Raw genomic sequence first — 57,295 nt, forward strand, 5'->3', positions numbered from 1 at the left:
CGCTTGTTTGTTTAGTTTTCAAAGAGCAATTCATTTTGCGTCGCTCCGTCAGAAGCAACTCTTATATATTATCAGGTTCAAAACCCGATGTCAATAAGTTTTTTCTTTTTCCTTGCCGCTAACTAAGTAGCTCGTAGCAACAGATATAAATATAGCATCTTTAATATCCAATAGCAACATGTTTTTTTACTTTTTATTCACGAAAACAAAAGAAAGATAATTCATATTTCTGTGGCCAAATCCCGCCCCTTTAAAAGTCGCCAAACAGCTGCTTCGGCACTGAATGCCTTTTTCCTTCTATTATAGAAAAAAGGCAAAACGGATCACAGCCGTTTTGCCTTTCGCCCTATCTATTAACGGTGGCGCATCAGCGGGAATAATAGTACGTCCCTAATGGATGGTGAATTTGTCAGCAGCATAACCAAACGGTCGATGCCGATTCCAAGTCCGCCTGTTGGAGGCATACCATATTCCAGTGCTTCGATGAAATCATCGTCCATTTCATGCGCTTCATCGTTTCCTTGTTCTTTTTCCTTTAACTGCGCTTCAAAACGTTCTCTCTGGTCGATTGGATCGTTCAGCTCGGTAAATGCATTTGCATGCTCCCTTGCTACGATGAACAATTCGAAACGGTCTGTGAAGCGTGGATCCTCATCATTCTTTTTCGCCAAAGGAGAAATATCAACCGGATGGCCATAGATGAATGTTGGCTGGATCAGGTGTTCTTCTACTTTCTGCTCGAAGAATTCGTTAACGATGTGGCCGTATTGCATGTGCTCAGTGATTTCCACTCCGTGCTCTTTTGCAAGTACGCGGGCTTCTTCTGTGCTCATTAGCGGCCAGAAGTCGACTCCAGTGTATTCTTTGATTGCATCGACCATATGGACTCTCTTCCATTCCGGCTTCAAGTCAATTTCATATTCCCCGTATTGTACAGTTGTTGTGCCGAGGACATCCTGTGCAATGTAAGCAACCATGTTCTCAGTGAGGGACATGATGTCACGCCAGTCTGCGTATGCTTCATACAGCTCAAGCATCGTGAATTCAGGATTGTGTCTTGTGGACACACCCTCGTTACGGAACACGCGGCCGATCTCATATACTTTTTCCAAACCGCCGACAATCAGGCGCTTCAGGTGGAGCTCAATTGCAATACGCATGTATAGCTGCATATCAAGCGCGTTGTGATGTGTAATGAAAGGACGTGCAGACGCTCCGCCGGCAATGGAATGCATTAATGGCGTTTCGACTTCCAAATATCCTTGTCCATCTAAATAACGGCGCATTGACTGGATGATGCGGCTGCGGTTAATAAACGTTGTCTTGCTGTCATTGCTTGTAATCAGGTCGAGGTAACGCTGACGGTAACGCTGCTCAACATCCTTCAGTCCATGGAACTTTTCCGGAAGCGGACGCAGTGCCTTCGTCAGGAATACGAAGTTTTGAGCCTTAATGGAAAGCTCGCCTACTTTCGTTTTGAAGAGCGTACCTTCTACACCGACAATGTCACCCAGGTCAGCAGTATCGAAAACCTCATATTGTTCTTCACCGACTGCATCCTGGCGCACATAAATCTGGATTTGGCCAGCAAGGTCCTGGATATGTGCGAAGCCCGCTTTCCCTTTTCCGCGTTTTGTCATGATCCGTCCAGCTATTTTTACCGAAACACTCTTCGCTTCGATCTCTTCCTTTTCCAGTTCACCATATTCACTGATTAGCTCTTCTGTCAGATGAGTACGCTCGAAACGTTTTCCGAATGGATCCATGCCCTTTTCGCGCAATGCATTCATTTTGTCCCTTCTGACTCTGAGCTGGTCATTCAATTCTTCATGACTCATGTCGCTTTCACTCCAATATATAAAATAAATTTCTTATGTAATCCTGAGTTTGTTTAATGGATACTTTTATTATTTTACACAAACTATCGTATTCAGACATTAAAAATCTCTTTTAAATCGCCAAATAGATAAAAAACTGCCAGTTTGACCACTGGCAGTTACATGTAAAGATAAAGGTATTATAGGAAAAGTGCCGGGTAATGTCAATTTTTATCCAGCCTGGTGAGTTTTTTCCTCGTTCATTTCTGCTTCGTCAGCGAAGTTGGTCAATACGCCGACCAGCTGGTCTCTGGTTGAACTTTCATTGATGGCATTACGCACTGTAGCATTGCCGCGGATTCCTTTCAGGTACCATGCAGCATGCTTGCGCATTTCGCGGACCGCTATGTGTTCATTTTTCAAAGCGATCAGGCGGTCAAGATGGAGGATGCTCACGTCGATTTTCTCACGAGCTGTTGGCTCACCCATTAATTCGCCTGTTTGAAGGTATTTTACCGTCCGGTAGATCATCCATGGATTGCCCAGCGCAGCACGGCCAATCATGACTCCGTCTGCACCTGTTTCTTCAAGCATTCTTTTAGCGTCTTGAGGAGTCTGGACGTCTCCGTTGCCGATGACAGGGATGTTCACAGCCTGCTTCACATCTCTGATGATGTCCCAGTTCGCTTCCCCTTCATACATCTGTACGCGTGTACGGCCGTGAAGGGCAATCGCCTTGCCGCCGGCGCGTTCAACCGCTTGTGCATTTTCAATCGTAAAAATATGTTCTTCATCCCAGCCCATACGCATTTTTACGGTCACTGGCTTTTCCACCGCATCCACTACAGCAGAAACCATTTCGTAGATTTTGTTCGGGTCAAGCAGCCATTTCGCCCCTGCATCACATTTCGTGATCTTCGGTACAGGGCAGCCCATGTTAATATCAATGATATCCGCATTGGTGTTCTGATCCACGTACTGCGCTGCCTTGACAAGCGTTTCCTTTTCGCCGCCAAAAATCTGCAGGCTCAGTGGCTTCTCTCGTTCATCTATATATAACATATCGAGTGTTCTATCGTTTTGTAAAACAATACCCTTGTCACTGACCATTTCTGCACAAACAAGTCCAGCGCCGAATTCTTTGACCGTCAGGCGGAAGGCTGAGTTACAAATGCCGGCCATCGGTGCAAGGACAACCTGGTTCTTCATTTCGATATCGCCGATCTTAAGCATTTTATCCCCTCCTTCTGAATTATTATCATATATTAACCCTTACTGCGGTGTTAATTCTTCTAAATCGACACCCAGGAATTCAGCGATTTTGATAATCAAGCGTTCATCTGGCATCCTGTTGCCTCGTTCAATTTCCCCAAGGATGGAAACCGATACGCCCAGTTCTTTCGCAAAGCTTTCCTGTGTAAAACCCTTCAGCTTTCGATAAGCGCGAATACGTCTTCCCCATTTTTCTGCTTCCATATTCGTACTCCTTCTCTATCCGGTATACTTAGTAAACATTTTTTCAGCGGCTCCGCCATGTTCGGAAGCTTGAGATTCGGGTCCATTTCTAGCAATGGAAGGATGACAAACGCGCGTTCGCTCATCCGAGGATGCGGAACTGTAAGCTTCTCTGTTTCAATATTTTCGTGATTATACAGCAATATGTCAAGGTCCAAAGTTCTGGGACCCCATTTCATTTCCCTTTTCCTGCCAAGTTTCAATTCGATTTCAAGGCATGTATCCAAAAGTTCCACCGGTCCCAGGCTTGTCTCGACCTGGATTGCCATATTCAAAAATTGATTCTGATCTGTATAGCCGACCGGATCTGTTTCATAGACTGAAGAAGTATTTACCACCGAGATTTCCTCATTGCTCCCGAGGAGGAGGATCGCCTGCACCAGGTAGCCAAACCGGTCCCCCAGATTGGAACCGAGTGCAATATATGCTTTGTTTTCCACTATTATCGGCTCCTTGTAATTTCAACTGCGACTGATTTGTAATGTCCCGGAATTGGCGGATCTGGCTTGATTACTTTTACATGGCAGGCTTCCACAAAGTGAAAGCGGCTTAGGATGGTGGCAGCAATTTTCTCAGCTATGGTCTCGACAAGCTTAAAAGGCTGGCCTTCTACAATCTCCTTGCATGCCTCGTATAGCTCAGCATAGTTGATCGAATCCTCCAGATTATCGCTTTTGCCGGCTTTTGAGAGGTCCAGTTCAACAGACAGATCAACCCCAAAGCGCTGCCCAAGCTTTGTTTCTTCAGGAAAAACACCATGGTAGCCGTAAAATTCCATCTGATTCACATGTATTTTATCCATGATACTCACCCTTTCCCATCATCGCATCCATCATTTTTGCCATCCGCGACATCTCTTTTACATCATGGATCCTGACGATCTGACAGCCCTTTTGGATTCCGTAGCAAACGGTCGCTCCCGTCCCTTCTGTCCGTTCGGTCACCGAAAGGTCGAGAGCTTTGCCGATCATCGACTTCTTCGACGTTCCAAGAAGCACGGGATATCCTAAAGCGACAAGCGTATCAAGATGGCGCATCATCTCGAGGTTCTCCCGAAGGTCTTTCGCAAACCCGATGCCCGGGTCAAGGATGATTTGATCATCGCTGACGCCTGCCTTTTTCGCAATGGTGATGCTTTCATACAAGTCATTGAGCACATCTCTGATGAAGTTCGAATAATTCCGGTCATTCCGGTTGTGCATCAGAATGATCGGCACCCCGGTTTCAGCCGCAACGTCGGCGATTTCCGGATCTTCCTTCGCTCCCCAGATATCGTTGATGATTGTTGCACCAGCATCAACAGCACTTTTAGCTACCTTCGATTTATACGTATCGATGGAAATCGGCACCTGAACTTCTCTCGAAATGGCTTCAATTGCTGGGACAACCCTGCTGATCTCGTCTTCGTCGGAAATCCGTTCATGCCCAGGCCTTGTGGATTCGCCGCCGATGTCCAGGATATCCGCTCCGTCAGCAATCATTTCTTGGGCATGCCCGACAGCATGTCCAAGTTGATTGTATTTTCCGCCGTCCGAAAAAGAATCGGGAGTGACGTTCAAAATTCCCATGATCAGTGTTTTATCAGTGAAGTCCAATGTATATGGACCGGCTTTTATCACGTTCTTCATGTATGAGCTCCTCCATCCAATTGTGTTCTGCTCCATAATGTCTCACGGTAAGCTGCATATTGGCCAAAAAGAAGATTCACCAGTTCTCCTGATTTCCCGGGAAAGCTTTTACCCTCGAACTCAGTAACGGGGACGATTTCCTGAATTGAGTTTGTCAGGAATAATTCATCAGCACTTTCTGCTTCTTCCTTTTTGTAAAAACCTTCACGAACCTCGATGCCTGCGTTGCGGGCAAGCGCAATGACGAACCTGCGGGTAATTCCATTCAAAATCCCCGTTTCGACCGAAGGCGTGAACAGGGTTCCATCCTTGTACCAGAATACATTTGAGACGATACCTTCTGATAAAACTCCATCCCTGGTGAGGAAAATTCCCTCCCGGTTCATCGCAGGGCCAACTTCACGTTTGGCCAGGACATTGTTGAGATAATGGTGAGACTTCAACCGCTCCGATCCCTCTGGCGTATTCCGCGGCAAATCCATCAGCACGGCCTTCTTCTCACTCATTCCCCCAGCCGGAGGAAGAGATTTTGCAAAAACGATGATATTCGGATTGTTATAACGCTCGGTCTGCAAGCCGATTTCGCCATTGCCTGCCGACACGTTGAAACGGATATAAGCGTCACGAAGATCATTTTTCGCTAAAAGCAAGTTCAAATTCTCTGTTGTTTGCTCCCTTGTAAATGCGGCCTCAATATTAAGGATATCCAGACTGGAATTAAGCCGCTCCAGATGATCCTCCAGCAGGAAAGGATGTCCGTTGTAGATTCGGAAGGTTTCGAACACACCCAACCCATATAAAAAACCGTGGTCGAAAGGAGAAATCGCCACTTTGTCCTTTTCGATGAATTGTCCGTTCATGTATACATACATTATCTGCTGACTTCCTTTTGACGTGCTGATTTATATTCAGAGATGAAGTTTCTGAGCAGCTGTTTGCCTGGCGTCGTTAAGATCGATTCCGGATGGAACTGGACTCCTTCGACAGGCAGTGTTTTGTGGCGGATCGCCATGATTTCGCCTTCTTCTGTCCATGCCGACACCTCGAGGCAGTCAGGAAGGTTTTCTTTTTTCACGATGAGTGAATGATAGCGCGCTGCAGGAAATGGATTTTCCAGCCCTTTGAAAATGGTCTTCCCGTCATGGTAAACCATTGATGTTTTTCCGTGCATCAGACGCTCCGCGCGGACGACCTCACCGCCGAATACCTGTGCGATTGACTGGTGGCCAAGGCATACACCGAAGATCGGGGTCTTGCCGGAGAAATTCTTGATGGCCTCCAGACTGATGCCCGCTTCATTCGGGCTGCACGGTCCAGGTGATATCATCAGAAACTGCGGGTCCAGCTGTGCGATTCCCGGGATGGATGTCTGATCATTGCGGATGACCTTGAGCTCCTCGCCCATTTCACCCAAATACTGAACCAGGTTATATGTGAAAGAATCATAATTATCGATCATTAGTATCATGCTTTACCCTCCGCAAGCTCCTTTGCTTTCCATAGAGCAATTGCTTTCTTTAAGGATTCTTTGTATTCGTTTGCCGGTATGGAATCTATGACGACACCGGCTCCCGCCTGGACATGGGCCATCCCATCCTTGACGAGCATTGTCCTGATGATGATGTTCAATTCCATGTTCCCGTTAAAACCGAACCAGCCGAGTGATCCTGTATAGGGACCCCTCCTCACCGGTTCAAGCTCCTCGATGATTTCCATCGTCCGTACCTTCGGGGCACCTGTGATCGTGCCGCCAGGGAATACCGCATTGACGACATCGAACCAGGTCTCGCCTTCTGCCAGCTCGCCCCTCACATTTGAGACGATATGCATGACATGCGAGTACTTTTCGATCACCATGAACTCATTGACCTCCACGGTGCCGTACTTGCATACCCTGCCAAGGTCATTCCGTTCAAGGTCGACAAGCATGACGTGCTCGGCACGCTCTTTTTCATTGTTGATCAGTTCATTGGCCAGTTTCAAATCCTCTTCGTCTGTCGCTCCCCTGGATCTTGTCCCGGCAATCGGCCTTGTGCTGACCTCAGAACCTTTTACTTTTGCTAAAAGTTCAGGCGAACCGCTGACAAGCTGGAAATCCGGTGTATGCAGATAGCCCATGTATGGGGAAGGATTCAGCTTTCTCAGCTGCCGGTACACTTCAAGGGCTTCCGTTTCAATCGGCTTTGACTGTCTCACAGACAAGTTCACCTGAAAAACGTCACCCTGGGAGATGTATTGCTGGACTCTCTCAACTGCCTCCATAAACTCGGCTTCATTCATGGAGACGTCCAAATGGTCTGCTGCCGGCTTGTCCAAATTTGAAGCTTGAGCCGGAACATCTTTCTCCCAGCGTTCCTTCCAATCTGCCAGCTTCTCTTCTGCCTGCTTCTCCTCGCCAGGTTCCGTCAAAGCCATGATCCAGAGAGTTTCAGTGTGATGGTCGAATACAAACCATTCAAGGAACAGCTGAAAATAAACTTCAGGAATTCCCGAATCATCCTTCGCAATAGACGGCAGCTTCTCGATATAGCGGGCATAATCATAGCTAAGGTAGCCAATCGCCCCGCCCTGGAAATCAGGAAGGCCTTCCACCTCAGGTACATAATAAGGTTCCATTTGAATTTTCATTAACTCAAGTGGATTCCCTTCAAGCGTCGTCGATTCCCCATTTTGGGTGATGGTCAATTTATTGTCTTTACCTGAGAAAACCATTTCCGGCTTGAAGGCAGCCATGCTGTAACGTCCACCCCGTCCGCTTTCCAGGATGACATGTTCTTTATATTCTTTTGCAATATGGTCATATTGATGAAAAAAACGTGAAGCAGTATATGGAATCGTCAATGATTGAATGCTGTAATGCGACAAGCTCTTCACTCCTACTTTTTTCTCTTTTACCATCATACATTAAGCCGGGCACGCTTTCATTTTTAAAATGATGAAATTTTGCATGTTTTCTATAAAAACAGTGCTGATTTATATATTCATGGAGCAGTATTTGAATTTATTTAACCAAAAACTCATTTTATTTTACTATAATGGCGATTTAATTAACCAAATCACGATTTTATTTAACCTAAACCCAAGTTTAATCAACCTTTATCCAGGTTTATTTTACTTTTTTCCTTTAAATGTAAAAAGAGACATGCCCGAAGGCCTGCCTCTCTTACAGTTTTATTCTTCAAATTGATAAAGTGGTGTGCTCAGGTAACGTTCGCCGTTACTTGGGATGATAGCCAGGACTTTTTTGCCTTTGCCCAGTTTTTTCGCTGTTTCGAGTGCTGCATAAATGGCAGCTCCTGAGGAAATTCCTCCAAGCACGCCTTCTTCTTTCGCGGCGCGACGGGCATAGTCGAATGCCTGCTCGTTTTCCACCTTGATGATTTCATCATATACTTGTGTATCAAGGACGCCAGGAACGAATCCTGCGCCGATTCCCTGAATTTTGTGCGGCCCTGGTTTCCCGCCTGACAATACCGGTGAGTCAGCAGGCTCTACAGCAATGATCTTGATGTCTTTATACTTTTCACGAAGAACTTTTCCTGCACCACTGATGGTTCCGCCCGTACCGATTCCGGATATGAATGCGTCCAGCTGGTCTCCCATCTGTTCCACGATTTCCGGTCCAGTCGTCTTTTCATGGATTGCAGGGTTGGCTTCATTCTCAAATTGCTGAGGCATGAAGTAGCCATGTTCCTTTGCAAGCTCATCTGCTTTCCGGATGGCACCGCCCATTCCTTCAGGCCCAGGAGTCAACACGAGGTCTGCTCCATAAGCACGCAGCAAATTCCTGCGCTCCATGCTCATCGTTTCCGGCATGACAAGGATGGCTTTATAGCCCTTTGCTGCCGCTACCATGGCAAGACCGATTCCCGTATTGCCGCTCGTCGGTTCAATGATCGTGTCGCCTTGCTTCAAAACCCCTTTGGCTTCCGCTGCCTCGATCATCGCAAGTGCAATCCGGTCTTTAACGCTGCTGCCCGGGTTCATATATTCAAGCTTCAAGTAAACGTCTGCACTTTGGTCATCAACAAGTCTGTTCAATTTCACGATTGGTGTCTGGCCAACAAGCTCAGTAATGGAATTTGCAATGCGTACCATTTTACCCACCTCTTATTCCGAGTATTTTAATTGGTTTTATTAAAATTTACCAGTACTTTATGTCTATGTCAATTAGTATGCTTCGACAAAAGAAAAAATCAGTCTTCTGCCCACCCTTTTTAAACTATCCCAATTTCTCATAGGTTAAACAAGCGAAAAAGCACTGGTGCCTCGACCAGTGCTTTCCCGTCTATTTATGATCCGTATCTCCATAGAACCAGGTTACGCCTGCCTCATTCCAGAATGCTCGTGCAGATACCGGGATGTCCATTTGCTCAAGGGCAATCTGCCTGCGAATCTGGTTTTTCACGTCTGCGAAGGCGTATTTCTTGCCTTCGAGTTTTTCATGAAGATAGACAATCGCATAGCCATTCTCCACTTTTACAGGTCCTGTCCATTCCTCTGGCTTTAGCGACTTTGCCGCGGCGAGGATCTGGGGATCAACCAGTTCATCCTCTTCATTGATGAATCCGATGTTCCCTCCCTCATTAGCGGAAAATTCATCGATTGACCGTTCCATTGCCAGGGCGGCAAAGCTTGAACCACCCTTCAGTTCTTTCACGGCTGAATCGGCCTCTTTTTCCGTAGGGACAATGATTTGGGAGAGGTGATAGGATGCAGGGATTTCAAACAGGCTTTTATTCTGTTCATAAAAGGCCTTCATATCTTCTTCAGAAACTTTAACATCCTTCGTTAAAAGTTCTTCGAGCAATAGACTGTATTTGATTTGCTGCTTCCACTTTTCCTCGGTCTTAGGCTCACTGCCAGCAGACGAATACAAAGCTTTATAGATTGTCAGCTCACGTTCGACGGCCTGGTCAGACACTTCGATGCCATACTCTTCAGCCATCTGCAGGACCACTTCCTGATCAATCAAATCCCTGAGCGTTTCTTCCCCGTATCTTTCTTCCAGTTCAGTCAGCCACGCCTGCCGGGTGATTGATTCCTTGCCAACCTCAGCAACTGCTTCTTGTTTCCCCTGAAGGAAGGCAGGCTGTGTCAACAAGATAATCAGAGTAACAGCGTTCAACATGGCTAACCCGGCAATGATGTACCAAAGCTGCTTTTTATCCACTTCTCTTCCCCCAGAAAATTGCTTATTTTGCTTCTTTCTCTATCTCTTCAAGTTCCTCTTTAGAGAACATATATTTTTCATTGCAGAAATGGCAATGCGCTTCTGCCTGACCTTCTGTTTCAATCATATCCCTGATTTCCTCAGCGCCAAGGCTGATCAAGGCATTGCTGAAACGATCTTTGGAGCAGTTGCACTCGAATGATACCGGCATTGTTTCCAGCACTTTTACATTTTCTTTTCCGAGTAACTCTTCCAGCAGTTCTTCTGGAGATAAGCCTTTTTCAATCAGTTTGGATACCGGAGGAATGGTTTGCAGCCTTTGTTCAATGGCAGAAATCGTTTCCTCTGTCGTCCCCGGCATGAGCTGGATGATGAATCCTCCGGCCGCCTTGATTGAATTGTCAGGATTAACAAGAACTCCGACGCCTACGGAAGAGTTCACCTGTTCAGAAGTCGCAAAGTAATAAGTGAAATCTTCTCCAAGCTCACCTGAAACAATCGGAACCTGTCCTGTAAAATAGTCACGAAGCCCAAGGTCCTTTACGACAGTAAGGGTTCCGTCTGTGCCGACACCCCGCCTGACATCCAGCTTGCCATGTTCATTCAAGTCGAAATGGACATGCGGATTGGATACATAACCCCTGACCTGCCCTTTCGCGTTGCTGTCAACCAGGATCAATCCAAGCGGGCCGCCGCCTTCAATCTTGATCGTCAATTTGTCCTCGCCCTTGAGCATCGCACCCATCATGACACCTGCTGTCATCGTGCGGCCAAGAGCAGCCGATGCTACCGGCCATGTATAATGGCGGCGCTGCGCTTCTCCTACTGTTTCGGTTGTTTTCGTTGCATAAGCCCTGATCTGGCCATCATATGCAAGAGCCTTCACTAAATAATCGCTCATTTGTTTACTCCTTTCGTGCTGTAAAAACTTTTTTGATTACCGAAAAATCGATTATATATTTTTATCCATATTACGCTTATAGATAAGCTGCAGTCCCTTTAATGTCAGGAATGGATCGACAACATCGATAACATTGGATTCCTGGGCGATCAAACTTGCCAGGCCGCCGGTTGCGATGACTTTAGGCGTGACTGTACTCTTATCCTTCATCCGTTTAACTATTCCCTCTACTTGTCCAACATATCCATAAAGGATGCCTGCCTGCATTGCCGACACCGTGTTTTTGCCGATTACATCATCAGGTCTGCTGATTTCAATCCGCGGCAGTTTGGCAGCTCGTGAATACAGAGCTTCCGTTGAAATCCCGATTCCCGGTGCGATCGCTCCGCCCATATATTGATTCTGGTCATTGATATAGCAGTAAGTAGTGGCCGTTCCAAAATCGACGATGATCAGCGGGCTTCCATACTCATGGATCGCTGCTACCGCATTGACAATTCGGTCTGCGCCGACTTCTCTTGGGTTTTCATATTTGATATTGAGTCCTGTCTTAATGCCAGGCCCAACAACTAAAGGCTTCAGATGGAAATATTTCTGGCACATTCTCTCAAGGGAGAACATGATTGGCGGAACAACAGATGAAATAATGATTCCATCTATATCTGAGAAAGAAAGCTGGACATGGTCAAACAAATTTTTAACGATCATGCCAAATTCATCTTCAGTTCGATGGCGGTTTGTCTCTATTCTCCAATGGTGTTTAAGCTCTTCCTGATCATAAACACCCAACACGATATTTGTATTCCCGACGTCAAAAACAAAAATCAAGCTACTCACCAACTTATTCATGATTTTCTCTATCAAACACTGCAAATATCATACCATAACCACTGGGAATTCACTAAATAAACTAAATCGTTTCACTTGAAGCTAAGTAAAGGCTAATTTTCCTGTCAGGCCCGACCAGTATATTGGCTGAAAAAAAAGGTGTAAGTTCCCTTTTTTATGAAAATTCCTGTTTTACCACGCCTGTTGATTTTCGCTCCAGGCGCTTCGCTTTCCGCGGGCTGTCTGGGAGCCTCCTCGGCGCTTTATGCGCCTGTGGGGTCTCCCATGACTCGCTCATCCCGCAGGAGTCTTCGCGCCTTCCACTACAATCAACATAGTTCATAAATAAAGGATGCGCATGTCTGTTTATCAAGTTAATTTATGCAAGTGAATCTGGCAAATCTTTGTCCAATAATAGTTACTTAAAGGTTGGGTTTTCACCCATAAAAACAAAGTCACTCAAACTTCCTTTTGTCAATCATTATCTTAGTAAGAGCCTGTCTTAAAAAGTTATACGGCAGCCCTTTTAACATACAACTTCCTCCCCACCCAAACTATAAAATCTTATAAAAAAAACAGGCGCTCCAAAATGGAGCACCTGTTTTGATGTCTATTCTTTTCGTTCTTCGTCGATTGCCTTTGGTTCTTCGATGACTGAGTCTACTTTCTTGTCAGTCTCTTCGATTGCCGGCATTTCGTCGTCTTTTTTTGTATTGATGGTGACTTTCATGTCGTCCTTCGACAGGCTGACACTGCGGTCAGGAAGGCGTCCATGGTCAACCAAGTGCTTGATTTGCTCTGCATCGAGAGTTTCTACCTCTAACAAGGTATTAGCGATAATATCCAGCTTATCGCGGTGTTCTGTCAGCAGGCTTTTCGCTCTTGCATAGCAATCCTTGATGATTGTCTGGATTTCAACATCGATTTCATATGCGATCTTGTCAGAGTAGTTTTGTTCATTGTTCAGGTCACGGCCCAAGAATACCTGGCCCTGTGCCTGACCAAACTGCAATGGTCCGAGCTTATCACTCATACCGAATTCAGTAACCATCCTTCTCGCAATTCCTGTTGCACGCTGGAAGTCGTTATGGGCACCTGTGCTCACTTCGCCAAAGACAATTTCTTCGGCAACGCGGCCGCCAAGGAGGCCAGTGATTTTATCAAGAAGCTCTGGTTTTGTCATGAAGTAACGATCTTCTTTTGGAAGCATGACGGCATATCCGCCTGCCTGTCCGCGAGGGACAATCGTTACTTTATGCACCATTTCAGCTTCATCAAGGACCACGCCGATGACGGTATGGCCGGCTTCGTGGAATGCAACAATATTTCGTTCCTTCTTGGAGATGACACGAGTCTTCTTAGCCGGACCTGCGATGACGCGGTCTGTTGCTTCATCAAGATCCTCCATGTCAATCTTCTTCTTGTTGCGGCGGGCAGCAACAAGAGCCGCTTCGTTCAACAAGTTTTCAAGATCCGCACCAGAAAAACCTGGTGTACGGGCAGCGATATTTTTCAGGTTCACTGACTCGTCAAGCGGCTTGTTTCGAGCATGTACCTTCAGGACAGCTTCACGGCCGGTTACATCCGGACGGTCAACTGTGATCTGGCGGTCGAAACGTCCTGGACGCAGCAATGCCGGGTCAAGGATATCAGGTCGGTTTGTAGCGGCAACGATGATGATTCCTTCATTCGCACCAAAACCGTCCATTTCAACAAGCAACTGGTTCAGCGTTTGTTCACGCTCATCATGGCCTCCGCCAAGACCAGCGCCACGCTGGCGGCCGACAGCATCGATTTCATCTATGAATATGATACATGGAGCATTCTTTTTTGCTGTTTCGAATAAATCACGTACACGAGAAGCACCGACACCGACAAACATTTCAACGAAGTCGGAACCACTGATTGAGAAGAACGGCACTCCCGCTTCCCCTGCAACAGCACGGGCAAGCAATGTCTTACCTGTTCCCGGAGGACCTACCAAAAGGATTCCCTTTGGAATGCGCGCTCCAAGGTCAGCGAATTTACGAGGGTCTTTCAGGAATTCGACAACCTCGACTAGTTCTTGCTTTTCTTCATCCGCACCAGCAACATCTTTGAAGCGGACTTTCTTCTTTTCTTCGTTATACAGCTTCGCTTTGCTCTTGCCGAAGTTCATGACACGGCTTCCGCCACCCTGTGCCTGGTTCAATAAGAAGAAGAACAGGATGAAAATAATGATGAACGGAATGATGGATGTAAAGAATGTTACCCATCCGCTTGTTTCCTTCGCAGGCAAGATTTCAACATCTGCTTCTGCAGCTGCTGTTTCGATGCGGTTAAGAGTCTCAGGATTATTCCAGACATAGGTAATGAAACCTTTGCCTTCCTCCTGGCCCTTAAGCTGGCCTCTTACCTCATAGACACCGCGTTCTGGCTGCAGCGACAGGTCACCATCGACATTGCCTGCTTCCAGCTCCTGCATGAATTGATCGTAAGAGATTTGTTCAGTTGGCTGGTTATTGCCATTAAAGAAGCTTACTACCCCAATAATGACTAAAAATATCAATAAATAAAAGATGGTATTACGGAAGATCCGATTCATCCCTTACCTCCTCCCACGGTAGACAAACTATACTAAATAGTATCATAGCAAATTATGCTAATACAAGAAATTAACATTCAGAATATTTGGTTGTTAAGTTATTTCGTTGTGTATACTTCAGGCTTCAACACGCCGATGTATGGCAGGTTGCGGTACTTTTCCGTGTAATCCAGGCCGTACCCGACAACGAACTCATCCGGAACGATGAATCCAACATAGTCAGCAGCGATGTCCGCTTTCCTCCCTGTCGGTTTATCCAGAAGCGTGACAATCTTGATTGTTTTCGCCTTGCGGTATTTGAAAAGCTCTACCAAATAGCTGAGCGTCAATCCACTGTCAATGATATCCTCGATGATCAGGATATCCCTTCCTTCAACGGAAGTATCAAGGTCTTTCAGGATTTTTACTTCCCCGGATGATACCAGGGCATTTCCATAGCTGGAAACATCCATGAAATCCATTTCGAGATACGTATCCATGCGTTTCAGCAGGTCGGCCATGAAAGGCATTGCGCCCTTCAGAACTCCGATTGCCAGCGGAAAACGGTCTTGGTACTCCTCTGTCAGCTGTGCTGCCAATTCTTTTGTCTTTTCCTGAATTTCTTCTTCTGTAAACAATACCTTTTCAATATCATTTTTCATCATGATCATTGTGCCCCCTGGAAGATATCAATACTTTATATAAGTTAATAGTAATAACCTGTTTCCTGCTCTGTCTGCTTCATGATCCGAATTCTTCAGTCCCGGAAGCCAGAGGATCCGGCCTTCCCGGTCCGTGACAATCGGCCATTCATCCCGTTGAAGGATGGGAATTTTCATGTCGATGAAAATATCCTTTACCTTCTTCGATCCCGCCATCCCTTTCAATGACATCCGGTCGCCATTTTGCCGTGTCCGTATAATCACTGGCGTGCCTGTCTGCTCGAGGTCGACGATGAAATGATCTTTGGTCATTGTGACATCATGAACATCATTGAGCAATTGGGCATCGAGCCTATCGCCATTCGGAAAGACGATCCGTTCTGGGCCAGATAGTTCAAAATAAAAACTTTGCGTTTCTGGCGGATTCAATTGAAAGTGGCATTTTCCATACGATCGTATGATTCTTAAACCGCTGGGGAAATCAAGTGTTCCTGATGGATGGGGATTGCGAATTATTGAAAATATTTTTTCAATATGTATAGCGGAAAGAGAAGCAGGTCGATCATTGTAAAGATAATTTAATATTAGTTTAATCCCTCTTCTTTGTAAAGGCATTGGCATTTGCTGAAAAGAACTAATATCAATCGCTAATCCTCTGTCCTCTTTCTTCATTACTTTATTCAATTCTTCGCGTGTTAATTCAATAAGATACTCTTCATCCATCTGCATTTCTTCGCTAAAACGCTGGAAGTGCTCGTGTACTGCAGGATTTTCTTCCTTTAAGAAGGGCAGAACATTTTTCCTGAACCGATTCCTGCTATAATATTCTTTCTCATTGCTGAGATCGATTCTTGGCTCCAGCTGGTGAATGGCACAATACTCCTCAAGCTCTGTTTTTTCCAGGCAAAGGAATGGCCGGAAAATCATATAAGGACCCATTTCCCGTATGAACGGGATTCCTGCCCTCGCTTTACCGGAACTGCCGCGCGTCAGCCTCATCATAACAGTTTCCACCTGGTCATCGCCATGATGGCCCAGCGCAAGGTAGTGAAGGTTGTTCCTTTTCATGACCTCTTCATAAAACTCATATCGGCATGCGCGTGCCGCCTGCTGGGAACTCAAACTTGTCCTCCGCATATATGCCGGGACATCCATTCTCTTCATCTCGAACGGAATTCCCTTTTCTTCACAAAATCGCTTAACATAAAGAGCATCCTGATAGGATTCCTCTCCCCGGAACATATGGTCAATATGCACAGCCATGATGCTCAGGGACCTCTTCATCCTCTGTTCCCATAAAAAATGAAGAAGGGCAAGTGAATCCGGTCCCCCAGAGACCCCAACAGCAATCGATTTGTGATCCAGCTGAAAATCATGTCTTTCGAGAAAGGCATTTACTTTTGATTCGAACATAGTTGAACTTCCTTCGGGTATTGCCGGTTTTAGACTATACCCACGCCGACATACCATTAATCTTCTAATTGGCTTCGTTTATTATTTTTTAGCTTAACACTTCAATCATACTTTATCAAAGACCATGAAGCTTCGAACTCCTGTATTTTCCCTGGATAGTCTGAGAAAAAAGCATTTGTGAAATTGTTGATTCCTAATCTACGTTTGGACTGTCAAAAGGTTTCAAAAAAATCTATGTAATTTGGCTATAAATATAGAAAAAATATAGTAAAGAGATTATCAGGATGATGGTTACCGTTTCAACGAAGGTCGATTTCTTCTTTTTCTTGTTATACCCTTTTCTCGTTTGTCTGCCTGCTGCTCCTGGAGGCTGACTCCCTACAGTTTTCGCTGATGGCTGGCTGGCTGCACCCTGCTGGATACGAGCTGTTCTTTTCCTTGCTCTTGAATCCGGCTGGTGAATCTCCAAAATTTCTTCCCGCATCTGTGCTGCGGATTGGTACTTCCCGGTCAGAGAATTGAAAATCACTTTTTCATAGATTTTCAACTCAGGACTTTTCCTGACTTTGCTCATAATTTCCTCTATACCGCCTGTACTCTTGGTGAACCTTTTCGGATAAGCACTGTTGACCATAATCATCCCAACGGCGAACAGGTCATAGCCAGGATCCGCCTTCCTGCTGCCCAGTCCCCAGTAGCCTCTGTCGAAAAACTCGGTGAATTCTTTGATGGACCTTCCCTGCATGGTAGTACCGCCCACGTCAATACAGCGGATTCTTGCCGGCGGCCCAGTCACGATTAAATTATCCGGTTTTAGATCGCCGAATACCCAACCATTGTCATGCATCTGCTGCAAATCAGCAAGAAGCTGGAGAATCATGACCCCTGTCCAGTCCGGGCCCTTTTGCTGCAGAAAGGTGAGGAAATCGGGCCCTTTAATGAACTCCATTACATAAAAGCTGACTTTCTTTCCTGGACGTTCCCAATCATCCACATCCAGCAAAGAAGGCCCGAGGGCAGATCCCTGGACCTTGGCAAAAGATTTCAACACATTGACCTCTGAGGTGATCGACATTCCATTGTCGCTCATTTTCAAGGCCACTTGCTTATTGTCATGCCTAGCTAAATAAACAATTCCATTCGCTCCATAACCAAGCTCTTTAATGATCGTATAGCGATTGTGGTGCCATTTCCCATCAATGATGGTGCCAGGAATGACTTTACACAGATTCTTCAAAGAAGGATTCATCATCACGGGACAGAAGGCTCCTTAAAGATCGTTTTTTATTGAAATAAGTAAGTGCTTCGCGAATGGCAGGCCCTGTTGGTGTTATTCCTCCGGTTGTCAGCTTGGAGAAAATGCTCGTAAGCGACTCAAGTTTTGGCGTCCAATCCAGCAATTTTTCGACATCATTTCTTTTCCCGGGAAATACAAAAACTGAAAAGCGATTGTCCCCTGATCTTGCATTCAGGCTCAAACTCAAGTCCAGCAAGGCTTCTTTAACAGTAGGAAGTTTATGCTTCATGCTTGCACTTGTATCGACAAGAATCAACACTTCGAGTTCGACAGTCTCGCCAAGCTCGTCTACAACCTCCATGACTTCCCCTCGCTGATCCGGCGGCAGATCTTCCACCGTCCGGCCGCCTCCGAGGATTTGCTGCAGCTCCTTATTCACGACTCCCTGGAGTGTCTGGGTCATCGCTTTTCTTGTCACCATCTGGACGGTCTGGGAAAGCTGCTGTGAATAGACGATTTGGCTCACTCCGCCGCCTGATAGTGCAATCCCTTCTATTTCCTTCATTCCCTGGTCATCTATGACATCCTGTTCCATTACACCAATGACATTTACCGTAATTCCCTGCTCCTTAGCCAAAGCGGCCATCGCAATCGGATCTTCCCCCTGGTTTGAACACCCATCCGTTATCAGCAATATCTGCCTGATTGTACCTGTTTTCATGTTATCCCCTCGCTTCCAGGCTCTTCCGTATAACATCATCGAGGAAAAAGCCTTGATAAATTTGTTACCATTTTCGACGAAGCGAAGGGGAAATATACATAAAGTGAAATCATATTGTCCAAATTAAGGTGTTACGCCCTTTTTTGATAATTCGTCACTGGAATCGATGCCCACTTCGGAATATTATGATCGACTTTTGCTACCATCACAGTCATATCATCTTCGATTGAGCCGCCGCGCGAACGGATGACTTCTTCCATGATCAAGTCAGCAATTGCCTGTGGGTCGTCTGTTTGAAGCTCATTGATTTTCCGCTTCATCCATAAATCATAATTCTCGACATGCTTTGGTCCTTCAAAGACACCATCACTCATCATGATCAACAGGTCCCCGGCCTTAAGCTGCTCACTGACGACATCCACTTCGAATTCCTGAAGGATGCCCATTGGAAGATTGCTTGCCTGGACCTTCATCACCTTTCCTCCGCGCTTGATGAAGCTCGGTGTCGAACCAATTTTCAGGAATCGTGCTGAAGCATTCTGCAGGTCAATCATGACCAAATCGAGCGTCGAGAAAATTTCATCCGTTGTTCTTAACGATAAAATCGAGTTTACTGATTTGATGGCAACCTTTTCTTCTATTCCAGACTGCAGAATTTGCTGCAGCAGCAACAATGTATCCCTGCTCTCAGAGTGCGCCCTCTCGCCATTGCCCATTCCGTCACTGATGGCAATCGCATACTTTCCTCCGCTCAGCTCGATGGTCGAATAGCTGTCCCCGGAAACAAGGTCACCATCCTTTGCGGCATGCGCCACTCCTGTCGAAACAGTGAAGGCTTTTGCTGAGCGGAATGTTACATGGCAAAAACCATTCGGGAAGGCCGAGCATTCTTCTGAACTGACGACGATATTTTCCTGCATGATATCCGATAGCATCGGCGCGATCAGTTTTTCGCATTCCCCTCGTCCCTGGCAATAAGGAATCGTCATATCGATGTCGACATTCCCCTGTTCGAGGCTGTAAATTTCCACATGCTCGATCTGGATGCCAAAATCCTGCAATGCTTCAAGGATTTGTTCTTCCTGCTTTGAATGGTTCTCCCGTTCGCGCTGGATTTCTTTCGCGAAATCGCCCATAACCTCAGATACACCAAGCAGCTGGTCAGCAACAAGGCGCCGGCTTTCCTGGACCTGTTTTTTCAGCTTCCGGTTTGCCTGGTAGTAGGTTAACTGTTGCTGCATCACTTCCTGGACCTTTTTCGACCGGGTACAATGCTTGTCCCATTCACGCGATAGCTTCTGGGGGACGGCCCCATTATTTTGGTCCATTTCCTGCATAATCTCGCTCATATAGTCATAGGTTGTATTAAAGTTCCTTGTCCAGCAATGATCCTTCTTAAAGCAGGTCTGGCATGTTTTCTCCGTGACATTGCTCAAGAAATAATCCATATCGCGATCCGTCTCCGCCGTTTCATCCGGGACCTGGAGAGTCGAGAAACTTTTCGACAATGCTTCGAATACATTTGAGAACTGGACGACACGCTGTGCAGTTACATCTCTCATTTTTCTCATATACTGCTGCTGTTCGGCCGAATACTCTGGCGTACCGGGGATATGCTTGGCGATACGTGATGTCAATGATTGCGGTGTAAGGAAAAACAGCAGAACGGCTGCGGCCGATTCAGTCAATGTCTGGCTTAGTGCACCGCCACCCTCGCCATACATCCCGATCAACAGCGTCGCGATGAACAATCCAAGTGCAACACCAGGTTTCCTGCCTTCTTTTAACAGGCCCCCAAGCAATCCAGAAAAGGCCAGCAGGCTCATGTGGTAAAAACTCGAAACATTGGCAAGACTGAAAATCAACCCTGTCACGACACCTACTGTCGAACCAACCGTAGCACCGGCAACGAAGGAGAAAATAAGCACCAGGTAGCGAGACATCACATGCTCGACCGACAAGTCATAAATCGTCCAGCCGATTGTTCCGGTCATCACGGATGCAAGCATGATAATCAGACAGACAATCTCCTCTGTCTTCAATGATTGTTTGCGTTTGCTCGTGGTCATCAGAGGAATGCTTTGAAGGAAGATAAAGGTAAGCACAAGACCTAATCCCGCTTCGACTCCCGCCATCATTCCTTCATATATGGTGATGTTTCCCGACAAGATCAGAGCTTTCAATATTTTGCCTATTAAAATAGTAGTAAATATATAGAAAGGCAAAACCTTCAGATCATTCTTGATCCACTTTTTCGTCAGCCTGTAGAGCAGCAAAAACAAGAACACCGATCCAAACATGAATATCGCATCTGTAAAGGAGAGGGTAGCGGCTCCGGCGACCAGTCCGAACAGTGCAATCGGCGCACGATCTTTCCGGATGAGATATACCGACGCGAAAAACGGCAGTCCAAAAGGGGTCAACTTCGCTAGTATTAAGGCACGCCCAAGCAAGAATCCAATGAACAGAAAAATATAGCCTTTTTTCAGGAAAAAGGTTTCGATTTTGGATTGCAGCTTCGCCATGCCTTTCGCAAACCTGAATCGTGATTCCTCGAGATGAACTTCACCGATCGGTTCCATCATGTTCCTTTCTACCTTTTGCATTCAATACACTCCCCGTTTTTTTATCGTTGCTGATTATTATAAAAGGGAGCATTCCAGAAGTTTGTCAAAAATACGGACAAGCACACAAGTTTCGTTCGACGCATTTCCCCCGCAAACCTCGAAAATAAAGCAATTCCTCGAAATTACACACATTTCCCCGGCCTTTAGCTCGTAAATACATCCAGCCTAAATTTACCTACTATGATTTTTTGTTTTTCTATTAAAAATCCATTGACACTATTTTAATATCTATGTATTATATTTCTTGTGCCTCAAAACAATATCATGGCGGTGTAGCTCAGCTGGCTAGAGCGTACGGTTCATACCCGTAAGGTCGGGGGTTCGATCCCCTCCGCCGCTACTTAGAAAAGCGGAGGCGACTGCTTAGCTCCGACAAGCACTGGAGGGCCGGCAGGTGAAGTCGTTCTTTGACTTCATCGGACGGACCGAAGTGACTCGAGGAGCTAGGAGCCGCAGCTGGACACTAAATTTTATAACGGCCCCTTGGTCAAGCGGTTAAGACACCGCCCTTTCACGGCGGTAACACGGGTTCGAATCCCGTAGGGGTCATCTAAAAAACTCGTTCCTTTTTAAAAGGAGCGAGTTTTTTTGCATTCGATTTCCTTATTTTTTATAGATGCTTTCCGTTCTTATCATTAGGGGGGTGCTTAGATTTATATAAAAAAGACAAGTCCCGTAAGACTTGTCTTGATATAGCATGATTCCTGCTATTATTTATATTCACTTAGCAGCAAGTTACCCTCTTCTGGCTCCTCTTCCACCGCGCTTAGATTCGGTAGCGCGTTTCAGAGAGGACAGGCGATCTTCGCTATCCTTCAAAAATTTCGCCATTTTTGATTCGAAATTCTCAGGACGGGCGTTACGATTGTCGTTTCCTCTGCCGCCGCGTGGACGCTGGGAGTACGGCCTTGAATCAGTTCTTTCTGGTCTTGCTGGTCTTTCAGGTCTTTCAGGCCTGTCTACAGCCTTCTTGATTGATAAACCAATTTTGCCGTCTTTTTCAACATTGATAACCTTAACCTCAACCTGGTCTCCCACTTTGAGGTGGTCATTAATGTCCTTTACATAGTTGTCTGCAACCTCACTGATATGAACCAGTCCAGTTGAGCCACCCGGCAGTTCAACAAACGCCCCGAAATTTGTAATGCCTGTTACTTTTCCCTGTAGCTTGCTGCCTACTTCGATTGACATAAAAAAGTTTTGCCTCCTTAAAGATATAAAAAATCAAACTTACCTTATATTATACAGAATATAAAAAAAGAGTGTCAATAAGGCGAATCTTGGGAGTCCTTTTTCTCTTTAGGAAGGTTGAAGATGATTTCGTTCTTTTCGGACAGAAAGTATTCCTTGCGGGCAAGCTTTGCTATGTATTCGTCGTCGTTCAATTTAACGATTTCCTCATCCAGTATTTCCTGCTGCTTCTGCAGGCTTGCCAATTTTTGTTCAAGCCGTTCTTTTTCCGCTTGCTTCTTTTCAAGTGCGGCAGACTGGGAGACAAACGTGGAAATCATTAAAAAAGAAATGACTGATGCGAAGAGGGCAAAGACTGCGAGGCGCCTGAAAAGCAGTTTTCGCTTCCTGGTTTGCGCAATCCCTGCTTTTTCACGCTGCTGTACATATTGATTTTCGATCTTGGCTATGTTTCGTTTCCTGATGACACTCATTCCTCGCAGTCCTCCTTACATTTATTTTTTCCGGTTCTTTATCCATTTTATCGGCTTACTAGAGTAATTCTTTACTATAATTAGAAATCCTGCCAATTTATTATATAACTTCTCGACGCTTTTTTTAACCTTTTTCGGCAAAAGTTTCCAAAAAAGTAGGAAAATCATCTTAATCGGTTTCCAAAGGATATTTTTCAACAGCCATAGCAAAACGGCAAGAAGCCATTTTAACAGAGCATAAAGGCCTCTTCCCGCGATCAGCAGAAGTGATAGGACGGTGGCAGCCAGGAACTGCAGAGGCTTGACCACCAGCACCCTGACAGCCTTCACGAAAAACACATATACACTGATCGTAATCTTGATCGCCCGCTCAAGAGCCCTCAGGTATAGCTTTTTAAAAAGGCTCTGATAGGCGGCGAAGCCGCATAATAAAGCAAGGAAGATATAAAAGCGCAATTCTCCCATATTGACTGAAAACAGTACATAGAAAATCGAGAGGCCCTGAAACAGCCAAAACAGGATGTCATTGATGAAGACAATCCATGATTTCCGCTTTGACCGTTTCAGGAACCGGTTATGCGTATCCAGTGATGCTCCGAATAAGCTGCCCATCCCAATCATGGCGAGCATCGTCAAAAATTGGGTCGACAATGTCATCGGAATAACTTGCTAAAGAAGCCTTTAGCTTTCTCCCCATGCTGGTCATCAAGATAGACCAGGTCAAAGATTTTCCCCTTGATCGATACGACTCCTTTATCGACATCGAGGTTCTTCATCTGGAGGTTCTGGCCCTTGATCGCAAGGAATCCCATGACCGTTTCCAGTAAAAACTCTTCATTATCGAAGCTTTCAACCTGCTTAACGCCCGTAATTTCCAGTGTCCGCCTGCCTCTCATCACTAAATCATGGTCTGGCAAATTGCTTTTTGTCTGATTCGTTTCATAATATTGGCTCATCATTACCCCTCACAATCATAATGCACTTTTGTACATGTTTATGATTGGGAGCAGGAGAATAGAACAAGCCTTCACACCGAGCAGGAATTACTCCTCGTCGTCTCCCGGAATCCTTTCTTCTCCGAGAATCGTATACATTTCGGCCGCTTCATCCTTACGGGATGTTTCCTGAATTCGTTCGATCCGGGCAGAGACGACCTTTTGCCCAAAGCGGATCGCCAGTTCATCGCCCACTTTTACATTTGTGCTTGCTTTCGCAGCGACTCCATTGACGGAAATCCTTCCCTGATCCGACACTTCCTTTGCCAATGTTCTTCTTTTAATCAATCTCGATACCTTTAAAAATTTATCCAGCCTCATCGTATCTAAACCCCTTTTTCCATTTTGGTTTCATTTACCTTATAAACCTTGCTGCTTGGCCTCGTGCCAGAATGCATCCAGTTCATCCAATGTGTAATCCTCGACATTCCGGCTGTTTTCAGATGCTCTTTGTTCAATATAAGCAAAGCGGCGCATGAATTTCTGGTTTGCTTTGTACAGGGCCTCTTCAGGATTGAGGTCATAATGCCTTGCAAAATTGACAAGCGCGAATAACAGATCACCGTATTCAAGGAGGATTTCTTCCCGATCTCCTTGTTCCGTAATTTCAGCTGAAAGCTCATCAATCTCTTCCTTCACCTTATCAAGGATGGGTGCGGCTGTCTTCCAGTCGAATCCGACCTTCGCCGCTTCCTTTTGCAATTCATAAGCCTTCAGCAGGTTGGGAAGCCCTTTGCCGGCCCCTTCGAGTAGCGATTTTACTGCACCGGCCTTTTCCTGCTCCTTGATTTCCTGCCAGTTTTTCAAAACCTCTTCTTCACTGTCTGCCTTTATGTCACCGAACACATGTGGATGCCTGCGGACCATTTTCGATGATAATCCTTCAATGACATCGTCAATGGAGAAGTAACCTTCATCCTCGCCGATTTGGGCATGGAGCATCACCTGCAACAGCACGTCTCCGAGCTCCTCAATCATATGGTCGATATCATCATTATCGATTGCCTCCAGCAATTCATAGGCTTCTTCAATCAAATATTTTTTCAGAGATTGGTGGGTTTGCTTCTTGTCCCAGGGACATCCATTCGGACCTCGCAGTTCTGATATAATTCCACGCAGCTTCAGAAAATCCTTGTAGAGAATTTCTTCATTTTTTACAGGAGGAACATAGAGGGATGTCAGGTTGCTCAGTTCCATTTCCCTGTCGAGTTCATATAATGGAACTTTCTTGATTACCTCATCACTGCTGCCCGCAGCTGTCACGATAACAACCTCATAATCATCCGGAAGTTTTTCCATCAATGTCAGCTTAACGTCAGAAGCAACGAACGCATCATACACCTGGCCGATGATCGTGTGGCTCTTCAGCAGCAGCTCATCCCTTGTGAGGTCTGTTCCATCCAGCAGCTGAAAGCCTTCGATCGGGTCGATGGCCAGCGCCTGGAACATCGCGTCAAGGAAGCTCTGGCCGCCGCCGATTTCAATTTCCGTATCACGCTCCGGCCCTCTTTCAAGCAAAAGCTGGACGGTGCGCTCAGCAATCAAAGGATGTCCAGGAACTGCATATGTCACCTGGCCTTTTTCTGCCTCTGCAAGCAAAAACTCTGTGATTTCCTCATAAACTTCCGAAAACTGATCGTGTTTTTCATAGATTGCATCAAATGATTGGAACTCCATCCCCTCTTTTTCAAGGTCGCCGACAACTGGATGTTCCTTTGTCCGTAAGTACAGGTTTTGCTCCTGCTTCAATCTTCTATATACCCCCAACGGCAGCTGCTCGAGGTCTCCCGCACCCAGGCCGATGATGGTGATCTTCTTTGTCATATCCTGCTTCCTCCTGTCATTAGAAAAGCGCAAGCGCCTTGGTCAGCCCCGACAAGCGCTGGAGCTGGACAATTCTCGAAGTGAAAAATTACACTTACCTGATGTCCTGTAAAAAGCCTATCTAAAAAACAATTGCACAATCCTGCTTCCGAATGGCAAGGTCATTAATTCGTCTTCCGTCAACGCCTTTGTCTTGACCAATACGAAAAAAAAGACGAAGGCTCCAAGTGCGACACCGCTAAAGGCCTGCAAAACAGCTGCGAGCCTGTCAGGTTCAATATATCCATAACTGAAGTTTGTTATATACAGAAATAGTTTTAAAAATGCAGACATCACTGCTGCAGAAAACAGGACTTTCACGATAAAGGCCAGTGATAGTACCGGCTGTCCCAGTACCCCTCTTAATTTTTTGATCAGGATGAGCATCGTCACAAGCATGGCTGCCAATGTCGCATAGGCCGCCCCCATGGTCCCAACATCCGGGATCAGGGCAAGGTTTAACACGTACTTCATGATGAATCCACTTAAGATGACAGCTGCAGGAAAAATAAATTTATCCAGTCCTTGAAGAATACTTGTTATCGTAAGGATGACAGAACCGAACAAAATCATCAAACTGAGGACTCCCAGCACATTCGAGCCATCACCATTCTGGAAAAGCATGATGTTCGCAGGTACGATGATGCTGGATAATCCCACGGCCGCTGCTGCGCCAAAAATCAGGCTCGTCTGAAGTGCCAGCCGGACCTTTGGCAGGATGCCTTCGATCCTGTTGCGTGATTTGTCTCCTGAAATAGCCGGTACCAAACTTAATGACATCGAGGTTGCGACAACTGTGCCAAGCTGGATGAGCGGCTGCCCCCTGTCAAAGATTCCTTTGGCCGACTTTGCTTCTTCCGCCGACAAGCCCATTTTCAGCAATGAAGCATACATATTCAGAGAATCGGCCAGCTGAAGCAGGATGAGCAGCATGCCACTGATGCTGATGGCAAACCCCTGGATGACAAGAGCTTTTACGACCCAGGCCGTATCACCCCACCAATCCTTTGCGCTGAAATTCCTGAACGGGTTTCCTGCTCCATTTTTCAAATAAAAAAAGCCTAGAATCAGGATCGAAACCAATCCTCCGGTCACGGAGCCGAAGACCGCCCCGGCACCCGCCGCATACAGCGAGTGACCCTGCTGGACAATCACGGCTGCGAGGGTCAAAATGGTCGCTACCCGAACGAATTGTTCCGATACCTGAGACACTGCGGTCGGCACCATATTGCCTTTTCCCTGAAAATATCCCCTGAATACAGACGTAACAGGGAAAAGCAGGAATGGTATGGAAACCACTTTAAATAAAAGGCTGAGTTCCGGGTCGCCGATTTGCGCTGCAATCCAGGCGGCACCAAAATAAAAGAATAAAAACAGCAGCACACCAATCATACCGAGGAACATAAGCGAAATGGCCAACAGCCTGTCCGCCCTGCCGCGGTTCCCAGCTGCCTGCTGCTCTGTATATAACTTGGAAATCACCACTGGAAATCCATATGTAGATAAAACCATAACAATCCCGAAAAAAGGATAAACCTGCTGATATATATAAAATCCAATGTCCCCGACGATATTCTGGAAAGGGACACGGTAAACCGCACTCAATATTTTTGTAACGAGAGCCGCCAAAGTGAGAATCATGGCTCCCTTCATCAATTCCTTTGAATCTGCAACGGGCTTCATCGCCCATCTCCTTCCAATTTCAGTTTCAAACGTATTATATCACAAGGCCGGGATCACAGCGGCTGGCTTAGCCCCTTTCATCAATTTGTAAGAATCCCGTAATATTCCAATCATATTGGAGAAATCCATTAGTTAAAGCCAGACAAACTTCCGACAACCTTCCAACATGAAAAGGGGCAGCTTTGTCAGCTGCCCTTTCAGGTAGTAAAAATTCGATTACATCAAAAACCTGGATTATTGCTCCATTTGTCTTGCCAGGAAGCCTGCTGCTGTTTCAACTGCTTTTTGTTCCACATCGCCCAATGAACCTTCTTTGGCAAAAATGATGACTGCCCCGATTGGATCACCGTTTGCAATGATTGGCCCGATTGTGTATGAAGATACAGGCTCTTCATTGCCATCGACAAGTGCTACATTTGACTGCTGGTTAACAAGTGAAGAATTGCGGTCTTCCATCGTCTTTTCGACTAGTTCACTGATGTTCTTATTCAAGTAGTCCTTCTTGGAACCACCTGCCACTGCGATATAGGTGTCTCTGTCGCAGATCAATACAGGGTTGCCCAGGCTGTCATAGAGCGCTTCTGCGTACTCCTTGGCAAAATCGCTTAACTCGCTGATCGGCGAGTACTTCTTTAAGATGACTTCACCATCGCGGTCCACGAAGATTTCGAGTGGATCTCCTTCACGAATACGGAGGGTTCTTCTAATTTCTTTAGGGATAACGACACGACCTAAATCATCGATTCGACGAACAATACCAGTTGCTTTCATCCAACGTTGCCTCACTTTCATCTGATGATTATTTTTTCGGTAAGTCTGCCTTTATTAATCATCCTTACCAAGATTTGAACTTAGTATCTTTCATATGGAAAGTTCTATGCACTTCTTAAAATTATTTTCTCGGAAGTGATAAAGGTGCCAAAAACGGATAAACCTTCCAGCTACTTTTTGCGTACACACAAAAAATACCCTTGTCTATCTTTTTTGAAACACCTTCCAGTTTACATTTTCATTACAAAATATTCCCACATGATTACGATACGGTGTTTTCTTGTTCTTTTTGGGCGTCGTGCAGTCCCTTAACCATCTCGAAAGTAATCTCGAACCAGCGGTCATTTTTCATCCCTCTTGTGTGGATGACCATTTTCAGCTTCTTGCCTTCCATGCCTAATCCCACCACATTGCGGTACTGGCTGCTGATCTTGAAAATCTTCTGTCCATCGATCCTGCCGCTGCCATCTTCTGATAAAAGAACTGTGATATCCTGCTTAACCTGCTTGATCGTCTCCACACCAGCACTGATGGCGTATACCTTTAGTTCAGCAACCTTGAACAGAGTCTCTACTTCAGCAGGATAGTCCCCGAACCGGTCGGTGATTTCTTCTTGAAGTTCCTCAATATCCTTCAAGGTATCAATGCCGCGGAAACGCTTATACATTTCAATCTTTTGATGGCCATCAGAAATATAGCTGTCAGGAATATAGGCATCCAGCTCAAGATCAATTTCAATGGTCGGCTTGCGGACCTGGTCTTTTTCTGGCTTCCGCTCCTCGATCGCTTCTTTGAGCATCTGTGAGTACAAATCAAATCCAACAGAATCAATAAAGCCATGCTGCTCGGCGCCAAGCAGATTCCCCGCTCCGCGAATAGACAAGTCGCGCATCGCGATCTTGAACCCTGAACCCAGCTCGGTGAACTCCTTGATTGCCTGAAGGCGTTTTTCCGCTACCTCTGTCAGCACCTTGTCTTTTCGGTAGGTAAAATAGGCATAGGCAACCCTGTTGGAGCGGCCTACCCTTCCCCTCAGCTGATAAAGCTGGGAAAGTCCCATCTTGTCAGCATCATACACTATCAATGTATTGACGTTCGGGATATCCACACCAGTCTCGATGATCGTCGTGCTGACCAGGACATCGAACTCACCTTCCAGGAATCCCAGCATGACGGATTCCAGTTCGTTTTCGGTCATCCGGCCATGAGCATAGGTAACGCGCGCATCGGGAACAAGCATTGAAATTTCTTCAGCTTTCCTCTCAATGTCCTCGACACGGTTATAAAGGAAATATACTTGTCCGTCCCTGGCAAGCTCGCGTTCAATCGCCTCACGGACTAGTCCCCCGTTATATTCCATAACATAGGTCTGGACAGGGAAACGGTTTTCCGGCGGTGTCTCGATCACGGATAAATCCCTGACACCTAGCATCGACATGTGAAGCGTCCTTGGGATTGGCGTTGCCGTCAACGTCAGGACATCGACATTTGTTTTGAGCTGCTTGATCTTCTCTTTATGTGTAACCCCGAATCGCTGTTCTTCATCGATGATCAGCAGACCAAGGTCACGATAGGCAATTTCCTTTGACAATAGTCTGTGGGTGCCGACAACAATGTCGACACTCCCCGCTTTCAGACCCTTGATCGTTTCTGTCTGCTGCTTGCGGGTACGGAACCTGCTCATAAGGCCGATATTGATCGGGTAATCCTGAAATCTCTCCCGCATCGTTTCAAAATGCTGTTGTGCCAGAATCGTCGTCGGCACAAGGAAGGCAACCTGTTTACCGTCAGCAATCGCCTTGAAGGCTGCCCTGATCGCGACTTCTGTTTTCCCATATCCTACATCACCGCACAGAAGGCGGTCCATCGGCCGTTCTCGTTCCATATCTAATTTGATTTCATGGATCGAGCGAAGCTGGTCTTCTGTTTCCTGATAAGGGAATGATGTTTCAAAGTCACGCTGCATTTCTCCATCAGGCGAAAATGCATGGCCGACACTTGCTTCACGCTCGGCATATAGCTTGATCAAGTCATCCGCAATATTCTGGACGGAAGACTGAACCTTGCTCTTGACCCGTTTCCAGTCAGTGCCGCCAAGCTTATAGACCTTCGGCTCCTTGCCTTCGGATCCCACGTATTTCTGGACAAGGTCAATCTGCTCGACAGGAACATAAAGCTTATCCGTTCCCTGATAGCGGATATGGAGATAATCCTTGTGGACGCCATTGATGACGAGCGTTTCAATACCAAGGTATTTCCCTATTCCGTGGTTAACATGGACAACATAATCGCCGACCTTCAGTTCGGAATAGCTCTTGATTCGTTCTGCATTCGACAGCTTCTGGCGTCTTGGTGCCTTCTTTGTCTTTTTATTGAATAGCTCTTCTTCCGTGATCACCGCGATTTTTTGAATCGGGAATTCAAAGCCTGTATTCAGGCTTCCCTGGATAATCTGGATCTTCCCCGGGAGAAGTTCCTGCTTGCTGCTTACTTTTACGGCTTCAATTTCATAGTCTTCGAGGACGCGTTCAAGCTTCTTGGCCCTCTCAGCATCTGGCCCGAGGAAAACGACTGCGTAATTTCCTTTTCGCCAGCGGTCGATTTCTCCTTTTAATACATGCATTTGCCCGTGGAAATTTTGCATTGGTTTGCACGAGATGTTAATGATGTTCTGCGGACTTGTATTCGGCACATGTCTCAGGAATAAAGACAGATAGACAATCGGCCTTCCTGCCTTACCCATCAAATCCGGTAGATGGTGAGAAATTTTCAAGTCATGAATGATCTGCCCTTCACCAAGGAGACTCGTATACCATTCTGCTTCTTCCTTGCTGAGTGACTCATTCATTTCCTGGACCCTGCTGATTTCATCCACGAACAAGAAGCCGTTTGACGGCAAGTAATCTATTAAACTTTGAGGCTTTTCGTAAGCGATTGATAAGTACTTGAACACTTGATCAGGCTTGTGGCCATTGCGAAGCTGTTCCAATTCATAGCCAATATTCTGGGACATCAGTGTTTTTGCTTTATCATCCTTCAGCTTATTCAGGCTTTTAGCCAATCCTTCTTCCAGGCCGTCAATCAGCCGGTCAAGCTGTTCATTCTCGATCGGGGTCTCCGTAGCAGGCCCAATCGATACCGATTTCATTTTTTCCTTCGATCGCTGATCCTCAAGAGAGAATGTCCTGATTGAATCAACTTCCGCATCAAACAGCTCAATTCGGATTGGATCGGCCGATGTCAGCGGATAAATATCGATGATACCGCCGCGGACACTGAACTCTCCGGGAGCAGAAACCATTCCAGCCCTGACATACCCCATGCTGACAAAGCGGTTCAGCACCGTTTCGACTTCAATCTCTTCACCAAGCTTGAAGGTGAGCTGGAATTTTGCCCAGAGTTCCTTTGGCGGAAGGATTTTTCTCAGTCCAGCCATGGGTACAATGACAATTCCCGTTCTCTTCTTGCTCCAATGATTCAACGCTTCGATACGCTGGGCCTTGAGCTCTGGACTTGAGATACTGATTTCGGCCGCAATTAATTCATTGGCGGGATAAAGATAGACATCATTTTCCCCTATTAAATTTACAAGATCATCATATAGCTTCTGCGCTTGCAAAAGATTATGAGTCACAATCAGGACGGGGCGTTTCGATTGTTCATAGATTGCCGCTAAAAAGACCGTCCTTGCCGAACCAGACAGACCTGCGACAAGCTGTTCCCTAAGCCCCGCGTCCATTCCGGAAATGACAGATTGGACATCATCCTGATGACTAAAAAGAGCTTTCAGCCCCTGCATCCAAACCTCTCCCTCTCTTTTAAAAATACTTATGGTATTTTTTATAGACTGTTTTCGTATACTTATGTTGTTTTTTCATAAGTTGATTTCCACTGCAGGTTGCTCGCTTTCTGCGGGGCGGGCGGTAAGCCTCCTCGGCGCCTTGCGCCTGTGGAGTCTCACCTGTCCCGCTGCACCCGCAGGGAGTCTCGCACCTTCCGTTCCAATCAACAGTTTTTTGCTAAACAAAGGAATATTGTTTTTTAAAACTGAAAAACGCTTTGGATGGGTAATCCAAAGCTTGTCAGTGAATCAGATAGTCGTGCTGATGGAAGTCTGGATTTCGCTCCAGCGCTTCCTGACAGTCTTCACAGATCGATTTAATATGGATGTCGCCGTTCCCTGCAAAAGAGATCATATCCTGGCGTTCCTCCTCGGTCAGCTTATGCAGACCTAGACTTTCGCTGTGGACAGACATCCTGTCCAGCGAACCGATATTCGTACCGCAGTGGCGGCAATGATAATGTATAGCCATGCCCGTCCCTCCCAAATTCAGTCATTATCATTATTGACCCTTTGGCAGGAACTTATGCACTTAGCCTATTGTATGATTCTATTTTAACATTATATAACTTAGTCAACAGATTCGCATGAACTGTTGCGCTTGTCTCGTAAAAATCCTGCTATCATCCTATTTATTGAAGGTGTTCATCACATCTAGAAAAGGCTTTTTCAGCCACTCTTCGCATGCATCAGCAGACTTCAGTACTGCTTCAGCCATCTGTTCCTGTTCCTCTGCTGTAAAACGGCCCAGCACCCAATCCGTGATCGCGCCTTTCGTCGGCCTGCTGATTCCTACCCGGATTCGCTTGAACTCCTGTGTGCCAGTATGGGCGATTGTTGACTTAATCCCATTATGGCCGCCTGCACTGCCTTTTTGACGCAAACGAATTCTTCCCGTCGGCATATCCAAATCATCATAGATGACGACAATGTCTTCGATGTCGATGTCGTAAAAATCCATGACTGCCCTGATTGATTCTCCTGAAAGGTTCATATAAGTTAAAGGCTTCAGCAGAATGACCTTTTCTCCGCCTTTAAACCCTTTTCCATAGACTCCCTTATGCTTTGCCTGATCCAACGGGATATTCCATCTTTTCGACAGCTCGTCGATCACATCAAAGCCAATATTATGCCTTGTTTTCTCATATTGTCTCCCGGGGTTTCCCAAGCCAACAAATAATTTCACCTTACACACCCCTAACACTAAAGCTCAAATTCTCTATTTTCTATCTTATATGAAAACCGCAAAAGACGTAACCCTTTCAGGCTACGTCTGTTACTGCTTTATTCTTCTTTGCTGGCTTCTGTTTCTCTTCCTTCTTCATTTACAGGTTCACCTGGTTCTTGTTCTTCTCCAGAGTTGATTTCCTCTTCCTGCTTCGGAGGAAGGATGGAAACTAAAACCGTGTTTTCATCATCGTTGAGTTCGAAATTTCCTGTTTTGATATCCGCAAGTGTCAGGTTCTCCCCGACTTGCAGATTCGTAACATCCACATCAATGGACTGCGGGATGCTTCCAGGTGTCGCCGTAATGCTGACTTCATGTACAGGCTGCTGCATCACGCCGCCGTCCTTAACACCTGCAGCCTCTCCAACGAGGTTAACCCTGACGCTGGCATTGACTTTTGAACTCTTGTCTACCAAGAGAAAATCAGCATGCAGGATTTCATTTTTGACGTGGTCCTGATGATAGTCCGTCAGCATGACATTCTGCTTGTTTCCATTGATATCAAGCGAGATGACACCATTGCGGCCATTTTCACGGATTGTCTTCACAAATTCAATTCCGTTTACATAAATGGATTGGCTTTCTTTATTCCTGCCATATACCACGGCAGGAATATTGCCCTCCTGTCGAAGCTGTCTTAAGGCAGAACGTTGAGAACCTGTGCGTTCATTAGCTTTCAATACTGCACTCATGGTTTTGTCCCCTTCCTATTGGATAAGTCTTGTCTATATAAAAAATGCCCCAAAACAGGAAGGTCTAAACGTTCGACTTTTTGGATGACAGGCAGTCCTCAGATGAAACAGGAGAAGGCTTGCCGGATGGCAAGCCTGTTTTTCCTAATTAAAAATCAATCAAACAGAGTGCTGACAGACTGCTCTTCGTGGACACGGATGATCGCTTCCCCGATCAATGGAGCAACAGACAGCTGATGAATTTTTTCAACACGCTTCTCTTCCGCAAGCGCGATGGAATTTGTCACAACCAGTTCTTTAATCTTGGAGTTTTGGATACGCTCGATTGCAGGTCCTGACAATACAGGATGTGTACAGCATGCGTATACCTCAAGTGCACCATTTTCGACTAATGCATTTGCTGCCAACGTGATCGTACCCGCAGTGTCAATGATATCATCAATTAAGATCGCTACCTTGCCTTCAATGTTACCTACGATGTTCATGACTTCTGCAACATTCGGCTTCGGACGGCGCTTATCGATAATAGCAATTGGCGCTTTTAGTCTTTCTGCCATCTTCCTAGCGCGTGTCACTCCGCCATGGTCCGGAGATACAATGACTACATCTCCGTTCAATTCCTTGCTCTTGAAGTGGTCCGCAAGAATCGGCACACCCATTAAGTGGTCAATCGGAATATCAAAGAATCCTTGGATCTGCGGTGCATGAAGATCAAGCGTGATGACGCGAGTCGCTCCAGCTGTCTCCAGCAGGTTTGCTACCAGCTTGGCTGTGATTGGCTCACGCGCACGAGCTTTACGATCCTGACGGGCGTAGCCATAGTATGGCATAACAATATTGATGGTTTTAGCTGACGCACGCTTTAAGGCATCAATCATAATCAGCAATTCCATGATGTTCTCATTTACAGGAGAGCTTGTAGACTGGATGACATACACGTCACAGCCACGGATGCTTTCCTCGATGTTAATTTGGATTTCTCCGTCGCTAAATTGGGATACGGAGCATTTTCCTAGTTCTACTCCGATGACCTTAGCGATTTCCTGGGCAAGTTCAACATTCGAGTTAAGTGAAAAAACCTTCAAATTTGGGTCTAGATACTGGTTTGACATTGTGGACCTCCAAGACTTATTTCTTTACGTTCATTTTCCCTACATAATCTTCTTTGTTGACTTGTCGTGCACGTGCAAGGGCAAGTGCTTCACCTGGTACATCTTCCGTGATTGTGGACCCGGCAGCTACATATGCGCCTTTTCCAATCGTCACAGGGGCAACAAGATTCGAATTGCAGCCAATGAATACACCGTCTTCAATCTTGGTCAAAAACTTGTTTTTGCCATCATAGTTGACGGTGATGGAACCGCAGCCGATGTTCACATCTGCTCCAACCTCAGCATCACCGATATAGCTTAAGTGTGATGCTTTGCTTCCTTTTCCGAATACAGCTTTTTTGATTTCGACAAAATTGCCGATTTTCACTTCATCGTGGATCGCTGAATCAGGCCTGATGTGTGCGAATGGACCAATATTGACTTCAGAGCCAATTTTGCTGCTGTAAGCCGCTGACTGGCGGATAACAGTATTGTTTCCAATCTCGCATTCACTAATTTCACTATTTGGTCCAAGCTGGCAGTCAGAGCCGATGACGGTGCTGCCAGAAATCATTGTTCCTGGGAAAATGACCGTATCCTGTCCAATTTTTACGTCCGGCCCAATATAGGTGTTATCTGGATCAATAATGGAAACTCCATTGCGCATATGGAACTCATTGATGCGCTTTTTCATGGTGCGCTCCGCTTCCGCAAGGGCAACGCGGTCATTGACACCAAGTGTTTCCGCGAAGGTTTCCGTAACATAAGCAGAGACGATTTCCCCCTGGTTCTTCATGATCTCAATGACATCCGGAAGATAATATTCTCCCTGGACATTGTCATTGGATACATTATGGATTGCCTCAAACAGCATCTTATTGTCGAAGCAATACGTACCCGTATTGATTTCTGTGATCATTCTTTCCTGTTCAGTCGCATCCTTATGCTCAACGATTTTCTCAACGAAGCCTTCCTCGTTCCGGACGATCCGGCCATAGCCAGTCGGGTCATCAGCCCTTGCCGTCAGGATGGTCGCTTTTGCGTTCGTTTCTTCATGGTGCTTGAAAAGAGCTTCCATTGTTTCTGCTTTGATGAGCGGTGTGTCACCGCAGACCACGATGGTAACCCCTTCTTTATCCGCCAGCATACCTTCAGCCTGAAGGACTGCATGGGCAGTTCCAAGCTGTTCCGCCTGCAGGGCGTATTGGCTGCTGTCACCCAGCTGCTCTTTGACTTTTTCGGCACCATGGCCGACAATCGTCACGATTTCGTTTATATTAAGACTTTTCACCTGGTCAATAACATGCTGAACCATCGGCTTGCCGCATACAGGGTGAAGTACCTTGTAAAGCTTGGACTTCATTCTCGTTCCCTGACCGGCTGCTAGAATGATTGCATAACGATTAGACATTAGCAGGCCTCCAATTTACCTTTTTATCCATTACGAATATATCTTAAATAGCCGGCCATTTCAAGAATAGAAGAACAAGTACAATTATTTGTCATTTAGGGGGGAGAGTATTAATAGAATAGCGGAGGCGACTGTCCAACTCCGAAAAGCGCTGGAGGCCTGCCAGTGAAGTCGTTCTTAGACTTCACTGGCAGGACCGAAATCGAAAAGTACAGCCGACTGTTCAGAAACGCAGAAACTGGAGGCTCCGACAAAGAAGCGCTTTTTGCTTCTGCCGGCGGAGTTGAAGTTTCGAAGTTCTAGGAGGCGACACTGGACAAGCGTCTCGAGGAGTTAGAAGCCGCAGCTGGACAATTTCTCGGAGAAAAATTTTTTAAGGATTGGTTTAAATCGCGGACATAGAGGGGAAATAAAAAAGAGCCTTACTTATGCAGCAGGCTCTTGATGACTTACTTGGCTATATTCTAGGAAGCGCCAGCTTCTTCGAATTCAACTTCTAATTCACCTAAGCGGTGGTATTCTGCCAAAACTGCATCCTGGATTTTTCCGCGCGTGCCCGAATTTATCGGATGTGCGATATCACGGAACTCGCCATCTGGAGTGCGTTTACTTGGCATTGCTACAAATAGGCCGTTGTTTCCATCAATCACCCTGATATCGTGGACAACAAACTCGTTGTCGAGTGTGATGGAAGCGATCGCTCTCATCCGTCCATCTGTATTAACGCGGCGTAATCTTACGTCAGTTACTTCCATTCTGTTCACCACCTTTACAAATAGATAAAATTCTAGTTAAATAATTCCACACTGAAATGGAATCTCCTTCTTTCTCAAGAAAATTTTTTTGAAAAAATAGGGCAATTTTATGAACATTTTCTTATTGAAAGCCTTATCAAGGGGATTCAACCTTGAAAAATAGGCTTTTTTGGCTATTGACCTTGTGAAAAGATATCTTTGGAAAATGTTTTTATATGAAAACAAAATAGGGGATCGAACGTTCTGCCTTCACCCTATTTATCCCGAATTGTGATAACACGGTGATTTCTGCTCCAGGCACTTCGCTTTCCGCGTGGCTGGCGCTGAGTCTCCTCGCCGCCATCGGCGTCTGCGGGGTCTCACCTGTCCAGCTGATCCCGCTGGAGTCTACGCGCCTTCTGCTCCAATCACCTAGACTGGCTTTTTTTTAGTTATGATAGAGTCGTTCACCTATTACTATCTAACGTCTTTTTTCAAACGATACAACAAAAAAAGAGGCAGTCCAAAGGTCATTTCAATCACCTTTTGGCTGCCTCTTAATTTGATTTTATTTTACTAGTGCTACTACTTCGATTTCGACGAGGGCGTCTTTTGGGAGTCTTGCGACTTCGACTGTTGAGCGGGCTGGTTTATGCGCGCTGAAGTACTCGCCATAGACTTCATTCAACTGAGCAAATTCGTCCATATTTTTGATGAACACCGTTGCTTTAACGACTGTCTCGAGCGAAGCTCCTGCAGCCTCAAGGACAGCTTTCAAGTTTTTGAAAACCTGATGTGTCTGTGCCTGGATATCCCCTTCAACCATAACCCCCTCTGGAGTCAATGGAATCTGGCCTGAACTGTAGAATAGATTATTCACTACGATTCCCTGCGAATAAGGACCGATTGCCGCAGGTGCATTTGACGTCTGTACAGTTTTCATATTGTCACCCCACCATTAATTTCAATTATCCTTTGCGAGCAAAGTAATTCCCTTCACTCACGGTGATTTTCCGTTCTTTCAAGTCGACATCCGACAGGCGGACAAGCGAGAGGTACTCATCAACAAGACGTTCTTCGATGTTTTCTGATTCGACGAGAACAGCGATTCCTGCCAATTCTGCATCAAATTCCTCAAGCAGATTGATCATGCCGTTCACGGTGCCGCCAGCCTTCATGAAATCATCGACAATTAAAACTTTTGAGCCCACTGCAAGACTGCGTTTTGACAACACCATTGTCTGGATCCGCTTAGAAGACCCTGAGACATAATTGATGCTGACCGTCGAGCCTTCTGTTACCTTGCTGTCCCTTCTGACAATCACGACAGGAACATTCAGGTAGCTCGCGACTGCATAGGCAACAGGTATCCCTTTCGTCGCTACCGTCATGACCACTTCGATGTCCTTTGCCGCAAACGCAGATGCCAGCAGCCTGCCGACTTCCTGGACAATCCCAGGATTGCCAAGGATGTCATTCATATAAAGGTAGCCGCCGGGAAGAAGACGGTCAGGACTTGCCATCACCTTACATAGCTCATCAATTACTTTCCTTGCCTTATCATCACTGACATTGACATGGAACCTGACACCGCCAGCGGCGCCCGGAACCGTCTGGAGAACACCGATTCCTCTTTGCTCGAATGTTTCTTTGATGATTCCGAGATCTTCACTGATCGAGGATTTCGCCGAACCATATTTCTCCGCAAAATAAGTCAACGGCACCAATTGACGAGGATGTTCCAGTAAATAAGTCGTCATATCAATCAAACGCTCGCTGCGTCGAAATTTCATTCCAGAACCTCCAAAATCCGAATATTTAAGGTTAATATACCACCATTATACGGATTTAATCAAGAGTATGGCGTTCGCCCAGCATTCTGACCGCAAATACCTGGTCACAAAATCCACGTAAACCGTTGTAAATTCGATGCATCCGTGAATCATGAGCCACCAGGCTGAAAACCGTAGGGCCGCTTCCGCTCATCAGAACAGCGTCTGCGCCAAATCGTTTCATTTGGTCCTTGATTTGCGCCACTTCCGGATACAGAGAAAGCGTGACATCTTCAAGCACATTACCGACACTGTTGCAGACTCCTGTGAAGTCCCCTTTCTCGATCGCGGATATCATCTCTGTGGTAGGCGGATGCTGGATTCTTTCAACATTAAGGCGGCGATATACCTCCGCGGTCGAGACACCGATAAAAGGCTTCGCCAGCACAACCCAGCAAGTCGGGGGAGCAGGGAGCTCCTTGATCATTTCCCCGCGTCCCGTAGCGAGCGCCGTTCCGCCGTATACGCAGAAAGAAACATCGGAGCCGATTTCCGCTCCGAGCACAGCCAGTTCGTCCAATGACAGGCCGAGATTCCACAGCTTATTCAATCCCCTTAATGTGGCAGCCGCATCGCTGCTGCCGCCCGCAAGACCCGCTGCTACCGGAATCGTCTTCTCAATGCCGATAATCACACCCTTTTTCACGCCGAACCTCTCTTTTAACAGATGGGCTGCCTGATAGGCAAGATTCCGCTGGTCATCCGGGACAAATCTATTATGGGAATGGATCACTATCCTGTCTTCCTCTAGCAAACTAAGCTCAATGCGATCAGCCAAATCAATCGTCGTCATGACCATCTCTACCTCATGGTAACCGTCCGGACGTTTATGCAGAACATCAAGCGACAAATTGATCTTCGCTGGCGCCTTCACCAAAACCTTCACTACTTCCACCTACTTTTAAACGAATTCCATATTTTGTCCTATTTTACCACAAAAAGATAAAAGTAAGACTCCTCCTCTAAACATTCCTCTATTTTATCATTTGCACAATGGCGAATACAGTAATTTCACAAAGAATTAGATTATGCTGTTGTTTATGTATGTTGGCACTCTTGACCGAATCCGCAAACAAATAAAAAAAGAGCCGAGGCACAGGCCCCGGCACCGCGATGGATTTTGATTTCACAATGATACAGCCATAAAACAACGGCTGATCGGCAGTTTCAAAGAATGTTTATCTGGATCAGTGTTTCTGGTTCACAAGCTGCTGTTCGGCTAATTCGATCGCTCGCTTCACCATATTGCCTGCGTCCTTTGCTTTGATGCCGCCCCAGCCTTCCTTTTGGACAACATCGTAGAAACCAAGCTCTTTTGCTAGCTCTTCCTTCAACCTGTCAGACATAATCCCTCTTCTTCTGCCCAATGCCATCATCTCCTTTTTTCCATCGCGGCTTTCTTAGTATTTTTGGAAACGGGAAAATTCATGTGCACCTATTTTATCCTGAGAGAAGCTTATTTTGGGCAAAATAAAAAGCAGCCAACCCGAAAGTCCACTGCCTGTACCGCATTTGAGCAGAAATTAGCTCAAAGCCATTGATCCTGTTGTATCTTCAAAGAAGGTAATTTCCACTGTTTCAGTCAAAACATCTGCGTAGCTGTACGAAACACGTTCAAAAGCATTTTCATCCTGATCAAGCTCAATGACGAAAACTGAAGGATAAGTTTCCGCTAAAACGCCGGAACGTTCAATCGTCTTCCTGCGTCCACCGTTGGCCTTTAGCAAGAGTCTTTTTCCTAAGTTTGAATCAAGTGCTTTTTTGATATCCGATAATGTTTTTGGCATTCGGTCCACCTCACTATGTAAAGTATATCACGCTGACACTACTTTTGTCAAACAAAAACATAAATTATAACAGTACCTAAAAATAAAAGTCAATATATTTCCGTCTTCTTTTTCTTCTAAATTTCAACAATTTTAGAGTGGCCTTTAATGTGCTAAAATATGTACGCCTTTTTCATAAAAAATACCGGACTGTGGTTGTGCTCAGTCCGGCGAGGTTTTATTATATGGCATTCCTGTCCTTAATACGCCTTTTGTCTCTATGCCTCCAAGCCCTTTTTCCCCAGTCAGTGTATTCCGCAGTACATCCCAGACGTTGATCCGCTCCATGAACGGTGTGAAGCTGATTTTAGCGACAATATAGACTGGGTCCAGAGCATGGATATTGACTCTGGATGGGGAGCTGGCGAAATTGGCTCCTGCATGGATCAGTGATTCAAAATGGGACTGGCAGGCACCAGCAAAGATCACCAGCTGATCCAAATGGGGAATCCTCTTGCGCGCCTCCCTGACTGTCTGGACGAAGTGCTTTGAGTGACGGTACGCGTTCAGGTCATCCATGCTTCCCTTTGACTTTGAATAGGCATCATGCCCTGTGATGACCAGGATATCCGGCCTGTAATAATCAAGCAGCACGCCGACCTTATCTGGCATTTCCTTTTCATTGCAGTGTACCCCATAAACAGGAACGCCGACTTTCTCATAAAGGGTCAGGCATTTTTTTAAATAGTTGGGATCTCCATCGATATGGAGAACCTTTCCCGGCATCTGAAAATAGTTATACGATTTACTGTATCCCTCAGTTGCTTCGTATTCATGCTTCTGCTGAAGCAGGTCAACATCCTGCCTAAAAAGCTTATATGATTGTTCTTCAAGTGAACGGAATTCCTCCGTCAGCCTCATGCGCATATTTGGATCGATTTTAATCAAATCTTCATAGGGCGCATCCGCAATCAGCCGGAAATCCTCACCGTATAGTATCGCAATTTTCTTGCCATATCTCTCTCTGATATCGATAACCCGGAACATAATATCGCATTGATATGAAACCCTGCCGACGATATCCATGAGGTTAATATTCATCATCCTCACTCCAATTGCCCCGCACACAGGCTGCGCTAAATGGTTTTCTTTCATAAATTATGCAAATACCTATAGACATGTGCGTTTTGGAAGCGGGAGCTTAGCGGTCTGTTGATATTCAGGTGCTTCACTTTCCCGCAGAGTTCCAACGTCTCACTCTACGGTGGACAGGGTTCTTTTTTTTAACATTGGGCAATAATTGCGCAAAAAAAAAGCCCGGATCACCGGACTTAGTGGAAGTATGGATATAATGCGTCGCTCAGGCGGGCGAATTCCTGGATTGTCAACGTTTCTCCGCGGCGTGATTCCTGAATGTCTGCCTGCTGGAGTGCAGCGAGGATGTCTTCCTTCTTCTGTTTCCCATCAGGCAGCTGGCTTGTCAGGTTATTGAGGATTGTCTTTCTTCGCTGTGCAAAGCTTGATCTGGTCACCTGGAAGAAGAATTGTTCATCTTTCACCTTGACTGGGGGTTCGTCATGCAATGTCAGCCTGATGACGGCAGAATCGACGTTCGGCTGCGGCATGAACACAGTCTTTGGAACGATCATGACTGTTTCAGCCCTTGTGTAGTACTGCACAGCAATCGACAAAGAACCATATTCCTTCGTGCCTGGCTTGGCGGAAATGCGGTCTCCCACCTCTTTTTGCAGCATGCAGACAATCCCTCTGATCGGCAGCCTCTCCTCAAGCAGTTTCATTAAGATCGGTGTCGTTACATAGTAAGGCAGATTGGCAACGACCATGACATCTTCAAGGCTGGCAAATTCCTGCTCTACAACTGCTTGTACATCTGCTTTGAGTACATCACTATGGATGACCTTAATATTCTGATACGGGGAAAGTGTATCCTCCAGGATGGGCAGCAACCGCTGGTCAATCTCAAAAGCAACGACCTTTTCTGCTCTTTTTGCAAGCTGTTCGGTCAGCGCTCCGATCCCTGGACCGATTTCAATCGCGCCGCTTCGCTCTGTGAGCTCTGCATGGTCAACGATCCTGTTCAAAATATTTGTGTCGATCAAAAAGTTCTGTCCCAGGCTCTTTTTAAAAGAAAACCCGTATTTATCAAGTATTTCCCTCGTTCTAACCGGGGTAGCAATATCCTTATGCATCTTGTTCCTCCTTGAGGATTTCCGCAAGTGCGTCCGCGAAATCCTGTCTTTTCACCTGAAACATCATCAAGCGCTTATGCAGCTGTTTCCCGTTCGTATAGCCAATCTTCAGCAGCCTGCCGAGTTTTTCCCGTCTTTCCTTGGCTCCTGGACCGCCGATCAATCCGGCAACCAGCAAATCCTCCTGAGTGATCTCTTCTTCGGCCGCTGCATCCATAACCTGAGCATCCCTCAAGGCCTCGCGAATCACCTCAGGAGAAGCATGCTCCACGCCAAGCCCCCTTCCCGACTTCGGCTTCGCCAGCTCCTTCGGGATGAACGCATGCTTACAGCCCGGTATTTTCTCAGCAATCGTGTTACGAATCTTTTCCCCCGGGAAGTCCGGATCGGTAAAAACAATGACCCCGCGCTTCTCCTGGGCATTGCGAATTTGCTCAATCGTATCTGCATTGATCGCCGATCCATTCGTTTCAATCGTATCCGCATCGACAGCACGCCTGATCGCTGTTGTATCATCCTTGCCCTCGACGACGATAATCTCTTTAATCTTCATGATTCCTCCAAGCAATGAGCTATGACGATTATATTTTAAAAAAGTAACAATGATTTAATACCTTGTTGATTGTAGTGGAAGGCGCGAAGACTCCAGCGGGATCAGCTGGATAGATGAGACCCCGCAGGAGCGAATAGCGACGAGGAGGCTCATCGACAGCCCCGCGGAAAGCGAAGCGCCTGGAGCGCAAATCAACAGTTAAATTTAATAAAGCTCAAAAAAAAATAAAAAAATCTTATGAAATAAATGAAACATTTTTGAAATATAATCGTCTATATAAGTGTTAAGTTTTTTAAGCGATTATGCTTTTACTATTATACCTTAAACCTAAAATGAAAAAACAAAAATGCAGAGGAAGGTTCCCCTGCATCCATGAATTAATTTAGGATTTTGATTTTTACTTGTTTACGGCCCCAGCGGTACGCGTCCGCTTTTGAGGCAAAAAAGACATCGATCTTGTTGCCTTTTATAGCAGAACCCTTATCGGCTGCAATCGCATATCCGTAGCCTTCCACATAAACTTTTGTTCCTAATGGAATGACACGTGGATCGACGGCGATCACCTTGATGTTCGGGTTTGCCCTCAAGTTAATTCCAGTAGCTGTGTAGCCGGAGCAGCCATTGCAGTGCGCTGTATAAGCGGTTGAAGAAACATAAATTTCCTTCCCTGCCGGTTCGCTCGTTCCACGGGATACTTGGGCCACAATGACCTTCGTACCCATTGCCACGACTTTATCCTGTTTTTCTTTCATTTTCTTTTCGCTGACCAGCTTTCTTGATACTTCCTTGCCGTTCTCCAGGATGACTTCAAACTCCTTGGATAGCAAGCCTTGCTGGCCTTCTGTTACGACCTTCTGTTTCCCTTTTTCCAGGTTGTTGTCTTTTTTCGTGACGACTGCAAAGTTAATTGGTTCTTCCACTACATCGGTGACTTTTTCAACTCGAATGACATTAATCACGTCATCTTTTGTGACTGTCTGCTTTAGTTCTGGTTCAACACGGTCCATATCGTTCAGTGTGATTCCTTGTTGTGATAAAAAGTCAGCGACCGTAGTCGAAGTCGACCATACGTCTTGCTCTTTTCCGCCTACCACAAGCTTAAGCGGGAAAGCTCTTTGAATGGCAATCTTCATGTCTTTTTTCAACTTAGCGTCTGGGTTAAGGTTTAACTTGTCGTGCTCATTTATAACGATATTTTGCTCCTTCAGGAAGTCTTCTACCGTATCGGCTGCTGTCCAATACGTTTTCTTTTCCTGATCCTGTATTACCTCTACCTGTTTTGCGGGCTTCCACACGACTGACAGATTGTTCTTGACTTCCGTGTTTGCCGCCAGCGATAAATAATCCTCTGAGCGCAATGAAATATTGAGATCATTAAATAAATCCTGGATTGTACTAGCATGCGTTTTAATGACTCTTTCCTCGCCATCCAGCGTCAATGCAACTGTCTTTTTGGTCCCTTCATACATGAAGAACCCAAGTGCAGCAGCAAAAACTAGGAAACTAGCAGAAAAAATCACCAGCTTCTTCTTACTCAAAGTCTTGGAAAACAGGTTTTTCATACTATTAATCACGATGAAAAACGCCTCCTCTTCTCGGAGTGATTATAAAGATATTGTTGCCGACTTGTCAACCCAGACACCCCTGCCAAACGTAATCCCTATTATGCAAGATGCTCCATAAAAAGAAAAGCAAGAGTTATCGACACGGTTATCCTATGTCGCAAGAGAGACATGTAGAACTTTTTAGAATCACAAAAAGTTTGGACAACCTTGCTGATAAATCGACAACATTCCTTATCACTTTATGCCGAATAATTTTTTTGCATTTTGGGCTGTTGCGTCTGCAACCTCCTCAAGAGTTAACCCTTTCAGTTCTGCAACTTGTTCGGCTACCAATTTTACATAGGCAGGTTCGTTCCGTTTTCCGCGATATGGATGCGGAGTCAAATATGGACAATCCGTTTCTACCAGCAGGCGATCCAATGGAATCGCTTCTGCTACTTCTTTTGGCTTTTTCGCATTCTTGAAGGTAACCGGCCCCCCAAGCGAGATATAAAAGTTCATCTCAATGCACTCAAGCGCAGTCTCGACACTGCCGCTGAAGCAGTGCATGATCCCGCCCACTTCCCCGGCATTCTCTTCCTTTAAAATCTCAACTATGTCTGCTGTCGCGTCACGATTATGTATGATTATGGGCAGATTCACTTCTTTGGCCAGGCTGATTTGCTTGCGAAAAACCTCTTTTTGGATCTCCTTCGGCGATTTGTCCCAATAATAATCGAGGCCCATTTCACCGAGCGCGACGACCTTTGGATGGCTTGCCAGCTCCTTGAGCCAATCAAGGTGTTCCTGGGTCATATCAATGGCATCAACCGGATGCCAGCCGACACTTGCATACAGAAATTCATGGGTTTCTGCAAGCTCGATCGCTTTTTTGATGGTGATTTCATCAAACCCGACGACAACCATATTTGAAACGCCTTCTGATTTTGCCCGGTCTATCACTTCCTGGAGATCTTCATTGAATTGTTCTGCGTTCAAATGTACGTGTGTATCAAAAAGCATTTCCAGACTCCTTTTCAGACCGATTACAGCTTTAATTCTACCCGTATCCTTCATCGTCCTGTATAGTCGGGCAGATTTGTTCTAAAAATTGTGATAAAGATTTGACGATATCATAACTTTTTTACGCTGCGAAGGTCAAATTTTTCGTTATTATTTATCAAAAACCCGACAGTTGTCGGGATTAGAATACACCTTTAAGACAGGAAAAAACCTGGAAAAGTTACACATGGAACATTTCCAGGTTTGCCAAATTTACTTATTTTACTTTCGCACCGACAGACAGTGAATCGTCGACTGACGCCAGCGACATGACTCCATCTTTTTCCCCGGCAAGGATCATGCCTTCGGAAAGCTCTCCGCGAAGCTTTACCGGCTTCAGGTTCGTCACGCAGATTACCTTTTTCCCGATAAGGTCTTCAGGCTTGTAATACTTTGCGATGCCTGAGACAACCTGGCGCTTTTCATAGCCAAGGTTCAATTGAAGCTTGAGCAGCTTATCTGCCTTTTTTACCGGCTCAGCGTGAATGACTTCCGCTACTCTAAGCTCTACCTTCATGAAATCATCAATCGTGATTTCTTCTTGCTGTTCAGGTTTCTCTTCGACAGGAGCTGCTGCCGGAGCAGAACCCTGCATTTTCTCCTTGATGAACTCAACCTCTTCCTTCAGGTCCAGACGAGGGAAGATTGGCTCTCCCTGCACAACCTTCGTTCCTGCCGGAAGCTGTCCGAATGCCTCAAGGCTATCCCATGATTGAAGCGCCTCAAAAGAAACATTCAGCTGAGCAAAAATTTTCTCAGGAGTCCTCGTCAGGAATGGCTTAAGAAGGACAGCTACTCTTCTCAAGGACTCAGCAAGGTGAACCATGACATTTCCAAGTGCCCCTTTTTGTTCTTCATCCTTCGCCAGCACCCAAGGCTGTGTTTCATCAATATATTTATTGCAGCGGCTGATCAACTGCCAAACAGAAGTCAGCGCGACGGAAAACTCCATTTTCTCCATAGCGTCTTCGTACTTCTGTACACTTTCGTTGTTCACTGCAAGCAGCTGCTTTTCAAATTCTCCTTCAGATCCATTGTAAGCAGGAATCTCTCCGTCAAAATACTTATTGATCATGGCAACTGTTCTGTTCAACAAGTTTCCAAGGTCATTTGCGAGGTCAAAATTGATTCTTTCGACAAAGCCTTCTGGAGTGAATACGCCATCAGATCCGAATGGAACTTCACGAAGCAGATAGTAGCGAAGTGCATCCAGTCCGTAGCGATCAATCAATGTAACCGGATCGACCACGTTTCCTTTGGATTTAGACATTTTTCCGTCCTTCATTAAAAGCCAGCCGTGGGCGAACACTTTTTTCGGAAGCGGAAGGTCCAGGGCCATTAGCATGATCGGCCAGTAAATCGTATGGAAACGGACGATTTCTTTCCCTACTAAATGGACATCTGCCGGCCAGTAGTTCAGATACTTTGAATCGTCATCTGTTCCATAGCCTAGGGCAGTAATATAGTTGGACAATGCATCGATCCAGACATATATGACATGTTTTGGATCCCCAGGAACCTTGACGCCCCAGTCGAATGTCGTACGGGAGACCGCCAAATCTTCAAGTCCTGGCTTAATGAAGTTGTTGATCATTTCATTTTTGCGCGATTCAGGCTGAATGAACTCTGAGTTCTCTTCATAATACTTCAGAAGCCTGTCTGCGTATTTGCTCATTTTAAAGAAATAAGATTCTTCCTTCACTTTTTCGACAGGACGTCCGCAATCAGGGCAATTCCCGTCTTCAAGCTGCCTGTCCGTATAGAAGGATTCGCATGGAGTACAGTACCAGCCTTCGTATTGATCCAGATAGATATCACCCTGCTCCAGAAGCTGAGCAAAAATCTTCTCGACAATCTGCTTGTGGCGGTCCTGGGTCGTACGGATAAAGTCGTTGTAGGAAATATCCAGTTTGCCCCAAAGCTCCTGGATGCCTTCGACGATTTCATCAACATATTGCTGCGGCGTGATGCCTTTTGCCTCGGCATTGCGCTGGATCTTTTGACCGTGCTCATCCGTGCCTGTCAAATACATGACATCATAGCCGCGCAGTCTTTTATAGCGAGCCATCGCATCGCCAGCTACTGTCGTATAAGCGTGTCCGATATGGAGATTGCCGCTTGGGTAATAAATCGGGGTTGTGAGATAAAAGGTTTTCAGTTTCTCTTCCATGAAGATCCTCCTTAACTAAAACTGCTAGTTCATTCTAATAGTAGATATTATACCAGCTAATGCCTCCGGTTTCCTAACACTTTTGCTGAGTCAAATCACCTGTCCTTGCAGATATTCGACATTATTTTCTCTGTCATGTTCATTTTTTTTAAAAATATCTCGAACTACCGACGTATTTCCCAGAAAGTTGACGAATTTTGTCATTAGGGAAACGATGATAAGCTTTAACAGAAAACTTCACTTATAAAACCTACCATACAGTCCTGCCCTGACATAAAGTTAGAAGTCTGATAGGAAGGATCATTAAAAGGAAAAAAGTCTAATAAAATCATTGCCATTTGTGCTGGATGAATATACCCGATTACAAAATAAAGTCCCTTTGGTTATAAATATGACAAACTTGTGACATTTTGTCGAAAGCCATTGTAGAATTTTGTCGAATTTTGCGAGTGATATTATACAGGCAATAATATTTTTCTTCCCCCACCAAAAACAACAATCCCCGCCAAATCTCATTTTATGTAGAGCTTACATTCTCCAAACGTTGATATGAAAAGGTTTGCACAGTGTGTTAAAATTTGTTAATAAAAGAAAAATAATTTAATTGACGGTTATTGGAATCGCTGGTATTATAAAACCAATAAGAGAATTATGTCGAATAATGACGAATTAATAGATGGGAAAATGAGAGGAGATTATTAATTATGAAATCTACTGGTATTGTACGTAAAGTTGATGAACTTGGCCGCGTGGTTATTCCAATCGAACTAAGAAGGACTCTTGGAATTGCTGAAAAGGATGCATTGGAAATTTATGTTGATGACGATCGCATCATTCTTAAGAAGTACAAGCCTAACATGACTTGCCACATCACTGGTGAAGTTTCTGACAACAACATCACATTGGCAGGCGGCAAGCTAATCCTTAGCCGTGAAGGTGCAGAACAACTTCTTAAAGAAATTCAAGGTAACTTCGAGCCTGTAAAAGCATAAATAACAATAGTAAAGAGGGTGCCCAAAGATATTCATACTTTTGGGCACCCTCTTTACTTTTATTAAAATTTGGCCGTTGATTTTCCGTTTCAGTCACTTCGCTTTCCGCGGGGATGGCGGTGAGCCTCCTCGTCGCTATTCGCTCCTGCGGGGTCTCACCTGTCCATCTTATCCCGCAGGAGTCTCGTGCCTTCCACTCCAATCAACTCAGGTTTAAATATATGATTTAATCCTAAAATTAAACTATTTTATTCATCTATATGATACGCCTGGTATACTTCCCGCTTTTGCATGCCTCTGTCTTTTGCTGTTTGTTTGATTGCGTCCTTGGAGTTCATTTGTTCTTTTGAAATGTAATGTTCGACATGCTCATTCAGGCTTAATTGTTCCCACCATTGGTTCTCTTCTTCAACAATGGAATCTGCTGAGGCTCCTTCCATGATCAAGACAAATTCGCCGCGGACTTCTTCCGCTTCTGTCCATGCCAGTGCCTCAGAAATCGTTCCCCTAAGAAATTCTTCATATTTCTTTGTCAGTTCACGGCAAAGGACGATTCTTCGGTCACCAAGTGTATCTAGCATGACGGACAGCGTTTCCTTAAGCCGGTGGGGGGATTCATAAAGGACAATGGTTGCTGTTTGCTTTGCCAGCTGCTCAAGTTCCTTCTTTTTATCCTTTTTTCCTCTCTGGAGGAATCCATAATAATAGAAGGGTTGCGGCACGATGCCAGAAGCAATCAATGCAGTCAGGGCGGCATTGGCCCCTGGCAGCGGAACAACAGTCAGGCCCTCAGCAATTGCTTCTGCCACCAGTTCGGTACCCGGGTCGGAAATGGTCGGCATTCCGGCATCACTCACAAGCGCCACTTTGGCCCCTTCTCTGATTCTCTCGATCAACTTATGGCCGCTGCTTTCCTTATTATGCTCGTGGTAGCTGGTGATGGGCGTTTCAATCTCAAAGTAATTGCAAAGTTTTTTCGTATTTCGCGTATCTTCTGCTGCAATCAAGTCCGCTTCCTTCATGATCCGGAGTGCCCTGAAGGTCATGTCCTCGAGATTCCCGATCGGCGTCGGAACCAGATACAGGATCCCTTTTTCCTCTTCCCGTTCAAAGCTCTTTTGCTGCTGCATTAAAAACCACCCGTTCCTCTTCGCTTATTTGCTTCCATAAAGCATCTCTTTCACAACCGGGGTATACTCATTGTTCTCATCATAGACAATCAATGGCTCGAGAATTTTAAGGTCCGGACTTCCATCCTTGATTGCCTCTACGAGCAAGGTGTTCGCTTCCTTCCCGGCCTTAGGATAGACAAACTGGATCCTTTTCGGTTCCAGCCTGTATTTCCGCATTATTTCTATAATATCAATCAGCCTTCCGGGACGGTGGACAAATGCGACCTTGCCTCCCTGCTTCACAAGCTGGCTCGATGACTTAACCGCATCCTCCAGCGTGCAAAGGATTTCATGACGTGCAATCGCCAAGTGTTCATTCGCATTGATTTCTTCTCTTGAGGGGGTCGGAAAATAAGGCGGGTTGCAGGTAACGACATCATATTTCTCATATCCGAGCTGTTTAGGTGCATCCTTGAGGTCTCCATGAACCATCTTCAGCCGTTCGCCAAGCTCATTGTATTCAATGCTGCGGACAGCCATATCATACAGCCGCTCCTGGATTTCCACTCCGGTGATTTCCCCTTTTGTCCTCGCGCTTAAAAACAGCGGAATCACACCATTGCCGCTGCACAGGTCGACAATCCGCCCCTTTTGGATTGGCACCCATACAAACCGTGCAATCAGGACAGCATCCAGGGAGAAAGAAAACACATTCGGACTCTGGATGATCCGTAAATCCTCTGCCAGCAAATAATCCAATCGTTCATCTTTACGTAAATTAACCATATGTAAATCCTCCAACATTGAAGCCTTATAAAAATAGCCTTCCCTATTAAGGAAGGCTGCCAATTATTTTTTATTAAGAAAGGACAGGCAGAACAGGCAATCTTCTTTCCGCGGGCTGCCAAAATGCAGGTTGCAGATGTGAAAACCTTCCTGATACAGGCGGGCAAGGTTATCGTAGCCTTCACCGATGTCGACTACATTCCGATCGCCCTGTTCCTGATTGCTTTTCCCCTTACCGCTTTTCTTAATGTTTGGATCCTTTTTACCAACGATGGTTTGATCCAGACGGCGTCTTAAATGCTCATTTTCCAGCTTTAAAGCGTTATTCTCTTCTAGAATTTCTGCCAAATGCTGTTTTAACTCACCAAGCTGACGGTATAGATCACCAATCTGCGATTCCATATTACTTACTGAGTCAAAAATATCTTTTTTATCCACCTGTTCCACCTCATTAATCTGTGGATGATTGCAACGATACAGCTCCTGCTTCCTGTATTTCCTCAAGTGTGTATTCCAGCACGCGTTCCTGGCCGGCTACATCGACTTGCATGACTCGTTCCAGGATGTTCAATCCGACAACCTTTCCAGGACCATCAGGGGTCACAATCATTTCACCCAGATCTGGCAGCTGTTCCTTCGCTGTTTCATACTCATCGTTCTCGTATTTCAAACAGCACATCAGCCTGCCGCATAGGCCTGAAATCTTTGTTGGATTAAGCGAGAGGTTCTGATCCTTGGCCATCTTGATTGAAACTGGATCAAAGTCTCCCAGGAACGTGGAGCAGCAAAGCATTCTGCCGCATGGTCCTATGCCGCCAAGCATTTTCGCTTCATCCCTGACACCAATCTGGCGAAGCTCGATCCTTGTCCGGAAAATCGAGGCCAAATCCTTGACCAGTTCCCGGAAATCGACGCGGCCGTCAGCCGTGAAGTAAAAAATGACTTTATTGCGGTCAAATGTATATTCAACATCAACAAGCTTCATATCTAGCTGATGTTCATTCACTTTTTCACTGCAAACATCGTACGCTTCCTTTGCAGCTGTTTTGTTCTCCTCGACAATAAGGCGATCCTTCTGATCTGCAATTCTGACTACCTTTTTCAGAGGCAGGACTACATCCTTTTCGCCGACCTGTTTACGGGGAGTTACCACTCTTCCGTACTCAACGCCCCTTACAGTTTCGACAATGACGAATTCGTCCTTTTGAATTGAGAGATCTCCGGGATCAAAATAATAAATCTTTCCCGCCTTTTTAAAGCGGACACCTACTACATCATACAAGTGTAGATCCCTCCTGCAATTTTAACACCAGCTCTTCCATGAGCAGCTGGGGATTCATATTGGCATGCAGCTTCCTCTTCGCCTCCAGAATGGCTGCCATTTGTTCGGTAAGACGCCGTCCGGATGTCTGTAATGCAAACTGTTCTAAACGTGAGCTTTCGTTTAGATATACAACCTGGTCCTTCTTGCCAAGCTGAATGTATAATAAATCCTTAAAAATAAGAAGTAATAAATCCAAACCTCTGTCAATCTGTTCTTTCTCTTTGAAGTGCGTAAACCAGTTTTCCTGAAGCGTGACCATAGCTTCAAGGGAATTCTTTTTCAGCACTTCATATAATTTTAACACTATTTTTTGTGCTTGTGCAAACCAATCATCATGACTTATCTCTAAAGCTTCTTCCAAATTATTCGTAAGCTGTGCCAACAGCGGTGCCAGTTGCGGCTGGATCCCGTTTGCGACCAATTGCTCTGCCATATTTTTGGGAGATAATGGCGTAAAATTGATCAGCTGGCATCTCGATAATATGGTCGGGAGCATTTTCTGTGACTGCTCGGTAATCAGCACCGCCACCGTACCCGGATGCGGTTCCTCAAGAAACTTGAGCAGACTGTTCGCCGCATTGGTCGTCATCCGATCTGCATGGACGATGGTATACAGCTTGTTCTTCGACTCCACCCCGGTTTTCGAGAATTCCTCCTGCAGCTGCTGGATCTGTCCCTTCTTGATCGACATGCCATCCGGTTCGACAAGATGAATATCCGGGTGGTTGCCATGGTTGATCCTTCTGCAGTTCAAGCAGGCTTCACAAGGCTTAAAGCCTTCTATAGGATCCAGGCAGTTAATGCTCTTGGCAAGCAGAAGACTCATCTCCTTTTTGCCCGTTCCCCTCATACCCTCAAACAAATACGCATGGGCGATTCGATTTTTCAGGATGCTGTTTTTAATCATCTTCAGAACATTCTGCTGAAGTCCCTCCAGCTCGTCCCATGTCTTTGCCAATGGAATCACTCACTTACGTATATAAATTGATCAACAGGCCTTTGATTTCCCCGATTCTCCCGAGGATATCGATCTGTTCATCCTTGTCATTCATTAACTCTTCCGTCAGTTCAACCAACTTTTCATCGATCGTCTCGACGAGCTTCAGCGAGCGGCCTTCTCCATACTGGTTCCAGCTGTGCGAATGCTTGAGCTCCATTCCAAAGCTGACCGTTTCTTTTACAAACTGTTTGACCAGCGTCTTGAACTTTGCCAGGTCCTTGAACGTCCGGGACCGGGCAAGCCTCTCACCGGCAGACTCGACTTCCTTCATTAATTGCTGAAGCTGCCCGAGCTGCAATTTGTGTTCCTGCTTTTGGACAAGCTCATTGAACTTGATTCCGCCCCCTGGCTGCTGTTTTTGATCCTGGCGTACTTTATCCATATTAAGGCGTAAATCCTGATTAATCTTCATCTCTTGCTAAACCTCCGGGCTTTCCCGTTAAAATTGGTGAAACTGTTCAACAGGCAAGACAAACACAGTCGCTCCGCCAACCTCGACTTCCACCGGGTAAGGAACATACGAATCCGCATTCCCGCCCATTGGCGAAACCGGTGCCACAAGCTGATCACGTGATTTACAGTTATCCCTGATGACTTCAAGTGCCTTTTCTACCCTGATGTCTTCTGTTCCTATGATAAAAGTGGTATTACCTGATTTTAAGAAACCACCTGTACTGGCCATTTTTGTCGCGCGGAAATTATGGTCTACCAATGCATTGGACAGACGATTGCTGTCCTGGTCCTGGACCACGGCTAAAATTAACTTCATTCATTTACCCCCTAGTAATATTTTAATTTTATTATCATGTCGTTTGCTTCCGTAACGTTTGTATCCTTATTATAACAGGATTCCTGGGACAACACATGATATAAACGTAAAATTCCATTGCCTTCCAGCCAGAAATATTCAGGAATCTTTGGACTTGAACTGATTAATGATCAATTGCATATGAACGATGCGTTAACATAAGTGTTTAGTTGTAATTCCAAGGAAATTCTTGATGTTAAAAAACAAGCCTGACGGAGAACAAGGCTTGTTTTTGTTGACTCATTTATTTATTCAATAACTCTTTAATTTTGGCTTCGGCTTGGTTGTATACGGTCTCCAGGTCTTTGGAAGCATCGATCTGAACAATCCTGTCCGAAAACCTATTTGACAGGATGAGATATCCCTCACGTACTTTCTGGTGAAATTCAAGCTTTTCCAGGTCGAGACGATTGACTTCGCGCCCTTTATTTTTATTGATTCTTTCAAGGCCGACTTCAGGGGCAACATCAAAATACAGAGTCAGTTTAGGCATCATATCCTCAATTGCAAATTGATTGATCGAGTAAACCTCGTCAATGCCCAGCCCGCGGGCAAATCCCTGGTAAGCTAGTGAACTGTCAACGAAACGGTCACATAGAATGATTTTGCCCTTTTCAAGAGCAGGTTTCACTTTTTCCGCAAGATGCTGCCTTCTCGCTGCTGCGTATAGCAAGGCCTCTGTCCGTGGATCCATTGCTGTATTTTCCGGATCGAGGATGACTTTCCTGATTTGCTCGGCAATCTCGATACCGCCCGGCTCACGGGTGGCAACCACTTCGAATCCTTCATTCACAAGATTCGCGGCCAGCATCTGAATGATCGTCGTCTTACCCGAGCCATCCGGGCCTTCGATCGTGATGAATATTCCGTTCTCCATTTAAATCCCCCAACTCTTATACACTTTTATTTCACCAGCATGCAACTTCTCGCCGCCCTGGATTTTTGCTTGTTTATTTCTCAAATATTGAATGACGTGGACATCATCATCTGACACCAATTCCCCTGGCAGGCATAGCGGAATACCTGGAGGATATGGAATGATTGATTCTGCACAAATTCTTCCCACTGAGAAGTCCAGCGAAACAAATTCTGTTTGCAGGCTGTCCATTTCCTTATAGCCTACTGCTAAAGTGGTCACCTTTTTATTCATTTGCCTGTATTCAGGCTGATTCATTCCATTAGGGATGCTGGCTGATGCCTCTGCGATTCTTTCCGCTGCCTCCCGCAAATCATGTACCATTCCCTTTTTTAATAAAGAAAGTACGAACAGTACATTATAAGGATCGGCTAACTCGGTAAAAATGCCCTTATCCTCAAGCAGCCTTTGAAGTTCGAACCCTGACAATCCTTTTGCCTGGATGGTCATTTTCAGCGGGTCATCCGCCTTAAGTATTTTTATCGTATCCAATTGGTCAATCCTTTGGCGGAATGATTCAATCTCATCCCGCAGATACGAAACATCTTCGTCTTTATATGTACCCAGATAACTGCGTGCCAAATCAAGGGACGCCATCAGCGGATAGGAAGGGCTGCTTGACTGGAGCGCCTGCAAATAAAATTGCAGCTTACTCAATGGCACCCGGTTCGTCTGATGATGGAGATAAGCTCCCATCGTCATCGCCGGCAAAGTCTTATGTGCGGACTGCACGACAACATCCGCTCCTAGCTCGACTGCGGATGGCGGGAAATAATCCCCGGCAATAAAATGGACACCATGGGCCTCATCCACAAGAACAGGAATATCATGTTGGTGTGCCAAATCAATAATTCCCTTCAGGTCGTACGTCAATCCATAATAATTAGGATACGTTAAAATAATGGCTTTGGCATCGGGAAATTGTCTTAAAGCCTCATCCACTGCCTCGGTACTTAGGCCCGCTGCTGCACCGTATTCCTGATTGTATTCAGGGCTGACCCATACCGGATTGGCTTTGGCCAATTTGAGCGCATTCATGACTGATTTATGGGAGTTCCGCTGCACCAGTACACGGTCTCCTTCATCAATGGCAGAAAGGATCATCGCCAGGTTTCCTACAGTTGACCCATTTATTAATAAAAAGCTCTTATTGGTATTGTACAACTCCGCAAGAAGATTCTCAGCTTCTAAAATAACACCCTCCGGAGAATGAAGGTCATCCAATCCAGTAATTTCTGTCGCATCCAGTTTTAAGACATCTTTAAAGAAAGCCTGTCCCTCATTTGGATAGACATCACCATACTTATGCCCAGGAACATGAAACGATATAGGCTTTTTTCCATGGTGGTTGACCAACTGGCTGTACAAAGGTGTTTTCGATTGATCCATAGTCTCACCTTAACAAATTTAAATTCATACTAATCTATTCTAACACTGTTCGTTAGCAAAAAAAATAAAAGCTCAAATTTGAGCTTTTAACTGTAAATGCCTGGTTTCGTCACTTTCCTTAACTTCTCCACGTAATATTTATATTTAGGATCACTCGTATCTGTCTTGATCATGATGCTCTCACAGTCCGTGCAAATAAAAGAAGTATACAGGTGTATGCCAGCACTTTTCGTCTGTTCGCAAATCACACATGTCTCCCCAACCTGTTTCCTTGCTAAAAGCGAACCCAAATCCTCCACCTCCGTACACCTATTGTTGCCAGGAACCCGACTTTGTATACAATTTTCCGAATAATATTTTCAAAAGTTTAATTGTTTTATATTTTATGATTGACATTCAATTTCCTTGTATGTCTTACAACAATTTAGGTTGGTTTATTATTTTCTGCAGGGAAAACAGAGGGACGGTTCTTGTGTTTTAATTGAAATGGAGGCTGGGGAACTACTTTTGAAGGCGCAGGGCACGTTTTTTTGCTTAATATAGATAAAATCTTGCTGGGTAATATGGATTTTAGAAGCTCAGCTTTGATTTTATTGCTTGATTACTAATTTTATCAACCACATCTGCGGATATATCGATCAACTCACTCATCTAGAACTTATGCCAGAAAAACTCTGAGAACCTGAGTAGAGAATCCTACACATAAAAAAAAGGACAGCCATAACAGCTGTCCTTTTTGGTGCCCGGCGGCGTCCTACTCTCACAGGGGGAAA

General features: G+C 45.5%; 57 protein-coding genes and 2 tRNA genes. 4 read left to right on the forward strand and 55 right to left on the reverse strand.

Annotated features, from left to right (window positions below; genetic code table 11):
- Positions 1-353: 353 nt before the first annotated feature.
- The 19 genes from lysS to spoIIE all read right to left on the reverse strand — a co-directional run bounded on the left by lysS (position 354) and on the right by spoIIE (position 21,064).
- The gene (lysS, locus tag EJA10_RS18910; protein WP_125481599.1) at positions 354-1,838 is read right to left on the reverse strand and encodes a lysine--tRNA ligase; all 1,485 of its coding nucleotides are present in this window, start codon (positions 1,836-1,838) and stop codon (positions 354-356) included.
- A 210-nt stretch (positions 1,839-2,048) separates the two neighbouring features.
- A complete protein-coding gene (dusB, locus tag EJA10_RS18915; RefSeq protein ID WP_125481600.1) occupies positions 2,049-3,050 on the reverse strand; it encodes a tRNA dihydrouridine synthase DusB in 1,002 nt (333 codons plus the stop codon).
- A gap of 39 nt (positions 3,051-3,089) precedes the next feature.
- The gene (locus EJA10_RS18920; protein ID WP_125481601.1) at positions 3,090-3,293 is read right to left on the reverse strand and encodes a helix-turn-helix domain-containing protein; all 204 of its coding nucleotides are present in this window, start codon (positions 3,291-3,293) and stop codon (positions 3,090-3,092) included.
- The gene (folK, locus tag EJA10_RS18925) at positions 3,245-3,772 is read right to left on the reverse strand and encodes a 2-amino-4-hydroxy-6-hydroxymethyldihydropteridine diphosphokinase (protein ID WP_125481602.1); all 528 of its coding nucleotides are present in this window, start codon (positions 3,770-3,772) and stop codon (positions 3,245-3,247) included. The genes EJA10_RS18920 and folK overlap by 49 nt, the downstream gene beginning before the upstream one ends.
- 2 nt (positions 3,773-3,774) lie before the next feature.
- On the reverse strand, positions 3,775-4,134 hold the full coding sequence (gene folB, locus EJA10_RS18930) for a dihydroneopterin aldolase (RefSeq protein WP_125481603.1): 360 nt from the start codon (positions 4,132-4,134) through the stop codon (positions 3,775-3,777).
- A complete protein-coding gene (folP, locus tag EJA10_RS18935; RefSeq protein WP_125481604.1) occupies positions 4,127-4,960 on the reverse strand; it encodes a dihydropteroate synthase in 834 nt (277 codons plus the stop codon). Before folP ends, folB begins: the two co-directional genes overlap by 8 nt.
- Positions 4,957-5,832: an aminodeoxychorismate lyase gene (gene pabC, locus EJA10_RS18940; RefSeq protein ID WP_125481605.1), complete on the reverse strand. Its 876-nt coding sequence runs from the start codon at positions 5,830-5,832 to the stop codon at positions 4,957-4,959. The genes folP and pabC overlap by 4 nt, the downstream gene beginning before the upstream one ends.
- Positions 5,832-6,428: an aminodeoxychorismate/anthranilate synthase component II gene (gene pabA / locus EJA10_RS18945; RefSeq protein WP_125481606.1), complete on the reverse strand. Its 597-nt coding sequence runs from the start codon at positions 6,426-6,428 to the stop codon at positions 5,832-5,834. Before pabA ends, pabC begins: the two co-directional genes overlap by 1 nt.
- Positions 6,425-7,825, reverse strand: a complete 1,401-nt coding sequence (locus tag EJA10_RS18950; protein WP_246017874.1) for an anthranilate synthase component I family protein — start codon at positions 7,823-7,825, stop codon at positions 6,425-6,427. The genes pabA and EJA10_RS18950 overlap by 4 nt, the downstream gene beginning before the upstream one ends.
- Positions 7,826-8,131: 306 nt before the next feature.
- Positions 8,132-9,058 (reverse strand): cysteine synthase A, encoded by a 927-nt coding sequence (gene cysK, locus EJA10_RS18955; RefSeq protein WP_125481607.1) that lies wholly within the window; start codon positions 9,056-9,058, stop codon positions 8,132-8,134.
- 190 nt (positions 9,059-9,248) lie between these two features.
- On the reverse strand, positions 9,249-10,133 hold the full coding sequence (locus tag EJA10_RS18960) for a peptidyl-prolyl cis-trans isomerase (RefSeq protein WP_125481608.1): 885 nt from the start codon (positions 10,131-10,133) through the stop codon (positions 9,249-9,251).
- Positions 10,134-10,155: 22 nt separating this feature from the next.
- On the reverse strand, positions 10,156-11,034 hold the full coding sequence (gene hslO, locus EJA10_RS18965; RefSeq protein ID WP_125481609.1) for an Hsp33 family molecular chaperone HslO: 879 nt from the start codon (positions 11,032-11,034) through the stop codon (positions 10,156-10,158).
- A gap of 51 nt (positions 11,035-11,085) precedes the next feature.
- Positions 11,086-11,862 (reverse strand): type III pantothenate kinase, encoded by a 777-nt coding sequence (locus EJA10_RS18970; RefSeq protein WP_170169192.1) that lies wholly within the window; start codon positions 11,860-11,862, stop codon positions 11,086-11,088.
- 610 nt (positions 11,863-12,472) lie between these two features.
- Complete coding sequence (gene ftsH, locus EJA10_RS18975) at positions 12,473-14,446, reverse strand: ATP-dependent zinc metalloprotease FtsH (RefSeq protein ID WP_125481611.1); 1,974 nt, start codon at positions 14,444-14,446, stop codon at positions 12,473-12,475.
- A gap of 98 nt (positions 14,447-14,544) precedes the next feature.
- Positions 14,545-15,087, reverse strand: a complete 543-nt coding sequence (gene hpt / locus EJA10_RS23830; RefSeq protein ID WP_425462108.1) for a hypoxanthine phosphoribosyltransferase — start codon at positions 15,085-15,087, stop codon at positions 14,545-14,547.
- A gap of 27 nt (positions 15,088-15,114) precedes the next feature.
- Entirely contained in the window at positions 15,115-16,500 is a 1,386-nt protein-coding gene (gene tilS / locus EJA10_RS18980) for a tRNA lysidine(34) synthetase TilS (RefSeq protein WP_246017877.1), read from the reverse strand.
- A 232-nt stretch (positions 16,501-16,732) separates the two neighbouring features.
- Positions 16,733-17,752 (reverse strand): serine/threonine protein kinase, encoded by a 1,020-nt coding sequence (locus EJA10_RS18985; protein ID WP_125481612.1) that lies wholly within the window; start codon positions 17,750-17,752, stop codon positions 16,733-16,735.
- Positions 17,721-18,458: a vWA domain-containing protein gene (locus EJA10_RS18990; RefSeq protein WP_125481613.1), complete on the reverse strand. Its 738-nt coding sequence runs from the start codon at positions 18,456-18,458 to the stop codon at positions 17,721-17,723. Before EJA10_RS18990 ends, EJA10_RS18985 begins: the two co-directional genes overlap by 32 nt.
- Before the next feature lie 131 nt (positions 18,459-18,589).
- The gene (gene spoIIE, locus EJA10_RS18995) at positions 18,590-21,064 is read right to left on the reverse strand and encodes a stage II sporulation protein E (protein ID WP_125481614.1); all 2,475 of its coding nucleotides are present in this window, start codon (positions 21,062-21,064) and stop codon (positions 18,590-18,592) included.
- 287 nt (positions 21,065-21,351) lie between these two features.
- On the opposite strand from spoIIE, the gene EJA10_RS19000 reads away from it, so the two are divergent.
- Together EJA10_RS19000 and EJA10_RS19005 are read left to right on the forward strand one after the other, a co-directional pair.
- Positions 21,352-21,425: transfer RNA gene (locus EJA10_RS19000), tRNA-Met, on the forward strand.
- A 137-nt stretch (positions 21,426-21,562) separates the two neighbouring features.
- Positions 21,563-21,634 (forward strand) — tRNA-Glu (locus EJA10_RS19005).
- Positions 21,635-21,820: 186 nt separating this feature from the next.
- On the opposite strand, the gene EJA10_RS19010 is transcribed toward EJA10_RS19005, so the two are convergent.
- The 14 genes from EJA10_RS19010 to glmU all read right to left on the reverse strand — a co-directional run bounded on the left by EJA10_RS19010 (position 21,821) and on the right by glmU (position 36,324).
- Complete coding sequence (locus tag EJA10_RS19010; RefSeq protein WP_125481615.1) at positions 21,821-22,276, reverse strand: S1 domain-containing RNA-binding protein; 456 nt, start codon at positions 22,274-22,276, stop codon at positions 21,821-21,823.
- Positions 22,277-22,350: 74 nt separating this feature from the next.
- Positions 22,351-22,749, reverse strand: a complete 399-nt coding sequence (locus tag EJA10_RS19015; RefSeq protein ID WP_125481616.1) for an FtsB family cell division protein — start codon at positions 22,747-22,749, stop codon at positions 22,351-22,353.
- Positions 22,750-22,770: 21 nt separating this feature from the next.
- Positions 22,771-23,406: a spore cortex biosynthesis protein YabQ gene (yabQ, locus tag EJA10_RS19020; RefSeq protein WP_125481617.1), complete on the reverse strand. Its 636-nt coding sequence runs from the start codon at positions 23,404-23,406 to the stop codon at positions 22,771-22,773.
- A complete protein-coding gene (yabP, locus tag EJA10_RS19025; protein WP_079504197.1) occupies positions 23,403-23,705 on the reverse strand; it encodes a sporulation protein YabP in 303 nt (100 codons plus the stop codon). The genes yabQ and yabP overlap by 4 nt, the downstream gene beginning before the upstream one ends.
- A gap of 87 nt (positions 23,706-23,792) precedes the next feature.
- Positions 23,793-24,065, reverse strand: coding sequence for an RNA-binding S4 domain-containing protein (locus tag EJA10_RS19030; protein WP_125481618.1), 273 nt, complete (start codon positions 24,063-24,065; stop codon positions 23,793-23,795).
- A gap of 39 nt (positions 24,066-24,104) precedes the next feature.
- Positions 24,105-25,568, reverse strand: a complete 1,464-nt coding sequence (gene yabN, locus EJA10_RS19035; RefSeq protein WP_125481619.1) for a bifunctional methyltransferase/pyrophosphohydrolase YabN — start codon at positions 25,566-25,568, stop codon at positions 24,105-24,107.
- A gap of 117 nt (positions 25,569-25,685) precedes the next feature.
- A complete protein-coding gene (locus EJA10_RS19040) occupies positions 25,686-27,290 on the reverse strand; it encodes a putative polysaccharide biosynthesis protein (protein WP_125481620.1) in 1,605 nt (534 codons plus the stop codon).
- A 234-nt stretch (positions 27,291-27,524) separates the two neighbouring features.
- Complete coding sequence (spoVT, locus tag EJA10_RS19045) at positions 27,525-28,061, reverse strand: stage V sporulation protein T (protein WP_125481621.1); 537 nt, start codon at positions 28,059-28,061, stop codon at positions 27,525-27,527.
- A gap of 262 nt (positions 28,062-28,323) precedes the next feature.
- Positions 28,324-31,860 carry a transcription-repair coupling factor gene (gene mfd / locus EJA10_RS19050; protein ID WP_125481622.1) on the reverse strand — a complete coding sequence of 1,179 codons (3,537 nt, stop codon included), beginning with the start codon at positions 31,858-31,860 and terminating at the stop codon, positions 28,324-28,326.
- Between the two features lie 283 nt (positions 31,861-32,143).
- Positions 32,144-32,374: an anti-sigma-F factor Fin gene (gene fin, locus EJA10_RS19055; protein WP_125481623.1), complete on the reverse strand. Its 231-nt coding sequence runs from the start codon at positions 32,372-32,374 to the stop codon at positions 32,144-32,146.
- A gap of 156 nt (positions 32,375-32,530) precedes the next feature.
- Complete coding sequence (gene pth, locus EJA10_RS19060) at positions 32,531-33,088, reverse strand: aminoacyl-tRNA hydrolase (protein ID WP_125481624.1); 558 nt, start codon at positions 33,086-33,088, stop codon at positions 32,531-32,533.
- A gap of 98 nt (positions 33,089-33,186) precedes the next feature.
- On the reverse strand, positions 33,187-33,822 hold the full coding sequence (locus EJA10_RS19065; protein WP_125481625.1) for a 50S ribosomal protein L25/general stress protein Ctc: 636 nt from the start codon (positions 33,820-33,822) through the stop codon (positions 33,187-33,189).
- Between the two features lie 155 nt (positions 33,823-33,977).
- On the reverse strand, positions 33,978-34,934 hold the full coding sequence (locus tag EJA10_RS19070) for a ribose-phosphate diphosphokinase (RefSeq protein WP_125481626.1): 957 nt from the start codon (positions 34,932-34,934) through the stop codon (positions 33,978-33,980).
- Between the two features lie 16 nt (positions 34,935-34,950).
- Entirely contained in the window at positions 34,951-36,324 is a 1,374-nt protein-coding gene (gene glmU / locus EJA10_RS19075) for a bifunctional UDP-N-acetylglucosamine diphosphorylase/glucosamine-1-phosphate N-acetyltransferase GlmU (protein WP_125481627.1), read from the reverse strand.
- 165 nt (positions 36,325-36,489) lie between these two features.
- On the opposite strand from glmU, the gene EJA10_RS23530 reads away from it, so the two are divergent.
- Positions 36,490-36,627, forward strand: coding sequence for a hypothetical protein (locus EJA10_RS23530; RefSeq protein WP_170169191.1), 138 nt, complete (start codon positions 36,490-36,492; stop codon positions 36,625-36,627).
- 161 nt (positions 36,628-36,788) lie between these two features.
- Here the strand turns inward: EJA10_RS23530 and spoVG are convergent, their stop codons facing one another.
- The 12 genes from spoVG to metG all read right to left on the reverse strand — a co-directional run bounded on the left by spoVG (position 36,789) and on the right by metG (position 48,195).
- The gene (spoVG, locus tag EJA10_RS19080) at positions 36,789-37,079 is read right to left on the reverse strand and encodes a septation regulator SpoVG (RefSeq protein ID WP_023613316.1); all 291 of its coding nucleotides are present in this window, start codon (positions 37,077-37,079) and stop codon (positions 36,789-36,791) included.
- Positions 37,080-37,626: 547 nt separating this feature from the next.
- Complete coding sequence (locus EJA10_RS19090; protein WP_125481628.1) at positions 37,627-38,001, reverse strand: RidA family protein; 375 nt, start codon at positions 37,999-38,001, stop codon at positions 37,627-37,629.
- Positions 38,002-38,026: 25 nt separating this feature from the next.
- Complete coding sequence (gene purR, locus EJA10_RS19095; protein WP_125481629.1) at positions 38,027-38,851, reverse strand: pur operon repressor; 825 nt, start codon at positions 38,849-38,851, stop codon at positions 38,027-38,029.
- A 55-nt stretch (positions 38,852-38,906) separates the two neighbouring features.
- Complete coding sequence (ispE, locus tag EJA10_RS19100; RefSeq protein WP_125481630.1) at positions 38,907-39,776, reverse strand: 4-(cytidine 5'-diphospho)-2-C-methyl-D-erythritol kinase; 870 nt, start codon at positions 39,774-39,776, stop codon at positions 38,907-38,909.
- Positions 39,777-40,077: 301 nt separating this feature from the next.
- Positions 40,078-40,257 (reverse strand): small, acid-soluble spore protein, alpha/beta type, encoded by a 180-nt coding sequence (locus EJA10_RS19105; protein ID WP_125481631.1) that lies wholly within the window; start codon positions 40,255-40,257, stop codon positions 40,078-40,080.
- Between the two features lie 156 nt (positions 40,258-40,413).
- Entirely contained in the window at positions 40,414-40,677 is a 264-nt protein-coding gene (gene veg, locus EJA10_RS19110) for a biofilm formation stimulator Veg (protein ID WP_125481632.1), read from the reverse strand.
- 201 nt (positions 40,678-40,878) lie between these two features.
- On the reverse strand, positions 40,879-41,757 hold the full coding sequence (yabG, locus tag EJA10_RS19115) for a sporulation peptidase YabG (protein ID WP_125481649.1): 879 nt from the start codon (positions 41,755-41,757) through the stop codon (positions 40,879-40,881).
- Between the two features lie 230 nt (positions 41,758-41,987).
- On the reverse strand, positions 41,988-42,866 hold the full coding sequence (gene rsmA, locus EJA10_RS19120) for a 16S rRNA (adenine(1518)-N(6)/adenine(1519)-N(6))-dimethyltransferase RsmA (protein ID WP_125481633.1): 879 nt from the start codon (positions 42,864-42,866) through the stop codon (positions 41,988-41,990).
- Positions 42,859-43,419: a ribonuclease M5 gene (rnmV, locus tag EJA10_RS19125; RefSeq protein WP_125481634.1), complete on the reverse strand. Its 561-nt coding sequence runs from the start codon at positions 43,417-43,419 to the stop codon at positions 42,859-42,861. Before rnmV ends, rsmA begins: the two co-directional genes overlap by 8 nt.
- A 377-nt stretch (positions 43,420-43,796) precedes the next feature.
- Complete coding sequence (locus tag EJA10_RS19130) at positions 43,797-44,981, reverse strand: resuscitation-promoting factor (RefSeq protein ID WP_125481650.1); 1,185 nt, start codon at positions 44,979-44,981, stop codon at positions 43,797-43,799.
- A 237-nt stretch (positions 44,982-45,218) separates the two neighbouring features.
- Complete coding sequence (locus EJA10_RS19135; protein WP_125481635.1) at positions 45,219-45,986, reverse strand: TatD family hydrolase; 768 nt, start codon at positions 45,984-45,986, stop codon at positions 45,219-45,221.
- Positions 45,987-46,242: 256 nt separating this feature from the next.
- Positions 46,243-48,195, reverse strand: a complete 1,953-nt coding sequence (gene metG / locus EJA10_RS19140) for a methionine--tRNA ligase (RefSeq protein WP_125481636.1) — start codon at positions 48,193-48,195, stop codon at positions 46,243-46,245.
- Between the two features lie 704 nt (positions 48,196-48,899).
- Here metG and EJA10_RS19145 point away from each other — a divergent pair.
- On the forward strand, positions 48,900-49,187 hold the full coding sequence (locus tag EJA10_RS19145) for a transition state genes transcriptional regulator AbrB (protein ID WP_125481637.1): 288 nt from the start codon (positions 48,900-48,902) through the stop codon (positions 49,185-49,187).
- A gap of 248 nt (positions 49,188-49,435) precedes the next feature.
- Here the strand turns inward: EJA10_RS19145 and rsmI are convergent, their stop codons facing one another.
- From rsmI to EJA10_RS19200, 10 genes are all read right to left on the reverse strand, one after another.
- Entirely contained in the window at positions 49,436-50,317 is an 882-nt protein-coding gene (gene rsmI / locus EJA10_RS19155; RefSeq protein WP_125481639.1) for a 16S rRNA (cytidine(1402)-2'-O)-methyltransferase, read from the reverse strand.
- Positions 50,318-50,341: 24 nt separating this feature from the next.
- Entirely contained in the window at positions 50,342-51,085 is a 744-nt protein-coding gene (locus EJA10_RS19160) for a tRNA1(Val) (adenine(37)-N6)-methyltransferase (RefSeq protein ID WP_125481640.1), read from the reverse strand.
- Between the two features lie 63 nt (positions 51,086-51,148).
- Positions 51,149-51,523, reverse strand: coding sequence for a DNA replication initiation control protein YabA (gene yabA, locus EJA10_RS19165; protein ID WP_125481641.1), 375 nt, complete (start codon positions 51,521-51,523; stop codon positions 51,149-51,151).
- A 13-nt stretch (positions 51,524-51,536) separates the two neighbouring features.
- The gene (locus EJA10_RS19170) at positions 51,537-52,367 is read right to left on the reverse strand and encodes a PSP1 domain-containing protein (RefSeq protein ID WP_125481642.1); all 831 of its coding nucleotides are present in this window, start codon (positions 52,365-52,367) and stop codon (positions 51,537-51,539) included.
- Positions 52,360-53,367 carry a DNA polymerase III subunit delta' gene (gene holB, locus EJA10_RS19175; protein WP_125481643.1) on the reverse strand — a complete coding sequence of 336 codons (1,008 nt, stop codon included), beginning with the start codon at positions 53,365-53,367 and terminating at the stop codon, positions 52,360-52,362. Before holB ends, EJA10_RS19170 begins: the two co-directional genes overlap by 8 nt.
- A gap of 13 nt (positions 53,368-53,380) precedes the next feature.
- On the reverse strand, positions 53,381-53,821 hold the full coding sequence (locus EJA10_RS19180) for a YaaR family protein (protein ID WP_125481644.1): 441 nt from the start codon (positions 53,819-53,821) through the stop codon (positions 53,381-53,383).
- A 27-nt stretch (positions 53,822-53,848) separates the two neighbouring features.
- Positions 53,849-54,178, reverse strand: coding sequence for a cyclic-di-AMP receptor (locus tag EJA10_RS19185; protein ID WP_023613337.1), 330 nt, complete (start codon positions 54,176-54,178; stop codon positions 53,849-53,851).
- Between the two features lie 283 nt (positions 54,179-54,461).
- Positions 54,462-55,094 (reverse strand): dTMP kinase, encoded by a 633-nt coding sequence (gene tmk / locus EJA10_RS19190; protein WP_125481645.1) that lies wholly within the window; start codon positions 55,092-55,094, stop codon positions 54,462-54,464.
- Positions 55,095-56,522, reverse strand: a complete 1,428-nt coding sequence (locus tag EJA10_RS19195; RefSeq protein ID WP_125481646.1) for an aminotransferase class I/II-fold pyridoxal phosphate-dependent enzyme — start codon at positions 56,520-56,522, stop codon at positions 55,095-55,097. It lies immediately after the preceding gene.
- Positions 56,523-56,608: 86 nt separating this feature from the next.
- Positions 56,609-56,812: a sigma factor G inhibitor Gin gene (locus tag EJA10_RS19200; protein WP_125481647.1), complete on the reverse strand. Its 204-nt coding sequence runs from the start codon at positions 56,810-56,812 to the stop codon at positions 56,609-56,611.
- Between the last annotated feature and the right edge of the window lie 483 nt (positions 56,813-57,295).

Origin of the sequence: Mesobacillus subterraneus, from assembly GCF_003937825.1 — a bacterium.
GTDB lineage: Bacteria > Bacillota > Bacilli > Bacillales > Cytobacillaceae > Mesobacillus > Mesobacillus subterraneus.

Excerpts from the sequence above, each read along its gene's own strand:
- lysS (WP_125481599.1), bottom strand. The coding sequence starts at position 1,838 with ATGAGTCATGAAGAATTGAATGACCAGCTCAGAGTCAGAAGGGACAAA.
- dusB (WP_125481600.1), bottom strand. The coding sequence starts at position 3,050 with ATGCTTAAGATCGGCGATATCGAAATGAAGAACCAGGTTGTCCTTGCA.
- EJA10_RS18920 (WP_125481601.1), bottom strand. The coding sequence starts at position 3,293 with ATGGAAGCAGAAAAATGGGGAAGACGTATTCGCGCTTATCGAAAGCTG.
- folB (WP_125481603.1), bottom strand. The coding sequence starts at position 4,134 with ATGGATAAAATACATGTGAATCAGATGGAATTTTACGGCTACCATGGT.
- folP (WP_125481604.1), bottom strand. The coding sequence starts at position 4,960 with ATGAAGAACGTGATAAAAGCCGGTCCATATACATTGGACTTCACTGAT.
- pabC (WP_125481605.1), bottom strand. The coding sequence starts at position 5,832 with ATGTATGTATACATGAACGGACAATTCATCGAAAAGGACAAAGTGGCG.
- pabA (WP_125481606.1), bottom strand. The coding sequence starts at position 6,428 with ATGATACTAATGATCGATAATTATGATTCTTTCACATATAACCTGGTT.
- cysK (WP_125481607.1), bottom strand. The coding sequence starts at position 9,058 with ATGGTACGCATTGCAAATTCCATTACTGAGCTTGTTGGCCAGACACCA.
- hslO (WP_125481609.1), bottom strand. The coding sequence starts at position 11,034 with ATGAGCGATTATTTAGTGAAGGCTCTTGCATATGATGGCCAGATCAGG.
- ftsH (WP_125481611.1), bottom strand. The coding sequence starts at position 14,446 with ATGAATCGGATCTTCCGTAATACCATCTTTTATTTATTGATATTTTTA.
- hpt (WP_425462108.1), bottom strand. The coding sequence starts at position 15,087 with ATGAAAAATGATATTGAAAAGGTATTGTTTACAGAAGAAGAAATTCAG.
- tilS (WP_246017877.1), bottom strand. The coding sequence starts at position 16,500 with ATGTTCGAATCAAAAGTAAATGCCTTTCTCGAAAGACATGATTTTCAG.
- EJA10_RS18985 (WP_125481612.1), bottom strand. The coding sequence starts at position 17,752 with ATGATGAATCCTTCTTTGAAGAATCTGTGTAAAGTCATTCCTGGCACC.
- EJA10_RS18990 (WP_125481613.1), bottom strand. The coding sequence starts at position 18,458 with ATGAAAACAGGTACAATCAGGCAGATATTGCTGATAACGGATGGGTGT.
- spoIIE (WP_125481614.1), bottom strand. The coding sequence starts at position 21,064 with ATGCAAAAGGTAGAAAGGAACATGATGGAACCGATCGGTGAAGTTCAT.
- EJA10_RS19010 (WP_125481615.1), bottom strand. The coding sequence starts at position 22,276 with ATGTCAATCGAAGTAGGCAGCAAGCTACAGGGAAAAGTAACAGGCATT.
- EJA10_RS19015 (WP_125481616.1), bottom strand. The coding sequence starts at position 22,749 with ATGAGTGTCATCAGGAAACGAAACATAGCCAAGATCGAAAATCAATAT.
- yabQ (WP_125481617.1), bottom strand. The coding sequence starts at position 23,406 with ATGACATTGTCGACCCAATTTTTGACGATGCTCGCCATGATTGGGATG.
- yabP (WP_079504197.1), bottom strand. The coding sequence starts at position 23,705 with ATGAGCCAATATTATGAAACGAATCAGACAAAAAGCAATTTGCCAGAC.
- EJA10_RS19030 (WP_125481618.1), bottom strand. The coding sequence starts at position 24,065 with ATGAGGCTGGATAAATTTTTAAAGGTATCGAGATTGATTAAAAGAAGA.
- yabN (WP_125481619.1), bottom strand. The coding sequence starts at position 25,568 with ATGACAAAGAAGATCACCATCATCGGCCTGGGTGCGGGAGACCTCGAG.
- EJA10_RS19040 (WP_125481620.1), bottom strand. The coding sequence starts at position 27,290 with ATGAAGCCCGTTGCAGATTCAAAGGAATTGATGAAGGGAGCCATGATT.
- spoVT (WP_125481621.1), bottom strand. The coding sequence starts at position 28,061 with ATGAAAGCAACTGGTATTGTTCGTCGAATCGATGATTTAGGTCGTGTC.
- mfd (WP_125481622.1), bottom strand. The coding sequence starts at position 31,860 with ATGCAGGGGCTGAAAGCTCTTTTTAGTCATCAGGATGATGTCCAATCT.
- fin (WP_125481623.1), bottom strand. The coding sequence starts at position 32,374 with ATGGCTATACATTATCATTGCCGCCACTGCGGTACGAATATCGGTTCG.
- EJA10_RS19065 (WP_125481625.1), bottom strand. The coding sequence starts at position 33,822 with ATGAGTGCAGTATTGAAAGCTAATGAACGCACAGGTTCTCAACGTTCT.
- EJA10_RS19070 (WP_125481626.1), bottom strand. The coding sequence starts at position 34,934 with ATGTCAAACCAGTATCTAGACCCAAATTTGAAGGTTTTTTCACTTAAC.
- glmU (WP_125481627.1), bottom strand. The coding sequence starts at position 36,324 with ATGTCTAATCGTTATGCAATCATTCTAGCAGCCGGTCAGGGAACGAGA.
- spoVG (WP_023613316.1), bottom strand. The coding sequence starts at position 37,079 with ATGGAAGTAACTGACGTAAGATTACGCCGCGTTAATACAGATGGACGG.
- EJA10_RS19090 (WP_125481628.1), bottom strand. The coding sequence starts at position 38,001 with ATGAAAACTGTACAGACGTCAAATGCACCTGCGGCAATCGGTCCTTAT.
- purR (WP_125481629.1), bottom strand. The coding sequence starts at position 38,851 with ATGAAATTTCGACGCAGCGAGCGTTTGATTGATATGACGACTTATTTA.
- veg (WP_125481632.1), bottom strand. The coding sequence starts at position 40,677 with ATGCCAAAAACATTATCGGATATCAAAAAAGCACTTGATTCAAACTTA.
- yabG (WP_125481649.1), bottom strand. The coding sequence starts at position 41,757 with ATGAATATTAACCTCATGGATATCGTCGGCAGGGTTTCATATCAATGC.
- rsmA (WP_125481633.1), bottom strand. The coding sequence starts at position 42,866 with ATGCATAAGGATATTGCTACCCCGGTTAGAACGAGGGAAATACTTGAT.
- rnmV (WP_125481634.1), bottom strand. The coding sequence starts at position 43,419 with ATGAAGATTAAAGAGATTATCGTCGTCGAGGGCAAGGATGATACAACA.
- EJA10_RS19130 (WP_125481650.1), bottom strand. The coding sequence starts at position 44,981 with ATGAAAAACCTGTTTTCCAAGACTTTGAGTAAGAAGAAGCTGGTGATT.
- EJA10_RS19135 (WP_125481635.1), bottom strand. The coding sequence starts at position 45,986 with ATGCTTTTTGATACACACGTACATTTGAACGCAGAACAATTCAATGAA.
- metG (WP_125481636.1), bottom strand. The coding sequence starts at position 48,195 with ATGGAAGAGAAACTGAAAACCTTTTATCTCACAACCCCGATTTATTAC.
- EJA10_RS19145 (WP_125481637.1), top strand. The coding sequence starts at position 48,900 with ATGAAATCTACTGGTATTGTACGTAAAGTTGATGAACTTGGCCGCGTG.
- rsmI (WP_125481639.1), bottom strand. The coding sequence starts at position 50,317 with ATGCAGCAGCAAAAGAGCTTTGAACGGGAAGAGGAAAAAGGGATCCTG.
- EJA10_RS19160 (WP_125481640.1), bottom strand. The coding sequence starts at position 51,085 with ATGGTTAATTTACGTAAAGATGAACGATTGGATTATTTGCTGGCAGAG.
- EJA10_RS19180 (WP_125481644.1), bottom strand. The coding sequence starts at position 53,821 with ATGAAGATTAATCAGGATTTACGCCTTAATATGGATAAAGTACGCCAG.
- EJA10_RS19185 (WP_023613337.1), bottom strand. The coding sequence starts at position 54,178 with ATGAAGTTAATTTTAGCCGTGGTCCAGGACCAGGACAGCAATCGTCTG.
- tmk (WP_125481645.1), bottom strand. The coding sequence starts at position 55,094 with ATGGAGAACGGAATATTCATCACGATCGAAGGCCCGGATGGCTCGGGT.
- EJA10_RS19195 (WP_125481646.1), bottom strand. The coding sequence starts at position 56,522 with ATGGATCAATCGAAAACACCTTTGTACAGCCAGTTGGTCAACCACCAT.